The organism is Loigolactobacillus iwatensis, assembly GCF_003950295.1.
GTDB lineage: Bacteria > Bacillota > Bacilli > Lactobacillales > Lactobacillaceae > Loigolactobacillus > Loigolactobacillus iwatensis.
Window position 1 is genome coordinate 1 of the sequence record NZ_RHNP01000027.1, and the last position, 41,292, is coordinate 41,292.

The following is a 41,292-nucleotide window of genomic DNA, read 5'->3' on the forward strand; positions in this document are numbered from 1 at the left end:
GAGCTCTTTTTCTGCACAAAAATCCTGTTAATAGTTTACCATTTGTAAACTATCAACAGGAAAAAGTATAGAGCCAATGAATTTTGTTGTAACTCCTATTTATATTTCTCGCGATTACAGCTCGAAAGTTCATAAAAATCAAGTCCTTCCCTACTTCTAAATTTGGCCTCCGTGAATTTCGGTAATTGGCGTCGTGAAGATAAAGGCCGTCGAATCGACCGCATGAATCTGGTTAATAACGGCCTGATAATCCTGATTTTCGACAACCAACATTAACATTTCACGTTCAACTCCAGTATAACCACCCGTTACGGCAAAAACGGTCAGGCCCTTTTCCAGACGTTGTAATAATTTAAGCTTAATCTCGGCTAAATCCTCATTACTCATGATGTAAACTGCCCGTTTACGATCCAAACCAGTCTCGATATAGTTCATCAGTATCGAAGTAATCACGGAGGAAAACAGAGCTAGGATAAACGCCTCCGTACCAGAAACAAAGATATTAAAGAAACAAACAATGCCATCAATTACTAAAAGACTGATCGAGGGTTTAATCCGAAAATATTTTTTTATAATCAGTGGTGGTACCGACGTTCCACCACTGGAAGCGTCTATCCGGTAAAGGATCGACAGGCCAATCGCAAAAATCGCACCACCTACAATTACATCCAATAATCGATCATCAACCACTTTTACCTGCGGCGTCAGTGCTAAGAAAACCGGCAGCAAGAAACTCCCCGCCATAATTCTTAGGGTCGTCCCTTTGCCCAAAAATAAGTAAGAAAGAACCAGCATCACCAGATTAATAACTAAAACAACTAACGAAACGTTCCAATTAAATGCCGCTTCCAACAAGATAGCAATCCCAGTTGCGCCACCAGCAGCAACTTGATGCGGTGCGTAAAATAAATTGATACTAATTGCAATAATTTCTAGGGCAACCAACATTAATAAGGCCTGACGAATATTTTTCATGGTAATTCTCTTCATTATTTCAACTCACTTTAATTTTGTTTGTCCACTTCCAGTATGTCAGAAATTCATTTTATTTGCAGTCAATATGGAACAGTAAAACTGATTCTGTGAATTTTACAAAAAATAGTTCAAGCACGTCTAAAAATTATTGTTTCCAATCCGATTAATTTTATTTATACAAGTGCTCAGAACTCAAACATTAACCGAACAGGACTCCTTTTCAGCTACGTTTACATCAGTGTTCAATCAGAGAACACGAATAAAAGTGGTTCCCAAAAATGCCTCTCCCCAATGCTTAGGCCGTGTTTACGGGAGTGTACAATATAATAAATCATTTATGATTTTTTAACTAATTGGCCAGAATTGCTGAGTAAAGGCCACGTACTTTTTAAACGCGCTAGTTAAATACAATTATCCGAAGTTTCTTGAGTAACTTTGCCTAATTCAGGTTGAATCGTAACGTGGTTAATAGCAAACTTAGCCATCAGCTCTTGATTTAAATTCTCTAGTAATTCATTATTATTGGCTAATTCAGTTCGAACAATGTGGACAGTCAAAGCAGTGTCAGTGGTTCCTATCGCCCAAATGTGTAAATCATGGATTGCCTTGACTTCAGGATGCGCTTCGATAGCCTGCTTCACTTCAACGAGATCAATTGACGCTGGCACCGCTGCCAAGGCCAAATTGAGTGCATCCCGTAACAGTCCCCAAGTCCCAAGGAGAATGAGCAACGCAATCAGTAGGCTAATTAGCGGATCAAGCCACGTCCAACCTGTAACTAGCATCAAGAACCCCGCAAGAACAACACCAATTGAAACACCAGCATCGGCCGCCATATGCAAAAAGGCACCTTTAATATTCAAATCTTTTTTCCGGCCGGACATAAATAACAACGCGGTAAATCCATTAATTAATACACCGATTGCCGCAACAATAATGACTGGCCAACCAGCAACTGACGCCGGTTGATTAAAGCGCTGAATGGCCTCTGTTGCTATTCCCCCAACCGCAATTAAAAGAAAAATTGCGTTTAGTAAAGCCGCAAGAATAGACGAACTTTTATAGCCATAGGTATAGCGTTGATTAGAATTTTTGCCACTCAACCAAACAGCAATCCAGGAAACGGCAAGACCAAGGACGTCACTAAGATTATGCCCGGCATCAGCAATTAGCGCTAACGAATTACTAGTAACGCCATAGCCGACTTCAATAATAATAAAAAGTAAATTTAAAAAAACACCGATTTTAAATGCTTTGCTGTACGCCATTTGGCCCGTTTGCATGTTCTTACACCTCAATCATATTTATATATGTTCAATTGTTCATATATTAAATCTAGCATATTGTTTGCTAATTAGTCAACTCTTTTTCTAGCGAGTGACTCAAAATTGAGGCGCTAACGTTAAACTATTGGGACAACGTTTGAATTCCTGCAGGTACCGTAAATTGGCCCGGGAAATACTAATCAAATTTTTTCAAACACGGCCTTGGAAAAAGATACTAAGCGACCCTAAATATTTTCTGTGGTCCATTGCTCTAATGTTTAAACGCAACCATTAATGCTGGGACAATTTGCTTTTTTCGTGACACTACATTTGGTAGTTGCATTCGATTTTGCCGCAACTTTTTATTAAATGCCGTTTCAACTATCTTTGCTTGGTTTCCAATCACTAATAATTCAACTTGGCCAATTAATATATTAGTCACCATTAAAATAACTAAATCATAACCAGTATCCGCCTCTTGTTGCATTTCTTGTTCAAATGCAGTCTGCCGTTTAAAAATATCCGCCTCTGCCACAACGTTAACGTTCGCAATTTTCACCGGGTGGCCAACCATAATAAAATCTTTGGTGTCAGCAGCTAATATTTGGTGAACAGACCTAGTATCCACTCGTGTCCCAGCACGCAACATTTTTGGTCCATAAAAGGCTGGATCAACTTGCGCAATTATGGCTAGATTGGCCAGTGCCCGCCGATCAATCAGAGTCGTTGTCGGTGACTTTAACAGTAAAGTATCCGAAATAATGGCAGATAGTAATAGTCCAGCCAATTTGGCAGGAACCTCAATGTCTAATTCCTTAAATAACTCCCATAGAATTGTACTGGTACATCCTACTGGCTCAGCACGATAATATAGCGGCTGATTCGATGTAAAATTAGCAAGACGATGATGATCAACTACTACGGACACCTTAAGCTGCTCAATATCAGCAACACTTTGTTGCCGCTCATTATGATCAACCAACATCACCGTTGCCACCTCGCTTGCTGCCTTAGTAATCACTCGCGGCATCGTTTCACCAAAATAATCGAGAACAAAGCGTGTTTCGGCGGTTGGTTCACCTAAAGCAACTGCCTCAGTATTTTTACCTAACTGATTTTCTAAATAACTGAGCCCGATTGCGGCAACAATCGCATCAGTATCCGGACTTCGGTGTCCAAAAACGAGTTGTTTTTCCAAAAAATTCCTCCACCCTTCAATTCCATTGATTACTTCATCGGTTTGCTTTTACCAAGTATGGTTAACATTTGCCGAATATGTGCTCGCTGATTATGGTCCGTTAAGACAATTAACGTATCCCCAGAATGAATACTTGTATCACCTCGGGGAATTATTTCTCGTTCGCCGCGACGAATCGCCATCAATAAGGTATTATCCGGCCACTTAATATCCCGAACTTGTTGCTCAGCAAAATGGCTGTCTGTAAAAATAGGAACCTCTACTCGATCATTCTTTCCACTTAAAACATTTAATTTTTTACCTAAATTCATCCGTTCTAACAATGAAGCGTAAATTGGTGCACCACCTAATAGGTCGACGACAACGTACGCCGTCAATGAAACAACAGCCAGCGGCATCAAGTGCTGCAAGGTGCCAACCATTTCCGTAATTAATAGAATGGCCGTAAATGGTGCTTTGCCGATACCGGCAAAATAGCCTGCCATTGAAAAAATCAATAAGTTCAAAATATCATCCTTAGGCAATAAACCTAGGTGAAACATGATCGTTCCGTAAAGCGCGCCGATAATTGCACCTAACGTTAGGATCGGTAAAAAGATTCCTCCTGGTAGTCCAGAACCGTACGAAATCATCGAAAAAACAAAACGAAGAATTAGTAGTCCAATTAAAATACGAATACTGGGGTTAACTTTTGCAATCGTGAGGATAACCCCATTACCACCACCTAGTGTCCGCGGCCAAAAATAACCAATTGGAATGACGAGAATAAATGGTACCAGACCGTTTAAATAACGCGGTAACCGAATAAAACGCGCGTACCAACCTGGTAATTTTAGTAAGACAACTTGGTAAAAATAACCCAGGCCACCTAAAATCAAACCCAGTAAAATTAAATGCCAATATAAGGACAGCGGAAAACTATGGGCGTAAGTGATATGTAAGACGGGCACTAATCCAAAAAAGTTAGTTGTAACAAAATTAGCACCAATCGCCCCTGCCAGCGAACTCATCCACACTAAAGGCGAAAAATTATGGTAAACCTCCTCCAAAACAAATAAAGTTCCCGCAATCGGTGCGTTAAAGGCTGCCGCTAGTCCAGAAGCAGCACCACTCGCGATTAAAACACGTCGCTGCATCCCAACATCCTTAAAACGTTCGGCAACCCCTTGGCCAACCGCCGCGCCTAACTGAATGGAGGGCCCTTCACGACCTAAAAACAGACCAGAACCAATACCCAAAATTCCACCAATAAACTTGCGCCAAAGAATTGACCACCAATGAACTTCTAGCTCTCCGGCTAATTGGCCTTCAACTTCAGGAATCCCTGATCCCATAATATGGGGTTGCGCTTTAATCAACCAAGCAATAAAAACGGCCATTAACATGAGCCCAGCCAGTATGGCCAATAATATCAGCGGTTGTTTTTGTGCTTGTAAGTACGCCCAAGTCCACGCCGCCAATGATTTTTCGATAAACAAACGAAACAAACTAACAACAATTCCGGTTAGAACGCCAACTAATAACCCCTTCAAGATAAAAACTAGGTGTGTTGTATCCACACGGTGCAACTTTTTTGGTGCCACCAAAATACCCACTCACTTTCAACTTCATTTAACGAAAAAAGCAGCACCGTTAGCTCTCGCCACCGGTGCCGCCACTCGTAGTTTCCTATTCATCATAACAAACTTTAGTAATTAACTTCAATACTAGTTACTGCAAAAACCAAGAGGAGCTCTTTTTCGTTAATTAAAGTTAGTTTTCAACGACACCCTATTTCTCTGTAGTACCAAACATTTTCAACAAGAATAAGTGCAAAAAGTAGGCCTAAATCGATATTTTAAAAATTGGCCTTTCAATTCCTCCTTAGCAATGATTAAATTGGTTTAATCATTGACTTCGGTAATTCATGTGGTTTAGTTTCCGGTAATTGCAGAACAAAAACTAGGTACAGTAATGAACCCAGAATCCAGAACTCACCTGCCGCAGTCCAGCCCAGGTTACCTAGAATAACACTCCAAATAATATTAAGAATCGTGTACACGAAGTAAGAAATTGCCCAGAACATGCCAAATATGATCGTTAATTTTTCTGGTGACATACCAGGCATCTCATGCGGAAGATTCATATATAGTGGATACATAATGAACATAATGAAGCCAGTTGCACCAGCTGCTACGTAGGCCAAATTTGGTGCTTTTGCGGCAAAGAATAATGTAGCTGCTGAGCCCAAAATCATTAACACACCAGTCCAAAAAAGAATTGGTTTACGTGCGTGATTAGTTAGGCCAATCATGGTTCCTACTACGGTGCCTAAAATACCAAAACCAGTCACCATCAATTCAATCAAAGAGCCATTAACCCGAGGTGCATAAGTTGCAAATAATGAAGGTAGGCTGGTAATCGATAAAACATAAAGGAAGAGAAAACCACCAAAGCCTAAAGAATAGCGCCAAACAAAAGGATCATGAATTGCATCCCGGTAGCCATAATGAACCTCTTCATGCTCACCGGCCCCAACGTCTTGCTTTGTGTTAAAGTTAACGGCCCCTAATTGCCAGATCAGTAAATAAAGAATACTAACCGAAGCCAAAACAGTTAATGTGATCTGCCAATCCAAACGTAAAAATTTACCGGCAAATAGAAAGGCCAGCGCAACCACGAAGGCCCCAAAATTATACGAAACCGTATTCAGTGCATTGGCAATGATTTTACGGTCCGTTCGAACGTATCGTGCTACTACTGGGTTCATATAAACAATAATCATCGAACCACCTAAAGTCATAATCATCCGCGCAATGGTGTAGCCCCAATAATTTGGAATCCACACGGCGACAATTGAAAACATCAATAGAACCAGCGCAGTCGTAACAGCATGCTTTGGTCCTAATTTAATTAGAATAAACGCAGCCAAAAAATTTGCAAAAACCCGCGCTAATGTAATCGAATAATTTACCACTTGCATTGTTAATGGCGATACTGGTCCCTTGAAAAATGCCTTAATAATTTCAGGCGTTAACGTTGACCCCGTCACCCAGTTCATTGCGAATAGAACGTAAGCCAGCCAAAGTATCACTAACATTAGCATTCCCCGTGAGCCTTGTTTCTTTTGTACATTTTGTGCCATAATTGTTGGCCTCCTTTTATTGACATATTACCCAAAAATAGATCATGAATGAATTATAAAGCGCTTTCATTATTTTAGCTAGTAATCTTACTTATATTTTCACTAAATTATCATTTAACGAATAATAAAAAAATAACCTGATTATTTTTCGTAACTTATCCAAAAAAAGCGACCACAACAAAATTAATTTTGTTGTGGTCGCTTCCTAATTATTTTTATTTAGTTATTTAATCTTTCAAATTGTCTTTCTAGTATGAACCGTTAGCTTGCCAATAAGCTTGGGCGGCAGTCCATGAGCCATAGCGTGAAGTCACATATTGATTAGCGACACGATCCTGGTTAGCGGCAGAGTAATCACCATTTAAGTATGAAGAACTTAATTGATATTTACCAATGTACTGGCCATTAGTTGCTGAGTATGAACCACCAGATTCTTTGTTAGCAATCCAAGCCTTTGCGGCATCTTCAGATGAACTAGCTGTACTTGTCTGAGTAGTTGCCTGGCTTTGACTAGTCGCTGCTGGTGCCTGACTTGTTGTCTGAGTCTGACTTTGGTTAGTCGTCGCTTGAGCCTGACTTTGACTAGTCGTTGCTTGACTTGTTGGTTGTGTCTGTGTTTGTTGTACTGGTGCCTGTTTCTGAACCGGCGCCGCTACAGTTTGCTGCTGTTGAACAGGTTGTGCCTGCTGTACAGGAGTTGTTTGTTGTGTTGCAGCAGTTGTCTGCGCTGACGCAGTAGATTGTGTTGTACCATCAGGAATATTATATTGATGACCAGCATAGATCAAATGCGTTGTCGAGCTAATACCATTAGTTTTTTCAATGGCATCAACGGTTGAGCCGTATTTTGTAGCTAGCTTGGCAACCGTGTCTCCTTGTTGTGCTGTAACTGTTGCGGCATTTGCAGCCTGAACGCCACCAACTAATAAACCAGCGGCACCAGCAGTTGTAACTAATAACATTTTGATACGTTTACTTAATAAAATAAGAATCACTCCTAAATGGGATTTGTTTGTTTTGTCTAACTTTCTTCTTAGTAGAATGCGCTAATTTGTTTCCATCACATTCAACGAGACCTAGTATAGCAACTCGGTGTAACAAACAAATACCTAGAGCGTTACAAAAGTCAATGATTTCGCAACACTGTCATATCATTGACATGTTTTGCAATATAAAAAACCAGTAAAAGATAACTTTCCTGCACTTACCTAAGTACGAACGTATGTACACAAAAATTACAAAATTGATATTTTCCACCCTTTTTTCCCTGAATTTGCTGAAAAAAGATGAAAAAAACTTTTTTTAGTGCAAAATAAATGAAAAATTAGCCGATTTTATTCTTTTAATCAATAAAAACGACTACATCACTTAGTCGTTTTTTGCTAATAATTTAAGTTTGGCAGCTAGCTCCTCATTTAATAAATTCGCTGGTTGCTGCTGCCACCAATCCTGAAGTTTACGCTGCGCCGCTACCAAGATTTTTTGACCGTTAGTGCTTAGATTAAGCAGCTTTTTCCGATGATCCACCGTATCCTGCTCACGAGTAAGGTAGGCCAATTTAATTAGCTTACGTACCATTCGCGTTATTTCATCGTCTGCCAAAAGCATTTTTTGTGCAATAGTGTGTTGATTAACGGTCGCCGTTTGCCCAACTAATAATATTAGGTTTAATTCTGGTAGCGTCAATGGTAATTTTTTTTGCTGCAAAAAAAGGCTCAACTGCCCTTCAATTTGCCGATTAATTAATAAAATAGCCGTACTGAGCTCTAAATAATTCATCTAATCCTTCGCCACCAAATTAATTTAAAATCATAATAACGTGTATTTTCAAATACTGTTTTCCCTTTAAAACACTGATCTAAGCGTCGCAATACCAGTTGTTGCTGTTTAAAATTAAGCTCGTCAACCAGACTATTCCAAATTTCTTGCCGCCCAACTTGTTCATGAACTGCGTAATGAAAAATCTGTTGCTGGTAATCAATTTTGTTATCGTTCAACCATTTTTCGTACGTTGCCATTAACCTTTGTTCATCAGATGGATCGCTGATTCCTTCCAATAAATAATCCAGTAAAACGTCTTTTTGTTGAATCACACGACTGATAACAACCGTTTTTCGTGCAAGTTTAGTTAAAGCCGCTAGATCATCAGCCTTTAGAAAAGGGGCCATATTTACAAAGACAACGTCCGCGAGTTCCCGCTTTTGCTTTAAATTAGACCAAGCCTCATGCCGAAAACTAAGCTTGGTTAACTGCTGTTTTGTCGCCACTTGGTCAGCATAAGCCAACATATTTTTGGAAATATCGCTTAAAATAACTTTTTTAGCACTACTAGCAAAAGGTAACGCAAAGCGCCCGGCACCAGCGGCAACATCTAAGATAATTTGATCGGTCAATTGGGACTGCAACGTTTGAATAACATCCCGCACAATTGGTACCTGCGATTCACGCTGGGCTGCAATATAACTGTCCGCAAAGTCATCCCAAAAAGCAGCTACCTCTTCTTCCTCTTCATCCACGGTAAATTCTCCTTTACACCAATAAATAACGGTTTACCGGTTATTAAGTAACCACTTTCGCATTAACTAAAGTCACACCACATATATTTTACTTCTTATAGTAAGAAACCTAGCCGCCACAAATTATTAATTTCAGTATAGCATCTTAAATAGCGACCTAGCGCAATAAAATAGACCAAGATAAGCAATCGCTGAAATCACTTATCTTGGTCCATCTATTTTCAAACAATCTCTATTCAGTTTTTTCCCTTCGAACGTGTAACGTCAGTGCGTTGATTGCAACAATAACCGTACTTAATGACATTAGAACAGCCCCCACCATCGGATCTAAAATAAAACCGATTGGTGCCAATATACCGGCCGCCAATGGAATCGCCAAAATATTGTAGCCGGCTCCCCACCAGAGATTTTGCGTCATTTTCCGCGTTGTTTTGCGCGCCAACTCAAGAAACTCAACGACATCATTGGGGTCACTTTTGACTAAAACAACATCGGCGGAATCAATTGCAACGTCCGTTCCCGAACCAATTGCAACTCCAATATCAGCCCGCGCTAGACTCGGTGCATCGTTGATACCATCGCCAACCATCATGACTTTTCCTTTTTTCTGATAACGCCGAACAAGTCTTTCCTTATCTTCAGGCAATAGCTGAGCCTGATACTCGGTAATACCCAATTGTCGGGCCACTTTTTTTGCGGTTTCTTCATTATCACCAGTCAACATCACTGGTGTAATATTTTGTTCTTTTAAACTAGCAATCAAATTTTTAGCCGCTGATTTAATTTTGTCACCTTGCGCAACGTAACCTAAAACATTTTTTTCTTTTAATAGGAAACTAACCGAATTACCGGCGGAGGCCAATTTGCTAAACGCCTTCCGATCATAGCTTATCTGCTGTTTATCCAAGTAAGCACCAGAGACAATTTGGTAAGTTGTTTTATCAATAACACCTTGTAAACCAACACCAGTCAACTGTTTAACGTCACTAGCCTGCGGCAATGAAAGCTTTTTTTGCTTTGCCGCATTCAAAATACCAACAGCCAATGGGTGACTAGAACCATTTTCTAAAGCAGCAAACAACGCTAAAATCTTCTCGTCATTTTTTTCTGGTACTAAACTCTTAAAAGCGGCAACTTTGAAATCACCTTCTGTAAGCGTTCCAGTTTTATCCATTAACGTGTAACGGAGCCCTTTCACTTGTTCCATAGCGTCGCGGTTTCGAATCAATAAACCGTTGCTAGCCGCAATCGACGTGCTTCGCGCAACAACCAGCGGAATCGCAAGTCCTAATGCGTGAGGGCAGGCAATAATAAAGACCGTTACGGCAATTGGTAGTGCCATCGCTAGGTTATCAACAAAGAGCCAAATGAAAAACGCTAAAATTCCAACAAATAAGGCGGCATAGAATAGATAGCCAGCAACACGGTCTGCCATATTTTCTTGGCTAGATTTAGATTGTTGTGCGTCACTAACCAATTTCATCACTTGGGCCAAATAACCAGAATCTCCGGTGCCAGTAACCGTCATTTCAAACGTACCATCGCCGTTTACCGAACCACCAACAACCTTTTCCTGATTCTTTTTCGTAACCTGACGTGCTTCACCAGTCACCATTGATTCGTTTACGCTGGTTTCACCACTAATTAGATTGCCATCGGCAGGAATCTTTTCACCAGCCTTGACTTGAAGCTGGTCGCCCTTAACTAAGTCACTAATCGCAACGTCCTGAACTTTACCAGAAACCAATTTATGTGCTGTACTAGGTAATAATTTTGCCAAATTATCAACCGCTGAACCGGCACTCATGACAGCGTTCATTTCAATCCAATGGCCCAGTAACATGATATCAATCAAAGTAGCGAGTTCCCAGAAAAAATTAGTAACCTGCGGCTGAACTTGAAAAATATTATTTGCGATCACAGCGTAAATACTATAAACGTAAGCAACACCTATTCCCATCGTAATCAAGGTCATCATAGCAGGCTTATGTTCTTGCAATTCACCTTTGGCTCCTGAGAAAAACGGTGCACCACCATAAATGAAGAGGATTGTGCCAAGTGCGGCCACTACCCAATCAGAGCCCGGAAACGTGATTTGGAAGGGTAATTTCATTCCCATCATGTCGGACATTAGTAGCATCGGAATAGTCAGTACCAGTGAAATCCAAAACTTGCGGCGAAGATTTCCCATGTGCATCATGTGCCCACCGTGCATCATCATATCATCCGAATGATCATCCTTCATCGACATCGCCATTTTATCGTCAGTCATCGTTGTTTCCCCCTTAGTTACTTTTCAATAAACAATTCTTATTACGTTTACATTTGTAAACCACAAACATAGATTACATCCTTGGGGTAAAAGTGTCAAGTTAAACTACTTGGTTTAGGTAACTTTCGCCTTTACTTCATCGTAACAAAGGAAAATTGAACAACTCAACTTATTCGCTTTAAAATACAAAAAGCCAAGCAAATCAACAAAAAGAGTTTGATCTAACTACCCTTAATTGACTTGCTTGGCCTAGTGAATTTTGAAAAAAAGTAAACCAGACAATTGGTAAAACTGCACTAAATCATTGGCAATGACAATCGTCTGGTAAACAATTACACGAAACTTTTTCTGGTGCTGTTTTAGCTTTTTCAGTTAATAATTTTTGTAAATTAGCGATGTCGGTCTGACTTAAGCTCACATGATCTGCTAAGGCAGTTAGTGTCGCCCCCGCACGCATCTGACATAAATGATCAAACAAGGAAATGGTTGCAACGTCCATTGCCTCTTGCTCCGGAATTTCAGGGAAATAGGTGAAGGCTCGGCCATTCTTTTTGGCCGTTAAGGCTCCTTTTTTCATTAAACGCCCTAATAGTGTTTTAGTCGTAGCCGCCTTCCAACCCATCTTTTCGGATAAGGCCTCAATGACGGTATGACTTGTTGCCGAACCAAGCGTCCAAATGACGCGCATTACTTCCCATTCAGCATCACTAATCTCCATTTGCGCTTTAACTTCCATAACTCACCCTCCCTTTCAAATAAGCATAAATCGTTAAGTAAGTTTACGTCTGTAATTTAAAAGTGTCAATTATTAATCTTAACAAAAATTCAAATACATTTTTTGAACCCTATTTTTAGCGTCATCATATTCTCAGATTCAAAAATTCATGAAACACTTATCTGGAAAACTTTTTGACCTATTCAAATTTTAAACCATCTTCATTATACCAGAAATAAAAAAAGGGTTGTCACTCAAATAAATGAGTAACAACCCTTTCAAGTTACTTAATAACTATAATTAGTTCTTAGTAACGTTTGAAGCTTGTGGTCCACGGTCGCTTTGTTCGATATCAAAGTTAACGCTCTGGCCTTCGTCTAATGACTTGTAGCCGTCGCCTTGGATAGCTGAGAAATGTACGAATACATCTGTACCACTATCAGCTGTGATAAAACCGTAACCTTTGTCTGCGTTAAACCATTTTACTGTACCATGTTCCATAAGTGAAACCTCCAGTGCTTTTGCACAAAAATTTTGCATTTATCAAGTGAAACTAAAGAGGATTGCACTTAATGGAACTTGGCGCTCTTTAAAGTCATCATTATTAAATACATGAGTCTAGCTTAACAACTAATCCGATAAAAAGCAACTAATTTTGCTAATTATATTGAACTAATTAAAAAGGTAGCCCACTAAATCCCACTATAATGGGATTAAGGACTACCAATAAATTAATTTTGTTTTGAACGTTGTGCCTGTTCTCGCTTCAGCACAACAATAAAATTATTTAAGTAATCACTGATTGCTGATTTGGAGCGCCAATCAGGATTGCTGTGTACCTTACTTTGCAAATCTTGTTGCTTGATAAGTCACACTTCCTTTCTTATCTAACTACTGGAAGTGTTGGTGTTCCGATAAAACATGGGTTGTTGTTTTAAACCAACTTGTATAGTTAACCATAGTTACCCGATTAGTGCAAGTAAAATGCTCGCCACCTATTTTTCTAAAAAAGCGAATTACTTACCATTTACGAAAAAAGGACTACAATGAAGTTGTAGGAAAGAAAAAATAATTATACGGAGGTTATCACTATGGCAGAAGAAGTTACAGAACCTAAAATTCTAGATAAGAAAATGAATGAAGCATTTGACTGGAGTAAGGATACGATTCCCGTTCGTGATGCAGTTTGGAATTACTTCATGGAAAATAATAACCATGATACTGAAAAGTCATTAACAGAAATGAAACCATATGTTGATGGCCAGGATGATGCTAAGGTTAAAGACTTTGTTGAAAAAAATTTAAAGAAATAGCCTAAATTGGCAATGAAAAAAGACGTGGTACCAGGATTAAGATTAATTCTGGTACCACGTCTTTTTATAGTTTTCCATAAGATCTTTCTTTAGTATTTCAACCAAATGTTTTTGTGCCTTAAAAAAGCAACTTCCTGCGCCTTTTTCAAACATTTCCCAATCAAATTAAAATGTTGTTGTATCTGGATCGGCCGCTAAGCCGGCAACGCCACGTAAACCGTCAATTTTTTGCATATCGGCAGCAGTAATTTCGAAATCAAATAACTTTGTATTTGCTTCAATTCGATCAGCGTGAACGGATTTAGGTAACGGCAAAAATCCGTGTTGTAATGACCACCGTAGAACTAATTGAGCAACACTTTTAGCATATTTTTCTGCTAGTTCCTTTAATTCGGGCACGGTAAATATCTTACCAGTGCCAAGTGGGCTGTACGCCTCAGATAAAATGTGATGTGCGTTATTATAAGCAACAACCTCAGGCTCAAGATCACTTGGATTTAAGAAAATTTGGTTAACTTGGGGAACAACCGTTGCTGTCTTCAGAAGTGCATCAATGTGTTTAGGTCGGAAATTAGAAACGCCGATTGCGCGTAATTTACCAGCCTTTTGTGCTTCTTCCATAGCACGCCATGAACCAGCATTATCCGCCTCCCAATTAGCACGGGATGCAATTGGATTTGGCCAGTGAATTAAGTATAAATCTAAATAATCTAAACCAAGATTTTGCAACGATGTCTCAATAGCAGCCTTAGTTTTGTCGTAACCATGGACATCGTTCGTTAGCTTAGTCGTTACCCATAAATTTTCGCGCTTAATGCCACTTTCACGAATACCAGCGCCAACACTCTTCTCGTTACCATAAGCAAAGGCTGTATCAATGTGGCGATAACCGGCCGCAATAGCAGTTTTAACCGATTGACGGGCAACATCACCATCTGGCGTCTGCCAAGTACCAAATCCGACAATTGGAATTTGCGTTCCGTTATTTAATGTATAAGTATCCGTTAATTTAGTTAATTGTGTCATACTCAACCTCCTATTTTTAGCTCATCCGTAAAGTATTTCAGAAACGGCTAGTAATTTTTATTTTCCCACTAAGCTTCTAAAATTACTTTGTTTCCACTTCCATTAAAGTCATTCCAATTCACCTAGTCAAGTCATTTGATAAAAATTATTGCCAACTATACCAATGAACTTGCCGGGTCACTCGTTGTAAGACAAAAAAGAATAACGGAACGGTGAAAAACATCAAAATACCCGTTAAGATATCGGCGGGCATTCCCACTAATGCTTGAATAGAGGCGCGCATTGGCGGCAATCCTAGATCAACACTACTTTCAATAAAATAACGAATAAAGCCAGTTACCATTTTGGTCAAACCAGCAATAATACCAAGGCTTACAATCGTACCCGAAGTTAATTGATGGTGCATTAATTTAAAGGCAAGTGCAACGACACCAACTAACAAAACTACTTCTAAAACGGTAAGATAGGCGTGATTGGCGTACCCATTCATTAAATCAAAAAGACCAAGCCCAATTGCACCAGCTAACATGGCATAGCGCCAACCCAAGAATAACGTTCCAAGTGCCACAAAAGTAAAACCAAGGTCCACAAACGGATGTCCTACTGGTGATGGCACGTGAAATTGAAACATTGCAAGAATATAATCAATGGCGGCAAACATTGCCGCCTGTGTGACTAAACGTAAATGATCGTGTTGCACGGACAACTCCCCCTTTTTTAAACAAACAAATAGCTGATTTAAGGTACACTTCGGCAAAACGGCAAATCATTAGCCAGTGACCCCTTAGTTGCAAGACTTAAGACGGCTCAAAGTGTTAGATCCGTGTCCCATTACCGTAAGTTACTCCCTAGTATAAACTGCTCCTTTCCCTGAACAAGTACCAATCAGTAGATAAAAAAGCAGTCCAAAAAAGTGTTGCCCAAAGGATAATTGCTTTCCTTTGCGACAACACTTTTGTCGAGCACTAACTTAATTGTGTCATTTTTACGTTTATTTTTTTAGTTCCAATGGGCGATCAGGCCGATCATTCTCTCCTTTAACAGGGAAAACCTTATCTGGATTCAAAATATGTTTAGGATCAAAGGCATCCTTAATTCGATCCAATAAGGCAACTCGATCAGTACCATAAAATGCGGCAAAATACGGTTCCCGCGCATAACCAATACCGTGCTCGCCGGACATCTCACCACCAATATTCTTCGCAACCTGATATAATTTTCGAATGACAATATCTACTTTAACCGCAAAATCGGCCGCCGAATAATTATCCTGACAAATATAAATATGCAAGTTACCATCACCAGCGTGCCCAAAATTAGGCATCCGAACCTGATCGGTCTCTTCTATCTGGTGCACTTGTTCCAAAACGGCCGCAATTTTACTACGAGGCACGACAATATCAACCTCATCCATTGCCGGCGTAGTCGCCTGAATTGCCGTCAATAATTGATTCCGCGCCTCCCACACTAATGCCGCTTGATCCGCCGTATTCATTAAAACTGGCGCCTTTGCACCAGCATTTTTGGCAATTTCAAGTGCTCGCTCGTAGTCGGCTTGAACGGCGTCTTTATTACTACCGTCAAACGTTAATAACAGATAGCCGCCACCACTGTGATCAACAAACTGCTTTTTGGCATACTTTTCCCAATAACCTATTTCACGGCTACCAAAGAATTCAATTCCCGTTGGTACAATCCCGGCCTCTAGAAATTTAGGAACAACCTTAATCGCTGCCTCAACCGAATCAAATGGCAATAAAACATCAATCGTAATTACTGGCCGCGGAATTAGGCGTAAAATAAGTTCGGTTATTACGGCCAAAGTTCCTTCACTGCCCACAATAAGATCTTTCAGATCATAACCAGAGCTATTTTTCACCGTTTTTCCGCCTAGTTGCAGACTCGTACCATCGGCTAAAATGACTTTTATTCCCCGTACATAATCGCGGGTTGTGCCATATTTAACTGCCCGCATCCCACCGGCATTAGTGCTCGCATTGCCGCCAATAGTTGCCCACTTCATTGCTGGAGCCGGTACATAAATAAACGGTTTATCCGCCAAATATTCGTTAATATCACGTATTCGTAAGCCATTTTGAACCGTTATTGTTAAATTCTCTGGATCGTATTCAAGTACTTGATTCATTTTTATCATATCAAGTGCAATTCCGTGTTCAATTGCAACATTAGCACCCATCAAACCGGTTGCGTTTCCCCGAACTGTTACTGGAATTGTATGCTCATTGGCATACGCCATGATCCTTGCAACCTCATTATCATTTATTGGTTGAACCGCAACATCAGGCAAACTACGGACAGATTTCATTTGATCGTGATCATAATGAACCGTCGCTGGATAAATAACGCGATCAGCACCAACAATCTTGGTTAATGCCGCAACGTCTACTTCAGTCACTTTATTATAGGCCATGATTATGTCTCCTTTTTTGTATTCGCTTACATTAGCATTCTAGCATGACTTTTCAAAATTGCCTACTAATTTTACTTACACGATCTGCCTATTCAAACTAACGCTCAATCAGACAAAAATTGTGCAAAAAAAGCTGGGACAAAAAGTCCTAGCCCTTTCTTGTTTCCGAACATTGCTCTAGAACGTGCGCCAAAAGTCTGGGTTCACGTGTCTAACTACAGCTAATTCAATAACCATAGTACGGTTATTGGATCAGCTTACGTTACACAGTGAACCCAAAATCGACTTTTGTCCCACTCCCGCAATTATTATTATAAAGTTTTTAATTTACCACGAAAATCAGCAATACTGTCGTATCCTTTTGCTGCCATAATTCGTGTTAATTCCTGGCTTAAGCGGTTGAAAATTTTTGACCCTTCAAAGCCAAGTTGAGTGCCTACTTGAACCATGCTGGCACCGCACAAAATATGTTCAAAAATGTCCATCCCACTCTGCACGCCACCAGTCCCGATAATCGCTATCTCAGGATTCAAGCGCTGGGCCAAAGCTCGAACATTGGCCAAGGCAGTTGGCTTGATGTAAGCACCACCAATTCCACCAAAACCGCCTTTAGGCTTAATTAAAACGGTCTCCGACTCTGGATCGATCATCAGCCCATTGCCAACGCTGTTAATCGAATTAACGAAAGCGAGTGGATATTGGTTCAAAATCGCGGTAACTTGATCAAAGTGCATCAAGTCAAAGTAAGGTGGTAGCTTAACACCTAGTGGCTTTTTAAAGAAAGCAAAAGCCGCTGTTAAATAGCGTTCTACTGCATCAAAATCATAGCCTACTTGGGGCTTGCCCGGTACATTAGGACACGAAAGGTTTAATTCCGTTAATCCGGCAAATTCAGATTCCTGAATCTGCTTTAACATGTTCAAATCATCTTCAAGCGTGGTACCAGCAATTGACATAAAATTCGTTTGCTGGGGATGGCTCTTCTGCTCTGCCAACAAAAAGTTCAAGTAGTAGTCAAAACCGTGATTTGGTAGCCCCATTGAATTAATACAGCCATATTGTAGGCCGCGCATCCGAGGTTCTGGATTACCATCACGGGGTTGTGGCGTTGCACTTTTAGTAACTAACGAACCTGCTCGTGAATCCCGCAAACCGGCTAAATCAGTCACCGTTGCGCACCGAATTCCCGCTGCGTTCATCATGCAATTATCAAACTCGTACCCTGCTAAAGCTGTTTTTAAAGTTGTCATTAAAAAGTTCAGCTCCCTGTCTGATCTTATTTTTAGTTCACGTCACTTTAACGTATTTTAGGTTGTTCGTCAACTCACAATCTCAATTAATTCCGTCTCGGATAATCAAAATCAGCAGTATGACGCGTTAACCAGAGTCCCAAACTTTATTCTGGCGCTAGGCCCTTTTCTAAAAAGTGAATGACCTGTGGCGCTTCCTCTTCTGGAGAATTAACCAGCTTTGGAAAAGTTATTTGTTTAACTAAATAACCACCTACAATTGAAATTGTATACTGGAAAATCAACTTAATTGGCCAATTCACAATTAAGTTTTTTTGCTGCAGGGCTTTAACACTAGCTGCGTATTGGTTGGTTAAAACTGCCTGCATTGCACTAACAATTTGATTACGAATCGAAGTATTTCTGGCTTAATATTCGGGGTATGCGTCGTTTCCGTAAGGTCTAACCACTAAAATTGAACCCCGTGATTAAAGCATGCTATGATGAAAGTAGGCGGAAGGAGGCCTACGAATGCTAAATTTATTAACTGACGAGCAGTACACGCTCGCTGAAGAAATTATTTTTGATCGTGTCAGCATTGAATATCGCCGGCAATTAACCGAGAAAGGTCAGTTTTTTCTTGCTGAAAGCAGCGATGAAACCCAACCCGATTCGCAGCTATTCACTGATATTACCGAGGAAATCCTGCGTAAATGTTTTAAAAAGGATGATGATGCGGCAATCGAACCAGATTATCATGATGAACAACTTCAAATTCATCACTTAATCAGTCACTTTCTGAACAGTTTCACTAATCATTTAGTTCAAGTTGACCAAGAAAACAACGCAACCAGTTACTACACCAATGATTTCACGGTTAGAACAGTCGCCGCCTACGATCGTAAATATCATCTAAATTAAAAAATAAACAACTTAAATTGGCCCTAAATTCAGTTGGATTAACTGAATTTAGGGCCAATTTTAAGATGCATTTTAAAGCGCACACGGCTTCTGTGTGATGTGCCACCTACAGCCTACTTTTACTAGTGTTTTGCAACGTAAGCCTGTAGCTTAGTAACTGCTTTTTGTAGATTTTCCATACTAGCAGCATAACTAATTCGAACGTAGCCTTCTCCACCTGGGCCAAAGGAAATTCCGGGAATGAGTGCTAATTTTTCGGTTTTGGCCAAATCGCGAACAAAGTCCCAGGACTTTTGCGGACAACTAGCGGGAATTTTAGCGAACAAATAAAAGGCGCCATCTGGTCGTGCCATTTTAAAGCCTAATGGTTGCAACGCAGAGATCAAATAATCACGCCGTTTCTTATATTCTACGGCCATAATGGCACTATCACCCTGGCCATGTTTAACGGCCTCTAAAGCAGCTGCCTGCACCATTGTCGTTGGCGCTGTTACCATGTACTGATGTGCCTTAACCATCTGTTCAACAAAACTAGTTGGCGCTAGCACAAAGCCTAAACGCCAGCCAGTCATGGCGTGTGATTTAGAAAGGCCATTCACCATAATAACTTGGTCAGGAATGTAACTGGCTAATGATGTGTGCGGTTCTGAATAAGATAATTCACCATAAATTTCGTCACTCAGCACCCAAAGTTGGTGAGCCTTAATCACCTTAGCCAGCTCTGCTAACTCCGCTGAACTATAAGTAACGCCAGTCGGATTACTTGGATAATTTAAAACTAACGCCTTAACGGTTTTATTCCCTTGGGCCTGAATCGCCGCTTCCAGACGCTGCGGGGTTAAAACAAAACCATCCGCGCTAGTATCAATGAAAACAGGTGTAGCATGATTGAGCTGGGTATCAGGGATATAAATTGGAAAAATTGGTGTTGGGATCAAAACAACATCATCAGGATTCAACAACGTCTGTAATACCGCCGCAATGCCTTCAGTTGCCCCCACCGTTGTAATCACATTTTTGCCTGAATAATGCAATTTAAATTTAGCATTATAGTATTCAGCGGCCGCCTGGCGTAATTCTGGCGTGCCTGGATTAGGCGTATAATGTGATTCATTATTTTCAATTGCCTTAATTCCGGCCTGCTTAACGTGTTCAGGTGTATTAAAATCTGGTTCACCTAACGTTAGTTTCAACATTCCAGGAATCTGGCTAACTTCATTATCAAACTGTCGAATATCTGAAACTGCAATTGACTTGACCACTTCATTAAAATCTTCGCGCAAAATTTTCTCCCCACTTTCAAAGCTAATTCTAATTTAATTATACCTGTTAAACAGAAATTTTTCATTTATTCCATTATTAATCGGATTGTCAGAAAATACGTAAATTTTTTGTGCTGCAGCGACAACTATTATTCGAATAAGTAAAAAAGTGTCTTCGGTTGCATAATGTAACTTTTAGTATTACAGTTAATTTGAAATCAAATTGAAGGGAAGTTTTTTTATGAGTAACGTTTTAATTTTAGGTGCCGCAGGTAAAATTGCACGTTTAGCAACCCAATTATTTTTAGATCGTACTGATGACAAGTTGACCCTCTATTTGCGTCGTGCCAACCGTTTAACAGCCACTGATGAACAACGTGAAAAGCTAATCGACGGTGATACCATTGATGAAACCAAATTAAGTGCAGCCGTAAAAGGCCAAGACGTTGTTTACGCCAACCTTGCTGGTGGCAATATTGAAGCTCAGGCCAAAAGCGTCGTTAAGGCAATGGATGCCGCCAACGTTAAACGACTAATTTGGATTTCGACACTCGGTATTTACGATGAAGTTCCGGGTAAATTTGGCCAATGGAACCACCAAATGCTTGACGGTGGTTACCTCGAAACCTACGCCGCCGCGGCTAAAGTCATTGAGGCTTCCGATCTAGATTACACAATCGTTCGCCCAGCCTGGTTAACTAACACAGATGAAATCGACTATGAATTAACTCAAAAAGGTGAGCCATTTAAAGGTACTGAAGTATCCCGGAAGAGTATTGCCGACCTTGTCGTTAAATTAGCTCAAGATCCAACGCAAGAGGTTCACCACTCAATCGGCGTTAACAAAGCAAATACCGATGGTGCCAAACCTGCTTGGTATTAAAAATTTAATTTAGTTAATTTAAAAAAGAGTTCAACCAAAAGTAGATCACGGTTGAACCCTTTTTCTATACATTCCTTTTTAAATCGACTAAAACAATGCTTGGTATTGTTAGCCTTTACATATTTAAATTTATTTACTAACTTTTTCTTTTATGTTCTGGTACCAACTGATTTCCGCCTGTTGCACCTGTAATTTGTGCGTTAATAATTCTGCAGCCAAACCAGCCGTCGGAGCCTCTTTAATTGCAACTGCTAGTACCGAACAATCAGCCTTCAATTGACTAATATGTTGCGTGAGTGCCGCTTGCAAAACTGTTGGTTCAATTTGGTCGGCAAATAGCAAGCCAACCTTTGATGGTGATTGGCCCTTGTCTGGTTGTTTCAAATACTGGACGCTTAAGGACGCAAAGGTTTGTTTACCCTGTGCTGTAATCTGGTAGCTTGTTTTACTGACAAAGGCATTTTTAGTCGGCGAGTAAGCAACAACTTCGATATCACCAGCCGCTTCTAATGCGTCTACATTATAATAAAACGAACCCTTAGTTACTGTAATAAACGCATCGTAGTGGCGCTTCTTAACTAATTGCAATAATTCGTACGGATAACTGATACCATTTTGGGCCAGTAGACCTAGGATTAATAACTTAATCATTTTCACAACTCCTTAAGCTGGAAGTGTTTGGCAAAGCGTTTAGATTCCAAGGATTGGCCACAGGAATTTACTTTTCCAAATACAACCTATCTGTAAAGTCTATGTTAAGTTTAATCAAACCTAAACACAAGCTTGAATTTACTTCGTTTATATTAAGCTGTAATCCTTCAAAAAAAACTTAGGTATGGTTAACTTTAATCCAATGACTATTGACTTTTTTCAAAAAAAGCTTATTATAATAGTCGCAGTAAGTGAGTAATCAATTACTTACTTTCGATTGAAGGCCTAGAAGAAGGCACTCAATTCTAAGCCAATAGAAAAGAGGGAAACATTTTGAAAAATAAAGGAAAATCGACATCAACTGAATCGAAGAAACACGAGAAGATTTTTGATTCAACTAGTTCAAATCAGCAATCTTTATCTGAGGTTAATGGGAGTATTGATGTCCCGGAAAATGCAGGTTACTGGCGAACTTTACTCGCTTACACAGGACCTGGTGCGCTAGTCGCTGTTGGTTATATGGATCCAGGTAACTGGATTACATCAATCGCCGGTGGTGCGCAATTCAAGTACGTATTGATCAGTGTCATTTTACTTTCCAGTTTAATTGCCATGTTGTTACAGGCAATGGCTGCTCGTTTAGGCATTGTAACTGGGCGTGATCTTGCTCAGTTAACCCGTGAACGAACTTCAAAATCAGTTGGAATTATACTTTGGATCATTACTGAACTAGCCATTATGGCAACTGATATTGCGGAGATCATTGGGTCGGCGATTGCTCTAGAATTACTCTTTGGCTTCCCACTGATCGTTGGTATTATCATCACAGGTTTTGACGTTCTAATCTTGCTATTATTAATGAAAATGGGCTTCCGCAAAATCGAGGCCATCGTTGCGACATTAGTTGCAGTTATTCTCTTTGTTTTCTTATATGAAGTTATTCTAGCTCAGCCAAACGTTCCCGAAATCTTCCGTGGCTTTATACCAACCACTCAGATTGTAACGAATAAATCAATGTTGTATTTAGCACTTGGTATTGTTGGAGCGACAGTTATGCCGCATAACTTATACCTTGGTTCGTCAATTTCGCAAACACGGCACATTGACCGTAAAAACGAAAAACACGTTGCTAAATCAATTCGTTTCACGGTTGCTGATTCAAATATTCAACTAACCGTCGCTTTCGTTGTTAACTGTTTGCTCTTGATCTTGGGTGCTGCTTTATTCTACGGCACACACAGTGATCTTGGACGTTTCGTTGATCTATATCACGCACTTGGCGATAAAAAGATTGTTGGTGCCATTGCCAGCCCTGTACTCAGTATGTTATTCGCCGTTGCGTTGTTATCTTCGGGGCAAAGTTCAACGATTACTGGTACACTTTCTGGACAAATTATTATGGAAGGCTTCATTCACTTGAAAATGCCACTGTGGGCCCAACGTTTACTCACGCGACTACTTTCAATTACACCAGTTTTAATTTTTGCAATTTACTATCATGGTAATGAAGCTAAAATTGAAAACCTCTTAACTTTCTCGCAGGTTTTCCTTAGTGTTGCGCTACCATTTGCGATGGTTCCCCTAGTTATGTTCACGAGTAATAAAGAACTAATGGGTCCTTTCGCCAACCGTCCCTGGGTTAAATGGACTGCTTGGATAATCGCCATTATCTTGATTCTTCTAAACATTTATTTAATTCTTCAAACGCTTGGCCTTGTAGCCTAACGTTTTGAACTCTTATAACAAGTGCCACTAAAAATGAGGTTACGACAAAATTCACTTTTTGTCGTAACCTCATTTTTTATTCATTTACCCGCGATAAAACTTGATCGATGATGTCAAATACCCCTGCGGAATTATTATCTAAATTAGTCACAAAACTAGTTTGGGCTTTTAATTCTGGTCGTGCGTTTTTCATCGCGTAACCATAGTGAGCGTGTTGTAACATTTCCGCGTCATTTAAATTATCACCAAAGGCCATCACCTGATCAGGATTCAACTGCCAATAGTCTTCTAGCAATGCCAGCGCCGTTCCTTTATTAACCACCGTCGGAATAATATCAATACTGCCAAAGCCACTTGGTGTTGCCTGAAAGTCGGTCGGTAAAATCTGCGTTAAATAACGTGCATTCGGTGCCACCTTGGCGTGTTCACTAATCAAATTCACTTTATATATTTCATCTTGAACGGCGGCCAAATCCGAAACAAATTTGATATTACTGAAGTAATACTGCATCTCAGGATCATCGCTTAGACGATCGCCCTTTTCCATGTAGTTGCCATTACGGCCAGATAAATTAATCGAACTATCCGCGAACGCAGGATCATGCGTTAGGCGCCGAAGCACCAGCCTTAATTGCGGCTGTGGTAACGGCTCAGCGTCAATCACCTGATTACGGTGCATAATAAGACCACCATTTTCGGAAATAAAGGTGTTAACCGGCGATTTTTCTTTAAAAATATCTTGTAGATGGCGGTATTGATTACCACTTGCCACGACAAAATGAATACCAAGCTGCTGCATTTGCTTTAATTGTCGATTAAAGCGTTCAACTGGATATTCATTTTGATCATTTAAAAATGTGCCATCAATATCAGTTGCAATTAATTTAATCAAGAAAGCTCCTCCTAAATGTTTTAAGGTCTATTTTACGTTAGCAACGTAAAATCTTAGTTACGGAGGATGTCCATTCTCCTTACGCGAACTGCGCGTACTCGAAACATGGCCCTCCTAAATTCTCTAAGGTCTATTTTGCGTCAACACCGCAATTTATTTCTTTAAGCAGTATTTATTATTAAAGCGATTACAAATAAGTGAAATAAAAAATGTCCACCCCAAAAGATAGACATCTAACGTACTTATTTGCTTTCTTGTGCTTCCCGTTCTTTTAAGAAGTCCAAAACAGCTTTTGTGCTTTTAGCCTTTTTATCACGGTTCTTATGGTTTGTTGGGCGGCGGTTATTACCGACACCAGTATGGTTATTTTGTGCCATTCTGCAACCCTCCTCTCACAATCTTCTAAACTATCTCACTATTAGCAAGACAATAACTGTTCCTATCATATCAATTTAATTCGGCTTTGACAACTTAAAATTAAATTCTTATTTTATTTACAGTCAAAATTACGTGGAATCCGCGAGCAGGCAGCAATGATTTGAATCCTTTTACTAGTCCATTTCAAACACTGGTTAGTCTTTTTTCTTCAAAACACCATCTTCAATTTGGTAGACAGTATCGACTAAATCCAGCACACGCTCATCGTGAGTGACCATGACGGCCGCTTTTTGATTCGCGTGAACTTCATCGCGTAACATCGTCACAACCTCACGACCACGTTTTGAATCCAAACTAGCAGTTGGTTCGTCGGCCAAAATAAGTTGGGGATCATTCATTAGCGCCCGGGCAATTGCCACCCGCTGGCGCTCCCCACCTGATAAGGCGGCCGGATATTGTTGCAATCGTTTGGCTAGTCCAAGATGAGTCAGCAGCTCTTGAGCACGTTTTTCCTGCCCTTTTCGCCTTGCTAACACGCTCATATAACATAATTGATCCATAACGGTTAGATATGGAATTAATTCTGAATTTTGGAAAATAAAACCAATTTGCTCCAAACGTATTTTAGTCCACTGCTTTTGCGATAGTTGGGTGATTTCTTGACCTGCCAAGTAAACTTGGCCCTCGCTTGGACGTAAAAGTGCGCCAGCGATTGATAGAAAAGTACTTTTACCAGCACCACTAGGCCCTACCACCGCTGCAAATTCTCCAGGCTTAACGGCCAAGGAAACTTCGCGTAATACTTCAATCCGTGCGTCCCCATCTTGATAATATTTAACGACGTTGGTCAATTTCAATGTTTCAGTCATTCGCCAGCACCTCCAATCGCTGTGTTCGGATCTACCCGGGCAACCTTAACCAGTGACACCACCGCGCTTAAAACGGCAACGACAACAAAGATCAGGCTCGTCGTTAGTATAATTTGGCCGGAAATAATGAATGGCATTGCTGCTGGCATCACCTGTGCTAAAGCAGCAACAACAATATCAGCAATGATGACTGCTAAGAGTGCAACAACACCAATTTCACCGATCAAATAACGTGCCAGGTAACTCGTTTTGGTTCCTAAAGCCTTTAAAACACCAAATTCGCGAATCTTTTGAATCGTAATGACGTAGAAGAAAACGGCCAAAACAACGACGGAAATAATGTAAAGAAAGGCAATCATCATATCTAAAGAACCTTGCTCGGCCGAATATCCCGGTACATTTTGGATAATTGCTTCTTTCGACACTAAGTGTGCTCCGGCCAATTTAGGCTTGGTGGTGGTTGTTTGTTTAACCGCCAATGCACTGACAGTTTGCGTTTCTTGTGGCATCATTTTTTGCCATTGATTAGGTGTCACGTAAACAACTGGCGTGTGGGAATAGGTCATCGCCGTGGTGAAACCAATAATTTTTAACGTCACACCACTTTGACTATCCTTAAATTTTTGGCCCAAACGATAGCCGGAAGCCTTTAATTTATCACTAACAACCACGCCAGTAGTATTTAGGGTCTGGCCACTAACACTTTTTGGCGCGATAAAACTTCCTTGTTTAACCACAAAATAGGCCATATCCGTTTTTTTGGCAGCGTCTTTTGCCCTTTGAATCGTTCCCTGCTGAATCGTTAACGGTGTTGCCTGCTTAAATTTCTTAGCAAGCTGTTGCGCCTTAGTCTTCGTCAAAGTTGAACGACTAAAACGGTTTTCTGCTCCCTTTTGTAAAACATAGCCACTTGCCGGACTTTCAGAAATTGCAGCGCCATTGTCACTAGCCAATCCAGCGGCTAGTCCAGTAATGAAAAGAACTAAAAAGACGATTAAAAAGATAATCAGACTGATTAGACCAAATTTCAGTTTAGCGTGGCGCAAATCACGTAATGCTAAAAACATCTGCCTCTACTCCTCTTTTTGTTTTGATAAGGTTACTATAAAGAGGAAGTATGAACTGAATATGAACAAGTGATTACAAAGCGTATTTTAATTGAACTTACCGCTTTAAAGGTAACGAAACGCAAAAAGTGGTTACCTCAGGCATTGATTTAACGGAAATATGGCCGCCATGTATTGTGACAATTTCCTGGGCGATCGCCAGACCCAATCCGCTATGAGTTGTCCCGCGCGTTTGATCGGCTCGGTAGAAACGATCAAATAAATGCGCCTGAATATCTGGTGGAATTTGTGCTCCTTGATTACTTATTTCAACTTGCAGTGTTTCTGCTTTTACTTGTTGCGTAATTGAAATAGTACTGCCTACTGGCGCGTAACGAATAGCGTTGGTTAACAAATTTTGCCAAACCTGAAATAAAAGATCGGCGTTGCCTAATATAGCGAACTCAACTAAATGTGTGCTCACTAGTAAGTCCTTTTCGTCTAATTGAAATAAAAATGTTTGAATTACTTGGCGCAACTGTTCCGCCACTTGAATTGATTTTTTTTGCGTTAAAACTTGTTCCTGACTAACTGAAGCCAGTAAAAGCAATTGTTTGGTTAATGAGGATAAACGCTCCGTTTCCTGTTGAATGATTTGGAGGTACTCTGCCCGCGTGGCCGCTGGTAAATCAGATTGCTGTAATTCCTTAGCGTAACCATTTAACGCGGTTAACGGCGACTGAAGGTCGTGTGAAACGTCAGCAACAAACTGATTCCGCGATGCTTCTACCTGAGCTAGTGCGGCGGCCATTTTTTTAAATGCCACAATTAGCCGACCAAGCTCATCCCGAGAAGGTACTTTAATTTCTGGCTTTTGGTAATCGCCCGCCGCAATTTTTTCCGTTGCCTTAGTTAACCGCAAAATTGGCCGAACCAGCATCCGCAATGCAATAAAAAGCAACACTAAGGCCAAAATGACTGCCAAGACACTCAAGACCGTGAAATAAACCCGTAATTCACCAAATTGAACGTCTGGGTCAGTTCGCAATAATAGTGCCTGGCGTCGATTCAAGCGAACACCAATCGTATCCGTAATATCACTGTCAAAAAAGCCCGTAACCAAGATTCCTTTACGAAAGGCCCGAATTCCGTGGTACGTATGCCCGGCAAAAATGGTTTGCCGTTTATTTCCCGGGAAATTTTTCTGCCGGAATTGACGCCCGTAAAAATCAGTTTTGCCATTACGGTCAATTACGGCAATCTGGTAACCACTTTTGGCAATGGTTTGTAAATACGTTTGCCGCTGTTTGGCTGGCAACTGTTGGTAAAAACGGCCAATCTTCTTAGTAATTGCCGTCATTTTATTATCATTGGCCGGTTGTAATCGCTGGTGATAATAGTGATTCGCGCCTAAAAAAGCGATGAAGAGGCTGCTGGCAACAATGATCACGATCACTAGGACACTTTTGCGGTACAACGAAGCTTTCATACCGTAACCTCCAAGCTATAGCCAACGCCCCGCATTGTTTTAATCTCAATGCCACTATTGGCTGGTAAATGACTACGGAGGCGTTTGATGTGCACATCCACCGTTCGATCACTCCCATCATAATCAGTGCCCCAGATGTGTTGAATCAAGGTCTCCCGGGGAAATATTTGTTGTGGTCGCGCCGCCAATTGGTATAACAACTCGAATTCTTTCAATGGCAAATAGAGCTCTTCCCCAGCCACTTCTAAAGAATATTGTTGCCGGTTTAAACGGATTTTGCCAATCTCAATCACATTGGCCAATAAATTATGGTAGCGCCGCAATAAAGCCTGAACCCGAAATAACAATTCCCGCTCATCAAATGGCTTGGTTAAATAATCATCACAGCCAGCCGCAAAACCCTTTTGCTTATCAAAAATATCACTTTTAGCCGTCAACATAATCACCGGCAAATCTTTCGCGCGTTTAATCGCCCCGCAGGCCGCAACGCCATCCAACTTAGGCATCATGATATCTAAAATTACCAGAACAACATCATGCTGCTCGGCTAACGTAACCGCCTGTTGACCATCGCTGGCCTCAATTGTGTCAAAGCCCGCTGCCGCTAGCTGATTACGCACTAAACGTCGCAAATCGGTATTGTCGTCCGCAATTAAAATTTGCTGCATAAATGTCCCCCCACTCGTTACGTTAATTAAAAGCGTAACCAAAAAGTAAGTCAAGCGGACAAAAAAAGAGTTGCGCCATAAGTTGGCACAACTCCTTAAAAAGTGTTTAGAAAATACTTTTGCTGGTATCTATCTGACTAATTAGCGCGGATATTTAATCGTCGTCATCGTCTTCTTCATCCAGGCCAGTTCGTGCGCCGTTACCAAGATAGAATTGAAGGTCACGGATATTATGATTATTAATGCCACGCAATTTGACTAGAAAGGCGGCCAATGCTGGTCGTTCTTCTTTTTCAGCCAATTTAATTGCGCGATCGATAAATAAATTTTCCGTATCGTAGTCATGGACAGTAGCGTCGACAATGGCCGTTGCTGTGAAATATTTATTCTTGCCGGATTCTTCTAGCATACTGTACTTTTGATAATCAGCAGTTGTGGATGGTGGTACTTCCCCTTCGTCTAACAAAAGGTGACCCAATTCACTACTTAACTGTTGGCTTTGGGCCAATAATTCAGTGAACTTAGGGACCAATGAAAAACGTTCAGGCCCTTTAACGTACCACGCAGCCTGCTGTAATTTACTAGCCTGAATAACCAAATTGGACAAAATATGGCCCGTCATGGCACCAGCAGTTGGTGTGTGGTGATCAATATCTGCTTGCTTTAATTCCTGTTCAAATTTTTCATCGATTGTTAGTTCTGCCATTGTTGTTTCCTCCAGTTATTTAGGTTGTTTAACCTTGAGGCTTTGCACTTCATAGCCTAGGCGATTTACGACTGCAGCCAAATCTTCGGCCGTTGTTTGACTTTCATCAAAATCCGTTTTTACTTTACTAGCGTTAAATAAAACTTTAACGTTCTCAACACCAGTTTGTTTCTTTAATGCCCCTTCAATTTTTTGCATACATGACGGGCAAGTTAAACCATCTAATTGCATAATTGCTTTTGCCATAGTGAAAACCTCATTTCTTTTTTATTTGATTATCTTTAGTATAGAACGCCTGCTTTATAAAAAAATTGATTGAAATCAATTTTTTGTTTTTAATTAGGCGTGGGATACTTCTGATTGTTTGGTAGCTGTTTGTTGCTTAGAGCTGCGCGGTCGGTACTGAATCAAGCGCATTGCATTAAAAATAACGACTAAGATACTGGCTTCATGAACAAACATCCCACTAGCCATGTAAATGTAACCGAAGATCAAGCCAATGAGTAAGAAAACAACGGTCCCAATGGCAATGATGATGTTCTCGCGAGTATTTAAAACTGTCTTTTTGGCCAAGCCATACGCGTGCACTAGTTCGGCAAAGCTGGAACGCATTAACACAATATCGGACGTTTCAACGGCGACATCCGTGCCACCGCCCATGGCAATACCAATATCGGCAGTTGCAATTGAAGGACTATCATTGATCCCATCACCGATGAAAGCAACTGTTCGGCCCGCAGCCTTAAACTGTTTAACAAATTTCACTTTATCCTCAGGCAATAAATTGGCGTGAACTTCATCAATTCCTAATTGCTCGGCAACGTAATTAGCAGTAATCTGATTGTCCCCGGTCAGCATAACCAAATGTTTAATCCCCATTTGCTTTAACTGCGCCAAAGCTGGCCGCACATTGTCCCGGACAACATCCGAGACACCGATAATCTGCTGAATGACCTGATCGACTGCCACAATCACTGTCGAGCTGCCTTCAGATTGTAATTGGTGTAAATCAGCCAACTGTGAGGTGGTTAATTCAACCTGATTAGCGGTCATCATTTTTTGATTGCCGACTAACAACTGGTGATCAGAAACTGTGGCGCTAACCCCTTGTCCCTTGACTGTCGTGCTATTAGTGACGGCCAAATTATCAAAATCGATTTGTTTATTAGTTGCGTAATCAGTGATTGCCTTACCTAACGGATGATCAGAAAGACTCTCAATTTTGGCGACGAGCGCGGACACCAGCTTGGCATCGGCCGCGTAGTTCTTGACCGCAGAAACTTCAGTTGTTCCCTTAGTCAAGGTTCCCGTTTTATCAAAGACTAATGTATCCACTTTAGCGAAGGTATCCACAACCTCGCCACCTTTAATCAAAACACCATTCTTGGCACCATTACCGATCCCAGCAACGTTAGAAACTGGCGCACCGATAACCAAAGCACCTGGGCAACCTAGAACCAGAACCGTGATTGCCAAACGAAAATCCCGGGAAATCAGACCAACGATTAAAGCAATTATAATAACTGCAGGTGTGTAGTAAGTGGCAAACCGATCAATAAATTTCTCAGCGTGGGATTTGGTGTCCTGGGCGTCCTCAACTAACTCAATAATTTTGGCAAAAGTGGTGTCATCACCAACTTTAGTGGCCCGAATCTGTAAGGTTCCATTATCGAGAATTGTTCCAGAGAAAACGGCATCCTTTTCCCGTTTAGTCACTAGCTTTGACTCACCAGTAACACTGGCCTCATTTAAATAGCCAGCACCATCAACAATATCGCCATCAACTGGGACTTGCGCGCCAGTTTTAACCAAGACGACATCACCTTCGTCAACATCATCAACGTCCGTCTCAACCGTTGTCCCATCATCCTGAACAACTAAGGCGGTGGTTGGGGCCATTTCAGTCAACGATTTAATTGATTGGCGCGTTCTGGCCAAAGTTTTCTCTTCTAGAAAGCCACCAAACAAGAAAAGAAAGGTAACAATTGCTGACTCATTGTACTCTTGAATGATGAAAGCACCGACTACCGCAATACTGACTAGTAGTTCAATGCTGATCGTCTTAACGCGCAAAGATTCATACGCGCGAATGATAATTGGCACCGCCGCTATAATCGAAGCGATAATAAACGCCACCGTATACAATGTGTGCAACCCTAGCCAACTTGCAATAAAACCAATGGCAATTAAAATCGCCGTTGCAATCGTAATATTGTTCGTGTTCTTCTGAATAAAACGTTCAAACTTCATCTTAGTCACTCCTTTAATAAAATACCCTTATCGATTGAATGACTTTAGTATAGTGAGGTTTTGTTCAGTTTAACTTGATCACCATCAAGTTTTGACCAAAATAATTTAAAAGCGGTTAATTTGAGCACAACAATGCCTAGCTAGTAAGGTCAAACAGGTTTCCACTAAATTAGTCAGGTGAATATTAGTAAAGGTATTTGCCAAACACGGCTAGTGGGATGTAGCGCTCATATTTAATATATCGTTACTAAAAATAATGCTTAGGCCGCTTGGCTACTGAATTCCACGTGGGCAGATTTGGTTAGGTTCCATTCCGGCGCTGGCGTATGGAACGCGTGCGACTTGGACTTGCCGGATTTCGGCTTAGTCCAATCGACAACGGGAAACAAGTCCTGTTTAGCGAATATGTTCTAGTAATTAATACTTGCTAAAATTAGTTGTTAAGAATGAGCGACAGTGGCGCGTTGACAAGCTTATTTTCTTTCCGATTAAACCCACCGGAAAAGAAAATGGATCTTGTCAATCACGCAAGGTACTAAATGACCACAATTCGGTCATCAAGTACCTTCGACACGGGTGCGACTTGAACTTGGCGGTCTTTGCCTTAGTTCAATCGACAACGGGAAGCGAGTTTTGTTTAGCGAATAGGAACTAGCAACTGATACTTGCTAGAAAGTGTTGTTGAGAACGAGTAACAGTGATACGCCAGCGCCTCCATTCCACCTTGGCAGTGGTTGAACTCTGATTATTGATTAATTTAATTGTTTAGTTAGTACACAATTGAATAGGAACCACAGTTTTATGGTTGACGATGCACTAGTCAAGAACTCACCTACAGCCAACCAGCAACCCAAACACCTAAGTAGGCTAGCCCAACACCTAACGCAGTAGACAATATTAAGTACTGCAGCAATGAATACCACTGTTCCCTTCGTTGGAAGATGACTAGCTCGTTCATCAAAGTTGAAAAAGTGGTGAGCCCACCTAAAACACCAGTACTAAATAGTAGGTGATTAATTGAAGTGGCCGGATTAAGGCTTAATAATCCGATTAAGAAGCTGCCAACTAAATTAATTCCAAATGTTGCGATTGGGAAGCGAATATTTGCAACTCGTTTGACCCAATTACTGATTGTAAAGCGGATTACCGCTCCAATTGCCGCACCTAAACCAACCAACATAAATGCCATTTTCGCTTCCCCCTTTTTTAATGACGGCAAAAGAATTGTGCCGCGTGAACTGAATACTTTTTGCAAATGCGTTTGCCCTAAATTGATCAAAAACCGTTAATTAAAATTGGCAGCAAAGTACGCCGAAGTATCTTTTCGATACGTGCTAATTTAAAAGCTTTCGTCCCAGTGACATTCCAAAACTGGCCAATAAGAAACCACCGATTAATGAAGTCAGTAAATAAATTAAGCCTAGACCCAATTGGTGCCGCGTTAATAACGTTAATTCTTCCAAACTAAAACCGGAAAAGGTCGTAAATGCACCAACAAATCCCGTACTCATACCAACGACAAGCCAATGGGGCAAAGGCCAACGTTCCGTAATGTAAGTTGTGATAAAGGCCAGCAAAAAACTGCCAGTTAAATTAATTAATACCGTTGCAATTGGAAAATGCTGGTTAGGGATGATTGAGCTTAGGAAAAAGCGCAGATCACCACCGAGAAAGGCGAAAAAAGCAACCGCTAAACTATCCATTCACATCACCGCCATTAACTAAATCTACTGCCGTTGTAAACAAGACACCATCCGTAGCCAAAGGAGCCATAGCCGTTAATAGTGGCTGTAAGTCAACCTGAGCAACAATCGCCTCGACAACAATTGGTTCGTTATGACTAAACGAAAAAACTTTTGGTCGGTGGATTTCATGATCCTTGCCGTAACCGGCAATCCCCCGCGTAACGGTTGCCCAGCCGACATGGTGTTTCTGCAACAAATCAAGCACATCTTCGTAGTGATCTTTTCTAAACCACTGATTATCGGCTTTAGTAAATAATTTTACAACGTAATGTTGTCCCTCAGTTTGCATCATTTCACTCCCAATCTGACCACTAGCCGCACTAATTTGTCCCTTGTTTGCAATAATCCGATTAACACCTGGTACAACTGCCTGATAGGTTTCCGCTGGTAAGACTGATTCAATAATGAGTGGCAAATCATTAAACGGTTCGTCCTCCAGAATACTTTCATGGCGGTTATTCTGTTGATCAATTCCAGTCATAGCCTTGCGCATGGTGACTCCTGAAATATGCTGCGCCCATAAGTAACGTAGCACGCGGTGGGCCAACGTATGGTGCCCACTATCCATCTCTAATTCATTAAAAACAATCCGTAATAAATAGCCTGTCGCCATCTGTTCAGGCCTCCTTTATTTTTTGTATTTATGTAAAAACTTACTTTCCTAATGCATATTGATTAGACAACAAAAAATATTGATAACTAAAAATGATTGTTGCCGGTCATTTCTTACAGTAGTTGGGCCCGCCAGTTAAGCACCATTCCTAATTGCTATTAGTCTACTCGTTATTTGGTTTTCTGAAAATAGAAAATTAAAAAAATAGGAACCCACGACAAAATTACTTTTTATCGCGGTTCCTATTTCCGATCATTATTTTAGTGTGCATCAAAAACCTGTACTACTGCACAATTTGTTGCCACTGCTGCCAAACAGTGTCTTCAGAAAAGCGTGAACTGCTGCTATAGGCCTGTTCACTGAATTTCTGTAATTTATTTGGATCCTTAAATAACTCAATAATACTATTGGCCATACTAAACATATTCCCGTTTTCAATTAAGAAGCCATTTTCGCCATCTTCAATAATTTCATTGGGTCCATAATTGAAATCATAACTAACAATTGGTAAGCCATGGCTCAAGGCTTCGATCATGGCTAAAGGCTGGGCATCAATCCGACTGGCAATGACAAAGACTTGGGCGCTATCATAAATATCGTTTAAGTCCGCCGTGTAGCCCGGAATGCTAACCGCGTCAGTTAGATTAAGCTCCTTAATCAAAGCGTTAAGCTCATCAATTGTTTCACTAGGGCCATAACCCCGTAGTTCCAGCGTTGCGTCTGGCATACCGTTATGCACTAAATTAAACGCTCGAATAAGCTGATCAACCCGCTTTTCTGAGCCCAAGCGTCCAACAAATAAGAGCTTGTGTGATGTTCGTTTGGCCATCATAATTGGTGCCTTTGCAGCCTGTTCAGCCGGAATAACACCACCGGAAATTGTCATAATTGGCATTTGCGGCTGTTTTAAGCGCATTTCCAAATCACCACGCTGCCGGTTAGTCATCGTAATTAGGCCGTCCAATTTCGCCAAGCCTTGCATGCTTAACGGAACTTGATAATAGCCGTCTAATGGCGCATTCAGCTGATCTTCTGGTTCAGTTGCGTGGGCAATTGGAAAGAAGACGTACTTGCGCGCCTTAGTTGTCATCGCCAGTAAAGGCTGATTGGCAACTCCTGGTCGATCAGCGATAAAGGTGTTAGTTTCCTCAGTTTGCCGATTTAGTCTATCTAAGAAGAAGGTAAATAGATCTTCAACACTAGTAAAATAGTGCGCTACGTCTTGATCAGTAATGAGCTTAATCAACGTGTTCAGTGGATTGCCCTGCGTATCCTTAACGTAATAGCGCTCCATTACACGCTTACCAGTTGGTGTATACAAGTTTTCCGCCATTAATTGGCCATCTTGCCCGTAGAGTTGTTCCGCAGATTTGAAGCCACGCCAATCATATAAATCAGTTTGACTTAAATTTCCAGAAGCATCAAAAAAGTTAACGTAATACAATTGGCCAATCGTTCCTGGCGTAAACCAAACGTCTTCCACTAAATGATCACCACTACGAACGTGGCTCACATTAGCACCTGGTTCAATTTGATAATCAACTGGCAAATGTAGGTCTTGAATGTGTAACGTTTTATAGTCGGCTTCATCAATGAACTCAGCATTCTGAAAATAGTCGAACATATTAACCAAATCATCGTCAGTTAACCCAAATTGCTTAATTGTTCGGTGTTGCGAACGATCAAAATCCCGCGTAACAATTTTTGCCGGAACACTTTTAGCATCAAATAGCTGAACCCGCTTAATTTCGGCGTGTTCCACACCTGAGTTGCGTTCAAAAATATATTGATTTAGAAAGTAATACATTTAATCAACCTCCGCGACAGTTTGTTGCTGCTGGTAAAAACGATCAGCCTCAGTAATTAAAAGTTGCCACTGAGCCATAACTGCATCTTCTGAATAACGCCGACTATTATCGTAGGCGGCCTCACTAAAGTTCATCAATTTTGCCGGATTACTTAATAAATCGAGAATGGCTTCGGCCAAACCGTCAATATCATCATTTTTAGTTAGAATCCCCGTTTTCTGATCCTGAATAATATCAGCGGGGCCATACTTAATATCGTTGGCAATCAACGGCAGCCCGTGCGCCTGGGCTTCCAATAACATCAGTGAGAAACCTTCCGCCCGACTTGGTAGTAACCCAATTTGTGCACTATTATAGATCTCACTAACATTTTCTGAATAACCCATAAATTTAACACTATCCGTCAAGCCAGCCTCAGTCACTTGTTGGCGTAGCTTTTCTTCAGTATCACCGTTACTGTAGCCCCAGAATTCCAGGGTTGCTTTAGGATAATGCTGATGAACTTTTTCGAACGCCTTAATGGCTTGATCTTGCTGTTTTTCTGGTGCTAGGCGAGCAACTTCAACCAATTTTTGAGGGGTGCGCGTTTGCCAATCGACGTGGGGCTCGTTCAGCGTTTCATTGGCGACAAAACCAACTGGGATCGTAAATTCAGGAACTTTTTTACCAAAGCGCGCCACCATATCAGTTGTTTGCTGTGGCGTTGCTGAAATAACCGCATTCCACTGGCCCAAATTATTAAGGGCATGTTCGTAATTGGAATTCAAAGTTGAGTGCTGCATATCGCTAGGATCATTAACGTGGTCGTTATGCAAGTGTAATACTTTGAAGGCCTTCGTTTCCATGTGGAACAACGACCAAGCTAACTCAACCGTTCGATCACAAATGAAAACATTGTGCCCGCCATCACTTTGATTCAGCTCATCGTAGAAAAAGCGTGTTAACTCAGCCATCCCGTTGAAAGAATAGTCTTGGCCGTGATAATTTAAAACGCGCCACGAATTTTGTTCATTTCCCTGCCGATCTAGCAAATGCAACTTTTGAATGTGGGCCACACCATCGAGACCAAGGTATTGTTCGTTAGCAATCTTACCGTCCCAATCAAAATATTGCTCCAAACTGATGAAGCCCCGCGTATCGTACCAAACCATTTTTACAGTTTTACCATTAGGTTCTAGATACTGAATATTTTTAAGATCAGTAAATTCTGGTTCACGCGTTGTGATAATCATCAAGCGTTTGTCCTGTTGCGTAACAACGTAATCATGACCATCTTTTTGCAACGAACAATCATCTGGCAGCTTTAAATCATTCACGGTAACCTGCTGATAATCCACTTGTTCAGTGTTATTAAAAAAATCAAATAAGTTAATAAAATTTGCAGTACTAATATTCGCTTGTGCCAGTACCTGATGAAGATCCAGCGCAAATGAACGCGTGACAATTTTTGCGGCGACATTATTTTTATTAAAAAGCATTAACCGCTTAATTTCGGCGTGCTCAATACCAGATTTTTGGGCTTGCATATTATCATTTAAAAAATAATACATTTAGTCAGTCCTCCTCAATCTTCTAAGGTCTATTTTGCGTGTCCGCAAAATCCTATTTTCGGCGGATAGCCATTCTCCTAAATCCCACCTAGTTTTATTATACGCTCAAAGCCGGTTGCGCAACAGTGGGCGGAAAGTCCCTATTTAAGCACAGTCCATTTAATTAATTCAGGCCGCTTTTAAATTAAAACGGCCGCCTTAAGTAACGTTAAAATTTGTTCCAATGGTACTTTGACTGGATCTAACTGTTTGGCCGTCACTGCACGGGCGTAAGTTAATAAAGTTGTACTGATCATTGTTTGCAGAATTGGCGCAGCCGTTTTACGAAAAACACCTGCTTTGATACCGGCCGATAAAAAATCGTTCGGCGCATTAAAAACAGCTTGCCGCTGTTGAATTGGCACCGGCAGTGTTTGTAAGATTGGATCAACCGCAAATTGCTGCAATAACTGAACTTGTTCTGGATGTTCAATACTATATTGATAAAGCGCCCGCATATAAATTTCAAGCTGTTCTGCCGGCGTTTCAACATCCGCTAATTGTTGCTGCAAATAACCGGCAAGCTGTTCCTGCGTTGTTTGAAAAACAGTTGCCAGTAGAACCTCTTTGCTAGAAAAATAAATATACAAATTAGACTGAACAAGACCAGCGGCCCTAGCAACCTTGGCCGTTGTCACGCTGCTCAATCCATTTTTAACAATTAAATTGGTTGCACTTTTTAAAATAGCCAAGCGTTTCTGATCGTCTTTTATTCGCATAATTTAGTCTAAACTACTCCTAGTTATTTAGTTGGCTGATCGCCAGCCGGCCACCAGAGTTTGATCAATGCCTGCGTTCCATCATTGCCCAGTTGTTTTTGATCAACCAACTGCTCGTACAGTTGCGCGGCCGTTTTAGTTGCTGGCAAATCTAACTTCATCTTTTTAGCTTCATCCAGCGCAATTCGCAAATCCTTCAGGAAGTGTTTGGCAAAAAAGCCGGGCGTATAATCATGCTGTAAAATTCGCGGTGCGTACGTATTCATACTCCAATTGTCAGCACCACCAACATGTAAGGTGGCCAAAACATCGGTTAGGTTAAGCCCAGCAGCCTGTGCGTAAACTAACATTTCGGTCAAGCCAGTCATCGTGCCGGCAATCATAATCTGATTGGCCATCTTGGCGTGCTGACCCAAACCAGGTCCACCAAATAAATTAACGCGTTGACTAAAAGCCTTCAGAATTGGCTGCATTTGTTTATAGGCCACTTTCGTAGCACCAACCATAACGGTCAAAGTGCCATTTTTGGCGCCAATATCACCGCCAGAAACAGGCGCATCTGCTACTTGAAACTGTTGTGCTTGTCCATCTGTCGCTAATTTTTTAGCTAAGGTTGGCGTACTTGTCGTCATATCAACTAACAATTGATTAACCTTAGCACCGGCAAAGATACCAGCAGCACCATAATAGACTGCCTCAACGTCGGCCGGAAAACCAACCATTGTGAAAGTCACATCACTTGACTGTGCGACGGCCTTTGGTGTGTCCGCCCAGGTTGCGCCAGCCGCAAGTACCTCGGCTGCGTGTGCTTTTGTCCGATTGTAAACAACAACCTGATAACCTGCCTTCAAAAGGTTGTTAATGATGCCGCTGCCCATAACGCCAGTCCCCACAAAACCGATCTTTTCCATATTTTTGCCTTCTTTCCAGTTGCGCTCCCTTCTAGCTTAGTCCACTAACTAAGTTTTGTGAACTTTAAAATTTTACAATGTAAAGTGCTTGCTTCTCTTCTTAGATGGCCCATACTAGAATTGATTAGATACAAATTTGATAAGGAGGATGCTTATGCAGATTATTGAAAAACCATTAACGGATAAAGGAATGGCCGGCCCTTATTTAAAGGGGTTATTAAAATCCCCTGATCCAGCCGCTGGTCAGACCAAATTACCAGCAATTATCATCATTCCTGGTGGTGCCTATACGCACATTCCAGTTGAACAAACCGAAACAATGGCAGTGGCTTTTGCCAACCAAGGCTTCCAGAGCTTTTACCTTCGTTATTCCTTTATGGATGAGGCCCAACCGCTAATGCCGCAACCATTAATCGAACTCGCTAAGGCCGTGCAGCTACTACACCAAAACGCCGACGAATGGCAGCTTGATTCTGACAAGATTGTCATTGCTGGCTTCTCAGTTGGTGGCCATATTGTTGGGCTTTATAATGATTATTGGGATAGTGCTTGGTTAACTAAGGCAACTGGTTTTGGCGCCGATGAATTAAAAATTAACGCCGCAATCATGGGTTATCCTGTTGTCAGTCCTAAGCTCGGTTTCCCAAAGGATGCCGCAACCGTTCAAAAATGGGCGGACGACCCTGACTTCATCGCCGCTGACGAACAAGTGACTGCCACCAACGCCCCAACTTTTGTTTGGACAACCTTAGATGATAATGTTGTTCCTTCTGCTAATGCGCTCGCTTATGTAGCGGCGTTAAAGACCGCCGAAGTTTCAGTTGAAAGTCACCTTTTCCGCCACGGTCCCCATGGTCTTGCATTAGCCAACCAACAAACGGGCAATGATAGTGAGACGGTTAATCCCCACGTTGGTCATTGGTTTGAACTTGCTATCGAGTGGTTGACAGATATTTTAGATTAAATCCGCTAAACAAACGAATTTATCTACGTGCTAATTATTTTCAACTGCTGATTAGAATCTTAAGGCCCCTTTTGGCAGTTAATCATTTTTATCAGTTAGAATTCTAAAGATTATTGAGAACAAAAAAGCGAAGTGCCTAGAAATCACGGCACTTCGCTTTAATTTGTTAATTTACTTTTACAGCATTAGCGCCTTATTGCTTAACGTTGTTGCGTAATTGGTCGTAATAAAATTTCGTTAATGCCAACATTGTTTGGTTGGTCAATCGCGTAGGCCACAGCGTTAGCAACATCTTCTGCTGCTATGCCAGACGTTTGCTCGTCACTTTTAATTTGCTGCCGCTTTTTTTCGTTAGTAATCGTTCGGTAAAGTTCAGTGTTAACTGCACCCGGTGAGATCATCGTTGTCCGAATTTTACCAGCCTGCTCTTGCCGTAAGCCATCCATAATTGCTTGAATCGCCCACTTGGTACCGGAATAAACAGCAGTACCAGGGTGAACAACGTGCCCAGCTACCGAATCAGTTGTAATAACGTGGCCGGAACCTTGTTTTTCCATAATTGGTAAAACAGCAGCAATGCCATACAGTACGCCCTTGATATTAACATCAATCATTTGTTCCCACTCGTTTACTTTTAACTCACTTAACTCAGAAAGTGGCATTAAACCAGCGTTGTTAAACAAGACATCCACGCGGCCAAATTTTTCTACAGCCAAATTAACCAAAGACTGTACTTGCTTCTTATCAGTCACATCAGTTACCTGGTAAACCACTTCGGCCAGTGCCAAAGAGGTCACCAAATCTTCCAGACGATCCTTTCGCCGGGCGCCGATCACCAACTTGGCTCCTGCTTGTGCTAACCGCCGGGTTGTTGCCGCGCCAATACCACTGGATGCGCCAGTAATTACAACAACTTTTCCTTTAATTGCCATGTTTATGCCTCCTAAATTATTTAAGAATTATCTTGCGGATCTGTTTAAAATTCAATTTATTTTATTGCAAAAAAATGTGGTATAAAATAGGGCTCAACGACCACCTCATTCTCATTAACTAAAGATTAAGGGGCTCTATACTTTTTCCTGTTGATAGTTTACAAATGGTAAACTATTAACAGGATTTTTGTGCAGAAAAAGAGCTCA

At 41.0% G+C, this 41,292-nt stretch carries 40 protein-coding genes; 5 read left to right on the forward strand and 35 right to left on the reverse strand.

Annotated elements, in window-relative coordinates:
- Positions 1-156: 156 nt before the first annotated feature.
- The 11 genes from EKM98_RS07735 to EKM98_RS07785 form a co-directional block, all read right to left on the reverse strand.
- Positions 157-990 (reverse strand): YitT family protein, encoded by an 834-nt coding sequence (locus EKM98_RS07735; protein WP_125981852.1) that lies wholly within the window; start codon positions 988-990, stop codon positions 157-159.
- 386 nt (positions 991-1,376) lie between these two features.
- Positions 1,377-2,258, reverse strand: coding sequence for a cation diffusion facilitator family transporter (locus EKM98_RS07740; protein WP_125981854.1), 882 nt, complete (start codon positions 2,256-2,258; stop codon positions 1,377-1,379).
- Positions 2,259-2,511: 253 nt separating this feature from the next.
- Positions 2,512-3,438: a manganese-dependent inorganic pyrophosphatase gene (locus tag EKM98_RS07745; protein WP_125981856.1), complete on the reverse strand. Its 927-nt coding sequence runs from the start codon at positions 3,436-3,438 to the stop codon at positions 2,512-2,514.
- Between the two features lie 29 nt (positions 3,439-3,467).
- Positions 3,468-5,024 carry a ClC family H(+)/Cl(-) exchange transporter gene (locus tag EKM98_RS07750; protein WP_125981858.1) on the reverse strand — a complete coding sequence of 519 codons (1,557 nt, stop codon included), beginning with the start codon at positions 5,022-5,024 and terminating at the stop codon, positions 3,468-3,470.
- Positions 5,025-5,311: 287 nt separating this feature from the next.
- Positions 5,312-6,562 carry an MFS transporter gene (locus EKM98_RS07755; protein ID WP_125981860.1) on the reverse strand — a complete coding sequence of 417 codons (1,251 nt, stop codon included), beginning with the start codon at positions 6,560-6,562 and terminating at the stop codon, positions 5,312-5,314.
- Positions 6,563-6,810: 248 nt separating this feature from the next.
- On the reverse strand, positions 6,811-7,524 hold the full coding sequence (apf, locus tag EKM98_RS07760; protein WP_125981862.1) for an aggregation-promoting factor: 714 nt from the start codon (positions 7,522-7,524) through the stop codon (positions 6,811-6,813).
- A gap of 406 nt (positions 7,525-7,930) precedes the next feature.
- Positions 7,931-8,341 (reverse strand): MarR family winged helix-turn-helix transcriptional regulator, encoded by a 411-nt coding sequence (locus tag EKM98_RS07765; protein WP_125981864.1) that lies wholly within the window; start codon positions 8,339-8,341, stop codon positions 7,931-7,933.
- Positions 8,338-9,078 (reverse strand): class I SAM-dependent methyltransferase, encoded by a 741-nt coding sequence (locus EKM98_RS07770; protein ID WP_164512674.1) that lies wholly within the window; start codon positions 9,076-9,078, stop codon positions 8,338-8,340. Before EKM98_RS07770 ends, EKM98_RS07765 begins: the two co-directional genes overlap by 4 nt.
- A gap of 232 nt (positions 9,079-9,310) precedes the next feature.
- The gene (locus tag EKM98_RS07775; RefSeq protein WP_164512675.1) at positions 9,311-11,350 is read right to left on the reverse strand and encodes a heavy metal translocating P-type ATPase; all 2,040 of its coding nucleotides are present in this window, start codon (positions 11,348-11,350) and stop codon (positions 9,311-9,313) included.
- A gap of 301 nt (positions 11,351-11,651) precedes the next feature.
- The gene (locus EKM98_RS07780) at positions 11,652-12,086 is read right to left on the reverse strand and encodes a CopY/TcrY family copper transport repressor (protein ID WP_125981868.1); all 435 of its coding nucleotides are present in this window, start codon (positions 12,084-12,086) and stop codon (positions 11,652-11,654) included.
- 279 nt (positions 12,087-12,365) lie between these two features.
- Complete coding sequence (locus EKM98_RS07785; protein ID WP_068225699.1) at positions 12,366-12,566, reverse strand: cold-shock protein; 201 nt, start codon at positions 12,564-12,566, stop codon at positions 12,366-12,368.
- A gap of 590 nt (positions 12,567-13,156) precedes the next feature.
- Here EKM98_RS07785 and EKM98_RS07790 point away from each other — a divergent pair.
- Complete coding sequence (locus tag EKM98_RS07790; protein WP_125981870.1) at positions 13,157-13,378, forward strand: P8 family protein; 222 nt, start codon at positions 13,157-13,159, stop codon at positions 13,376-13,378.
- 165 nt (positions 13,379-13,543) lie between these two features.
- On the opposite strand, the gene EKM98_RS07795 is transcribed toward EKM98_RS07790, so the two are convergent.
- The 5 genes from EKM98_RS07795 to EKM98_RS07815 form a co-directional block, all read right to left on the reverse strand.
- Positions 13,544-14,404, reverse strand: coding sequence for an aldo/keto reductase (locus tag EKM98_RS07795; protein WP_125981871.1), 861 nt, complete (start codon positions 14,402-14,404; stop codon positions 13,544-13,546).
- Positions 14,405-14,549: 145 nt separating this feature from the next.
- Positions 14,550-15,104, reverse strand: a complete 555-nt coding sequence (locus EKM98_RS07800) for an ECF transporter S component (RefSeq protein WP_125981873.1) — start codon at positions 15,102-15,104, stop codon at positions 14,550-14,552.
- Between the two features lie 291 nt (positions 15,105-15,395).
- Entirely contained in the window at positions 15,396-16,835 is a 1,440-nt protein-coding gene (locus tag EKM98_RS07805; protein ID WP_125981875.1) for an FAD-binding oxidoreductase, read from the reverse strand.
- 311 nt (positions 16,836-17,146) lie between these two features.
- The gene (locus EKM98_RS07810) at positions 17,147-18,085 is read right to left on the reverse strand and encodes a dihydroorotate oxidase (RefSeq protein WP_125981877.1); all 939 of its coding nucleotides are present in this window, start codon (positions 18,083-18,085) and stop codon (positions 17,147-17,149) included.
- A gap of 146 nt (positions 18,086-18,231) precedes the next feature.
- A complete protein-coding gene (locus EKM98_RS07815) occupies positions 18,232-18,453 on the reverse strand; it encodes a hypothetical protein (protein WP_125981878.1) in 222 nt (73 codons plus the stop codon).
- Positions 18,454-18,595: 142 nt separating this feature from the next.
- Here EKM98_RS07815 and EKM98_RS07820 point away from each other — a divergent pair, with 142 nt between their 5' ends.
- Positions 18,596-18,985, forward strand: coding sequence for a hypothetical protein (locus EKM98_RS07820; protein ID WP_068225708.1), 390 nt, complete (start codon positions 18,596-18,598; stop codon positions 18,983-18,985).
- 122 nt (positions 18,986-19,107) lie between these two features.
- On the opposite strand, the gene EKM98_RS07825 is transcribed toward EKM98_RS07820, so the two are convergent.
- A complete protein-coding gene (locus tag EKM98_RS07825; RefSeq protein ID WP_125981880.1) occupies positions 19,108-20,268 on the reverse strand; it encodes a pyridoxal phosphate-dependent aminotransferase in 1,161 nt (386 codons plus the stop codon).
- Between the two features lie 220 nt (positions 20,269-20,488).
- On the opposite strand from EKM98_RS07825, the gene EKM98_RS07830 reads away from it, so the two are divergent.
- Positions 20,489-21,130 (forward strand): SDR family oxidoreductase, encoded by a 642-nt coding sequence (locus EKM98_RS07830; protein ID WP_125981882.1) that lies wholly within the window; start codon positions 20,489-20,491, stop codon positions 21,128-21,130.
- Positions 21,131-21,259: 129 nt separating this feature from the next.
- Here EKM98_RS07830 and EKM98_RS07835 read toward each other — a convergent pair whose 3' ends face one another.
- Positions 21,260-21,781 (reverse strand): PadR family transcriptional regulator, encoded by a 522-nt coding sequence (locus tag EKM98_RS07835; protein WP_125981883.1) that lies wholly within the window; start codon positions 21,779-21,781, stop codon positions 21,260-21,262.
- A 384-nt stretch (positions 21,782-22,165) separates the two neighbouring features.
- Here EKM98_RS07835 and EKM98_RS07840 point away from each other — a divergent pair, with 384 nt between their 5' ends.
- Positions 22,166-23,506, forward strand: coding sequence for an Nramp family divalent metal transporter (locus tag EKM98_RS07840; protein ID WP_404802944.1), 1,341 nt, complete (start codon positions 22,166-22,168; stop codon positions 23,504-23,506).
- Between the two features lie 76 nt (positions 23,507-23,582).
- Here the strand turns inward: EKM98_RS07840 and EKM98_RS07845 are convergent, their stop codons facing one another.
- The 16 genes from EKM98_RS07845 to EKM98_RS07915 form a co-directional block, all read right to left on the reverse strand.
- Positions 23,583-24,398: a Cof-type HAD-IIB family hydrolase gene (locus EKM98_RS07845; RefSeq protein ID WP_125981887.1), complete on the reverse strand. Its 816-nt coding sequence runs from the start codon at positions 24,396-24,398 to the stop codon at positions 23,583-23,585.
- A 242-nt stretch (positions 24,399-24,640) separates the two neighbouring features.
- Positions 24,641-24,775 carry a hypothetical protein gene (locus tag EKM98_RS12240; protein ID WP_257749635.1) on the reverse strand — a complete coding sequence of 45 codons (135 nt, stop codon included), beginning with the start codon at positions 24,773-24,775 and terminating at the stop codon, positions 24,641-24,643.
- A 195-nt stretch (positions 24,776-24,970) separates the two neighbouring features.
- On the reverse strand, positions 24,971-25,645 hold the full coding sequence (locus tag EKM98_RS07850) for an ABC transporter ATP-binding protein (RefSeq protein WP_125981889.1): 675 nt from the start codon (positions 25,643-25,645) through the stop codon (positions 24,971-24,973).
- Complete coding sequence (locus tag EKM98_RS07855) at positions 25,642-26,712, reverse strand: FtsX-like permease family protein (protein WP_125981890.1); 1,071 nt, start codon at positions 26,710-26,712, stop codon at positions 25,642-25,644. The genes EKM98_RS07850 and EKM98_RS07855 overlap by 4 nt, the downstream gene beginning before the upstream one ends.
- A 97-nt stretch (positions 26,713-26,809) precedes the next feature.
- Positions 26,810-28,180 carry a HAMP domain-containing sensor histidine kinase gene (locus tag EKM98_RS07860; protein ID WP_125981892.1) on the reverse strand — a complete coding sequence of 457 codons (1,371 nt, stop codon included), beginning with the start codon at positions 28,178-28,180 and terminating at the stop codon, positions 26,810-26,812.
- Positions 28,177-28,848 (reverse strand): response regulator transcription factor, encoded by a 672-nt coding sequence (locus EKM98_RS07865; protein ID WP_125981894.1) that lies wholly within the window; start codon positions 28,846-28,848, stop codon positions 28,177-28,179. Before EKM98_RS07865 ends, EKM98_RS07860 begins: the two co-directional genes overlap by 4 nt.
- Positions 28,849-29,002: 154 nt before the next feature.
- Entirely contained in the window at positions 29,003-29,554 is a 552-nt protein-coding gene (locus EKM98_RS07870) for a ferritin-like domain-containing protein (RefSeq protein WP_125981896.1), read from the reverse strand.
- 15 nt (positions 29,555-29,569) lie between these two features.
- Positions 29,570-29,800: a heavy-metal-associated domain-containing protein gene (locus EKM98_RS07875; RefSeq protein ID WP_068225718.1), complete on the reverse strand. Its 231-nt coding sequence runs from the start codon at positions 29,798-29,800 to the stop codon at positions 29,570-29,572.
- Between the two features lie 93 nt (positions 29,801-29,893).
- Positions 29,894-31,804, reverse strand: a complete 1,911-nt coding sequence (locus EKM98_RS07880; RefSeq protein ID WP_125981897.1) for a heavy metal translocating P-type ATPase — start codon at positions 31,802-31,804, stop codon at positions 29,894-29,896.
- A gap of 832 nt (positions 31,805-32,636) precedes the next feature.
- Positions 32,637-32,993: a fluoride efflux transporter FluC gene (locus tag EKM98_RS07885; RefSeq protein WP_125981899.1), complete on the reverse strand. Its 357-nt coding sequence runs from the start codon at positions 32,991-32,993 to the stop codon at positions 32,637-32,639.
- Between the two features lie 145 nt (positions 32,994-33,138).
- The gene (locus EKM98_RS07890) at positions 33,139-33,507 is read right to left on the reverse strand and encodes a fluoride efflux transporter FluC (protein WP_125981900.1); all 369 of its coding nucleotides are present in this window, start codon (positions 33,505-33,507) and stop codon (positions 33,139-33,141) included.
- Positions 33,500-34,162 carry a DUF190 domain-containing protein gene (locus EKM98_RS07895; protein WP_125981902.1) on the reverse strand — a complete coding sequence of 221 codons (663 nt, stop codon included), beginning with the start codon at positions 34,160-34,162 and terminating at the stop codon, positions 33,500-33,502. The genes EKM98_RS07890 and EKM98_RS07895 overlap by 8 nt, the downstream gene beginning before the upstream one ends.
- Positions 34,163-34,445: 283 nt before the next feature.
- Positions 34,446-35,969, reverse strand: coding sequence for an accessory Sec system glycosyltransferase Asp1 (gene asp1 / locus EKM98_RS07900; protein ID WP_125981903.1), 1,524 nt, complete (start codon positions 35,967-35,969; stop codon positions 34,446-34,448).
- Positions 35,970-37,520 carry an accessory Sec system glycosyltransferase Asp1 gene (gene asp1 / locus EKM98_RS07905; protein WP_125981905.1) on the reverse strand — a complete coding sequence of 517 codons (1,551 nt, stop codon included), beginning with the start codon at positions 37,518-37,520 and terminating at the stop codon, positions 35,970-35,972.
- A gap of 179 nt (positions 37,521-37,699) precedes the next feature.
- Positions 37,700-38,278, reverse strand: coding sequence for a TetR/AcrR family transcriptional regulator (locus EKM98_RS07910; protein WP_125981907.1), 579 nt, complete (start codon positions 38,276-38,278; stop codon positions 37,700-37,702).
- A gap of 23 nt (positions 38,279-38,301) precedes the next feature.
- On the reverse strand, positions 38,302-39,189 hold the full coding sequence (locus tag EKM98_RS07915; RefSeq protein ID WP_125981908.1) for an NAD(P)-dependent oxidoreductase: 888 nt from the start codon (positions 39,187-39,189) through the stop codon (positions 38,302-38,304).
- Between the two features lie 154 nt (positions 39,190-39,343).
- On the opposite strand from EKM98_RS07915, the gene EKM98_RS07920 reads away from it, so the two are divergent.
- Complete coding sequence (locus tag EKM98_RS07920; RefSeq protein WP_125981910.1) at positions 39,344-40,153, forward strand: alpha/beta hydrolase; 810 nt, start codon at positions 39,344-39,346, stop codon at positions 40,151-40,153.
- A 200-nt stretch (positions 40,154-40,353) separates the two neighbouring features.
- Here the strand turns inward: EKM98_RS07920 and EKM98_RS07925 are convergent, their stop codons facing one another.
- On the reverse strand, positions 40,354-41,085 hold the full coding sequence (locus EKM98_RS07925) for an SDR family oxidoreductase (protein WP_125981912.1): 732 nt from the start codon (positions 41,083-41,085) through the stop codon (positions 40,354-40,356).
- Between the last annotated feature and the right edge of the window lie 207 nt (positions 41,086-41,292).

Excerpts from the sequence above, each read along its gene's own strand:
- asp1 (WP_125981905.1), bottom strand. The coding sequence starts at position 37,520 with ATGTATTATTTTTTAAATGATAATATGCAAGCCCAAAAATCTGGTATT.
- EKM98_RS07875 (WP_068225718.1), bottom strand. The coding sequence starts at position 29,800 with ATGGCAAAAGCAATTATGCAATTAGATGGTTTAACTTGCCCGTCATGT.
- EKM98_RS07835 (WP_125981883.1), bottom strand. The coding sequence starts at position 21,781 with ATGATTAAGTTATTAATCCTAGGTCTACTGGCCCAAAATGGTATCAGT.
- EKM98_RS12240 (WP_257749635.1), bottom strand. The coding sequence starts at position 24,775 with ATGGCACAAAATAACCATACTGGTGTCGGTAATAACCGCCGCCCAACA.
- EKM98_RS07810 (WP_125981877.1), bottom strand. The coding sequence starts at position 18,085 with ATGACAACTTTAAAAACAGCTTTAGCAGGGTACGAGTTTGATAATTGC.
- EKM98_RS07775 (WP_164512675.1), bottom strand. The coding sequence starts at position 11,350 with ATGACTGACGATAAAATGGCGATGTCGATGAAGGATGATCATTCGGAT.
- EKM98_RS07820 (WP_068225708.1), top strand. The coding sequence starts at position 18,596 with ATGCTAAATTTATTAACTGACGAGCAGTACACGCTCGCTGAAGAAATT.
- EKM98_RS07815 (WP_125981878.1), bottom strand. The coding sequence starts at position 18,453 with ATGCAGGCAGTTTTAACCAACCAATACGCAGCTAGTGTTAAAGCCCTG.
- EKM98_RS07735 (WP_125981852.1), bottom strand. The coding sequence starts at position 990 with ATGAAGAGAATTACCATGAAAAATATTCGTCAGGCCTTATTAATGTTG.
- EKM98_RS07795 (WP_125981871.1), bottom strand. The coding sequence starts at position 14,404 with ATGACACAATTAACTAAATTAACGGATACTTATACATTAAATAACGGA.
- asp1 (WP_125981903.1), bottom strand. The coding sequence starts at position 35,969 with ATGTATTACTTTCTAAATCAATATATTTTTGAACGCAACTCAGGTGTG.
- apf (WP_125981862.1), bottom strand. The coding sequence starts at position 7,524 with ATGTTATTAGTTACAACTGCTGGTGCCGCTGGTTTATTAGTTGGTGGC.
- EKM98_RS07785 (WP_068225699.1), bottom strand. The coding sequence starts at position 12,566 with ATGGAACATGGTACAGTAAAATGGTTTAACGCAGACAAAGGTTACGGT.
- EKM98_RS07915 (WP_125981908.1), bottom strand. The coding sequence starts at position 39,189 with ATGGAAAAGATCGGTTTTGTGGGGACTGGCGTTATGGGCAGCGGCATC.
- EKM98_RS07870 (WP_125981896.1), bottom strand. The coding sequence starts at position 29,554 with ATGGCAGAACTAACAATCGATGAAAAATTTGAACAGGAATTAAAGCAA.
- EKM98_RS07885 (WP_125981899.1), bottom strand. The coding sequence starts at position 32,993 with ATGGCATTTATGTTGGTTGGTTTAGGTGCGGCAATTGGAGCGGTAATC.
- EKM98_RS07755 (WP_125981860.1), bottom strand. The coding sequence starts at position 6,562 with ATGGCACAAAATGTACAAAAGAAACAAGGCTCACGGGGAATGCTAATG.
- EKM98_RS07780 (WP_125981868.1), bottom strand. The coding sequence starts at position 12,086 with ATGGAAGTTAAAGCGCAAATGGAGATTAGTGATGCTGAATGGGAAGTA.
- EKM98_RS07865 (WP_125981894.1), bottom strand. The coding sequence starts at position 28,848 with ATGCAGCAAATTTTAATTGCGGACGACAATACCGATTTGCGACGTTTA.
- EKM98_RS07890 (WP_125981900.1), bottom strand. The coding sequence starts at position 33,507 with ATGGATAGTTTAGCGGTTGCTTTTTTCGCCTTTCTCGGTGGTGATCTG.
- EKM98_RS07880 (WP_125981897.1), bottom strand. The coding sequence starts at position 31,804 with ATGAAGTTTGAACGTTTTATTCAGAAGAACACGAACAATATTACGATT.
- EKM98_RS07850 (WP_125981889.1), bottom strand. The coding sequence starts at position 25,645 with ATGACTGAAACATTGAAATTGACCAACGTCGTTAAATATTATCAAGAT.
- EKM98_RS07860 (WP_125981892.1), bottom strand. The coding sequence starts at position 28,180 with ATGAAAGCTTCGTTGTACCGCAAAAGTGTCCTAGTGATCGTGATCATT.
- EKM98_RS07740 (WP_125981854.1), bottom strand. The coding sequence starts at position 2,258 with ATGCAAACGGGCCAAATGGCGTACAGCAAAGCATTTAAAATCGGTGTT.
- EKM98_RS07925 (WP_125981912.1), bottom strand. The coding sequence starts at position 41,085 with ATGGCAATTAAAGGAAAAGTTGTTGTAATTACTGGCGCATCCAGTGGT.
- EKM98_RS07855 (WP_125981890.1), bottom strand. The coding sequence starts at position 26,712 with ATGTTTTTAGCATTACGTGATTTGCGCCACGCTAAACTGAAATTTGGT.
- EKM98_RS07790 (WP_125981870.1), top strand. The coding sequence starts at position 13,157 with ATGGCAGAAGAAGTTACAGAACCTAAAATTCTAGATAAGAAAATGAAT.
- EKM98_RS07910 (WP_125981907.1), bottom strand. The coding sequence starts at position 38,278 with ATGCGAATAAAAGACGATCAGAAACGCTTGGCTATTTTAAAAAGTGCA.
- EKM98_RS07920 (WP_125981910.1), top strand. The coding sequence starts at position 39,344 with ATGCAGATTATTGAAAAACCATTAACGGATAAAGGAATGGCCGGCCCT.
- EKM98_RS07830 (WP_125981882.1), top strand. The coding sequence starts at position 20,489 with ATGAGTAACGTTTTAATTTTAGGTGCCGCAGGTAAAATTGCACGTTTA.
- EKM98_RS07765 (WP_125981864.1), bottom strand. The coding sequence starts at position 8,341 with ATGAATTATTTAGAGCTCAGTACGGCTATTTTATTAATTAATCGGCAA.
- EKM98_RS07895 (WP_125981902.1), bottom strand. The coding sequence starts at position 34,162 with ATGGCGACAGGCTATTTATTACGGATTGTTTTTAATGAATTAGAGATG.
- EKM98_RS07805 (WP_125981875.1), bottom strand. The coding sequence starts at position 16,835 with ATGGCCTATAATAAAGTGACTGAAGTAGACGTTGCGGCATTAACCAAG.